This window comes from Aeromonas sp. s3 (genome assembly GCF_040907805.1).
Taxonomy (GTDB): Bacteria; Pseudomonadota; Gammaproteobacteria; order Enterobacterales; family Aeromonadaceae; genus Aeromonas; species Aeromonas dhakensis.
The window spans coordinates 456,135-512,897 of the sequence record NZ_JBFOCQ010000006.1 but is presented as its reverse complement, the minus strand read 5'-3'; the positions used below and the strand labels follow the sequence as shown (position 1 = coordinate 512,897).

At 61.0% G+C, this 56,763-nt stretch carries 48 protein-coding genes, 2 tRNA genes and 1 other annotated feature (2 of these 51 running past the window's edge); of the genes, 24 read left to right on the top strand and 26 right to left on the bottom strand.

What is annotated here, in order from left to right; translation table 11 throughout:
- The 3 genes from AB5Y98_RS03015 to AB5Y98_RS03005 all read left to right on the top strand — a co-directional run.
- Positions 1-922, top strand: partial view of a transporter substrate-binding domain-containing protein gene (locus tag AB5Y98_RS03015; protein WP_368231300.1) — the final stretch only. The gene continues 2,333 nt to the left of window position 1, outside the view; 922 of the gene's 3,255 nt are visible here — the last part of the coding sequence; the start codon falls outside the window, past its left edge; it ends in the stop codon at positions 920-922.
- A 190-nt stretch (positions 923-1,112) separates the two neighbouring features.
- Positions 1,113-1,790 (top strand): Crp/Fnr family transcriptional regulator, encoded by a 678-nt coding sequence (locus AB5Y98_RS03010; RefSeq protein WP_368231299.1) that lies wholly within the window; start codon positions 1,113-1,115, stop codon positions 1,788-1,790.
- A gap of 67 nt (positions 1,791-1,857) precedes the next feature.
- Complete coding sequence (locus tag AB5Y98_RS03005; protein WP_268000644.1) at positions 1,858-2,397, top strand: hypothetical protein; 540 nt, start codon at positions 1,858-1,860, stop codon at positions 2,395-2,397.
- A gap of 53 nt (positions 2,398-2,450) precedes the next feature.
- On the opposite strand, the gene tsgA is transcribed toward AB5Y98_RS03005, so the two are convergent.
- The 3 genes from tsgA to AB5Y98_RS02990 form a co-directional block, all read right to left on the bottom strand.
- Positions 2,451-3,614 carry an MFS transporter TsgA gene (tsgA, locus tag AB5Y98_RS03000; RefSeq protein ID WP_005303068.1) on the bottom strand — a complete coding sequence of 388 codons (1,164 nt, stop codon included), beginning with the start codon at positions 3,612-3,614 and terminating at the stop codon, positions 2,451-2,453.
- Positions 3,615-3,667: 53 nt separating this feature from the next.
- Positions 3,668-4,369 (bottom strand): purine-nucleoside phosphorylase, encoded by a 702-nt coding sequence (gene deoD, locus AB5Y98_RS02995; protein ID WP_017780915.1) that lies wholly within the window; start codon positions 4,367-4,369, stop codon positions 3,668-3,670.
- Positions 4,370-4,656: 287 nt separating this feature from the next.
- Positions 4,657-5,037, bottom strand: a complete 381-nt coding sequence (locus AB5Y98_RS02990; RefSeq protein WP_024945102.1) for a hypothetical protein — start codon at positions 5,035-5,037, stop codon at positions 4,657-4,659.
- 906 nt (positions 5,038-5,943) lie between these two features.
- Here AB5Y98_RS02990 and avs5 point away from each other — a divergent pair.
- On the top strand, positions 5,944-8,238 hold the full coding sequence (gene avs5, locus AB5Y98_RS02985; protein ID WP_323898830.1) for an AVAST type 5 anti-phage protein Avs5: 2,295 nt from the start codon (positions 5,944-5,946) through the stop codon (positions 8,236-8,238).
- Between the two features lie 62 nt (positions 8,239-8,300).
- Here avs5 and AB5Y98_RS02980 read toward each other — a convergent pair whose 3' ends face one another.
- On the bottom strand, positions 8,301-9,872 hold the full coding sequence (locus AB5Y98_RS02980) for an ATP-binding cassette domain-containing protein (protein ID WP_368231298.1): 1,572 nt from the start codon (positions 9,870-9,872) through the stop codon (positions 8,301-8,303).
- Between the two features lie 407 nt (positions 9,873-10,279).
- On the opposite strand from AB5Y98_RS02980, the gene AB5Y98_RS02975 reads away from it, so the two are divergent.
- Together AB5Y98_RS02975 and AB5Y98_RS02970 are read left to right on the top strand one after the other, a co-directional pair.
- Positions 10,280-11,182, top strand: a complete 903-nt coding sequence (locus tag AB5Y98_RS02975; RefSeq protein ID WP_368231297.1) for a hypothetical protein — start codon at positions 10,280-10,282, stop codon at positions 11,180-11,182.
- 276 nt (positions 11,183-11,458) lie between these two features.
- The gene (locus AB5Y98_RS02970) at positions 11,459-12,373 is read left to right on the top strand and encodes a hypothetical protein (RefSeq protein WP_368231296.1); all 915 of its coding nucleotides are present in this window, start codon (positions 11,459-11,461) and stop codon (positions 12,371-12,373) included.
- Between the two features lie 211 nt (positions 12,374-12,584).
- Here AB5Y98_RS02970 and AB5Y98_RS02965 read toward each other — a convergent pair whose 3' ends face one another.
- The 6 genes from AB5Y98_RS02965 to AB5Y98_RS02940 form a co-directional block, all read right to left on the bottom strand.
- Positions 12,585-12,833 (bottom strand): hypothetical protein, encoded by a 249-nt coding sequence (locus AB5Y98_RS02965; RefSeq protein WP_017780920.1) that lies wholly within the window; start codon positions 12,831-12,833, stop codon positions 12,585-12,587.
- A 322-nt stretch (positions 12,834-13,155) separates the two neighbouring features.
- Positions 13,156-13,572, bottom strand: coding sequence for an SgcJ/EcaC family oxidoreductase (locus AB5Y98_RS02960; protein ID WP_368231295.1), 417 nt, complete (start codon positions 13,570-13,572; stop codon positions 13,156-13,158).
- Between the two features lie 94 nt (positions 13,573-13,666).
- On the bottom strand, positions 13,667-14,941 hold the full coding sequence (gene thrC, locus AB5Y98_RS02955; RefSeq protein ID WP_368231294.1) for a threonine synthase: 1,275 nt from the start codon (positions 14,939-14,941) through the stop codon (positions 13,667-13,669).
- On the bottom strand, positions 14,938-15,918 hold the full coding sequence (gene thrB / locus AB5Y98_RS02950; protein WP_368231293.1) for a homoserine kinase: 981 nt from the start codon (positions 15,916-15,918) through the stop codon (positions 14,938-14,940). The genes thrC and thrB overlap by 4 nt, the downstream gene beginning before the upstream one ends.
- 2 nt (positions 15,919-15,920) lie before the next feature.
- On the bottom strand, positions 15,921-18,380 hold the full coding sequence (gene thrA, locus AB5Y98_RS02945) for a bifunctional aspartate kinase/homoserine dehydrogenase I (protein WP_368231292.1): 2,460 nt from the start codon (positions 18,378-18,380) through the stop codon (positions 15,921-15,923).
- A gap of 68 nt (positions 18,381-18,448) precedes the next feature.
- Positions 18,449-18,579: a sequence feature (Thr leader region), on the bottom strand.
- 72 nt (positions 18,580-18,651) lie between these two features.
- Positions 18,652-19,344, bottom strand: coding sequence for a tRNA/rRNA methyltransferase (locus tag AB5Y98_RS02940; RefSeq protein ID WP_368231291.1), 693 nt, complete (start codon positions 19,342-19,344; stop codon positions 18,652-18,654).
- A gap of 195 nt (positions 19,345-19,539) precedes the next feature.
- Between AB5Y98_RS02940 and aceK the strand changes: the two genes are divergently transcribed.
- Positions 19,540-21,267 carry a bifunctional isocitrate dehydrogenase kinase/phosphatase gene (gene aceK / locus AB5Y98_RS02935; RefSeq protein ID WP_042009064.1) on the top strand — a complete coding sequence of 576 codons (1,728 nt, stop codon included), beginning with the start codon at positions 19,540-19,542 and terminating at the stop codon, positions 21,265-21,267.
- 110 nt (positions 21,268-21,377) lie between these two features.
- Here the strand turns inward: aceK and AB5Y98_RS02930 are convergent, their stop codons facing one another.
- Complete coding sequence (locus AB5Y98_RS02930) at positions 21,378-21,776, bottom strand: META domain-containing protein (protein WP_010633332.1); 399 nt, start codon at positions 21,774-21,776, stop codon at positions 21,378-21,380.
- A 172-nt stretch (positions 21,777-21,948) separates the two neighbouring features.
- Here AB5Y98_RS02930 and AB5Y98_RS02925 point away from each other — a divergent pair, with 172 nt between their 5' ends.
- Positions 21,949-22,425, top strand: coding sequence for a hypothetical protein (locus AB5Y98_RS02925; RefSeq protein WP_368231290.1), 477 nt, complete (start codon positions 21,949-21,951; stop codon positions 22,423-22,425).
- Between the two features lie 5 nt (positions 22,426-22,430).
- Here AB5Y98_RS02925 and AB5Y98_RS02920 read toward each other — a convergent pair whose 3' ends face one another.
- Both AB5Y98_RS02920 and AB5Y98_RS02915 read right to left on the bottom strand, forming a co-directional pair.
- Entirely contained in the window at positions 22,431-22,910 is a 480-nt protein-coding gene (locus AB5Y98_RS02920; RefSeq protein WP_042052180.1) for a putative 4-hydroxy-4-methyl-2-oxoglutarate aldolase, read from the bottom strand.
- Between the two features lie 42 nt (positions 22,911-22,952).
- Positions 22,953-23,369 carry a DUF3293 domain-containing protein gene (locus tag AB5Y98_RS02915; protein ID WP_368231289.1) on the bottom strand — a complete coding sequence of 139 codons (417 nt, stop codon included), beginning with the start codon at positions 23,367-23,369 and terminating at the stop codon, positions 22,953-22,955.
- Between the two features lie 376 nt (positions 23,370-23,745).
- Between AB5Y98_RS02915 and arcA the strand changes: the two genes are divergently transcribed.
- On the top strand, positions 23,746-24,465 hold the full coding sequence (gene arcA / locus AB5Y98_RS02910; RefSeq protein ID WP_010633329.1) for a two-component system response regulator ArcA: 720 nt from the start codon (positions 23,746-23,748) through the stop codon (positions 24,463-24,465).
- Positions 24,466-24,612: 147 nt separating this feature from the next.
- Here the strand turns inward: arcA and AB5Y98_RS02905 are convergent.
- Together AB5Y98_RS02905 and AB5Y98_RS02900 are read right to left on the bottom strand one after the other, a co-directional pair.
- Positions 24,613-24,687, bottom strand: a tRNA-Gly gene (locus tag AB5Y98_RS02905).
- A 94-nt stretch (positions 24,688-24,781) separates the two neighbouring features.
- A tRNA-Gly gene (locus AB5Y98_RS02900) sits at positions 24,782-24,855 on the bottom strand.
- A gap of 201 nt (positions 24,856-25,056) precedes the next feature.
- Here AB5Y98_RS02900 and cydD point away from each other — a divergent pair.
- The 4 genes from cydD to AB5Y98_RS02880 all read left to right on the top strand — a co-directional run bounded on the left by cydD (position 25,057) and on the right by AB5Y98_RS02880 (position 29,603).
- On the top strand, positions 25,057-26,826 hold the full coding sequence (gene cydD / locus AB5Y98_RS02895) for a cysteine/glutathione ABC transporter permease/ATP-binding protein CydD (protein ID WP_368231288.1): 1,770 nt from the start codon (positions 25,057-25,059) through the stop codon (positions 26,824-26,826).
- Entirely contained in the window at positions 26,819-28,564 is a 1,746-nt protein-coding gene (gene cydC, locus AB5Y98_RS02890; protein WP_213343828.1) for a cysteine/glutathione ABC transporter ATP-binding protein/permease CydC, read from the top strand. The genes cydD and cydC overlap by 8 nt, the downstream gene beginning before the upstream one ends.
- 253 nt (positions 28,565-28,817) lie before the next feature.
- Positions 28,818-29,189: an Rcs stress response system protein RcsF gene (gene rcsF, locus AB5Y98_RS02885; RefSeq protein ID WP_010633326.1), complete on the top strand. Its 372-nt coding sequence runs from the start codon at positions 28,818-28,820 to the stop codon at positions 29,187-29,189.
- Between the two features lie 21 nt (positions 29,190-29,210).
- Complete coding sequence (locus tag AB5Y98_RS02880; protein WP_005303108.1) at positions 29,211-29,603, top strand: DUF488 domain-containing protein; 393 nt, start codon at positions 29,211-29,213, stop codon at positions 29,601-29,603.
- A gap of 70 nt (positions 29,604-29,673) precedes the next feature.
- Here the strand turns inward: AB5Y98_RS02880 and AB5Y98_RS02875 are convergent, their stop codons facing one another.
- Positions 29,674-30,654 carry an NAD-dependent epimerase/dehydratase family protein gene (locus AB5Y98_RS02875; RefSeq protein WP_368231287.1) on the bottom strand — a complete coding sequence of 327 codons (981 nt, stop codon included), beginning with the start codon at positions 30,652-30,654 and terminating at the stop codon, positions 29,674-29,676.
- Between the two features lie 229 nt (positions 30,655-30,883).
- On the opposite strand from AB5Y98_RS02875, the gene tsaA reads away from it, so the two are divergent.
- Positions 30,884-31,591, top strand: coding sequence for a tRNA (N6-threonylcarbamoyladenosine(37)-N6)-methyltransferase TrmO (tsaA, locus tag AB5Y98_RS02870; protein ID WP_010633323.1), 708 nt, complete (start codon positions 30,884-30,886; stop codon positions 31,589-31,591).
- A gap of 39 nt (positions 31,592-31,630) precedes the next feature.
- Here the strand turns inward: tsaA and AB5Y98_RS02865 are convergent, their stop codons facing one another.
- Genes AB5Y98_RS02865 through AB5Y98_RS02850 form a run of 4 tightly spaced genes read right to left on the bottom strand, consistent with a single transcriptional unit; the run spans position 31,631 to position 36,310 of the window.
- Entirely contained in the window at positions 31,631-33,076 is a 1,446-nt protein-coding gene (locus tag AB5Y98_RS02865; RefSeq protein WP_368231286.1) for an HD domain-containing phosphohydrolase, read from the bottom strand.
- A gap of 50 nt (positions 33,077-33,126) precedes the next feature.
- Positions 33,127-34,248 (bottom strand): beta-ketoacyl-ACP synthase III, encoded by a 1,122-nt coding sequence (locus AB5Y98_RS02860; RefSeq protein ID WP_019839765.1) that lies wholly within the window; start codon positions 34,246-34,248, stop codon positions 33,127-33,129.
- Between the two features lie 55 nt (positions 34,249-34,303).
- Positions 34,304-35,467: a VWA domain-containing protein gene (locus AB5Y98_RS02855; protein ID WP_336290699.1), complete on the bottom strand. Its 1,164-nt coding sequence runs from the start codon at positions 35,465-35,467 to the stop codon at positions 34,304-34,306.
- Entirely contained in the window at positions 35,468-36,310 is an 843-nt protein-coding gene (locus AB5Y98_RS02850) for a MoxR family ATPase (RefSeq protein WP_201891867.1), read from the bottom strand. It abuts the gene before it with no gap.
- Positions 36,311-36,477: 167 nt separating this feature from the next.
- Between AB5Y98_RS02850 and cysK the strand changes: the two genes are divergently transcribed.
- The 4 genes from cysK (at position 36,478) to crr (ending at position 40,471) form a co-directional block, all read left to right on the top strand.
- Positions 36,478-37,446, top strand: a complete 969-nt coding sequence (gene cysK / locus AB5Y98_RS02845; RefSeq protein ID WP_005303122.1) for a cysteine synthase A — start codon at positions 36,478-36,480, stop codon at positions 37,444-37,446.
- A gap of 442 nt (positions 37,447-37,888) precedes the next feature.
- Entirely contained in the window at positions 37,889-38,146 is a 258-nt protein-coding gene (locus tag AB5Y98_RS02840; protein WP_005303128.1) for an HPr family phosphocarrier protein, read from the top strand.
- Between the two features lie 44 nt (positions 38,147-38,190).
- Positions 38,191-39,918 (top strand): phosphoenolpyruvate-protein phosphotransferase PtsI, encoded by a 1,728-nt coding sequence (gene ptsI, locus AB5Y98_RS02835; RefSeq protein ID WP_005303130.1) that lies wholly within the window; start codon positions 38,191-38,193, stop codon positions 39,916-39,918.
- 43 nt (positions 39,919-39,961) lie between these two features.
- Positions 39,962-40,471 carry a PTS glucose transporter subunit IIA gene (gene crr / locus AB5Y98_RS02830; RefSeq protein WP_005303134.1) on the top strand — a complete coding sequence of 170 codons (510 nt, stop codon included), beginning with the start codon at positions 39,962-39,964 and terminating at the stop codon, positions 40,469-40,471.
- Between the two features lie 76 nt (positions 40,472-40,547).
- Here crr and AB5Y98_RS02825 read toward each other — a convergent pair whose 3' ends face one another.
- A complete protein-coding gene (locus AB5Y98_RS02825) occupies positions 40,548-41,510 on the bottom strand; it encodes a GGDEF domain-containing protein (protein ID WP_010633317.1) in 963 nt (320 codons plus the stop codon).
- 343 nt (positions 41,511-41,853) lie between these two features.
- Here AB5Y98_RS02825 and AB5Y98_RS02820 point away from each other — a divergent pair, with 343 nt between their 5' ends.
- Positions 41,854-42,402, top strand: coding sequence for a cytochrome b (locus AB5Y98_RS02820; RefSeq protein ID WP_017765108.1), 549 nt, complete (start codon positions 41,854-41,856; stop codon positions 42,400-42,402).
- 41 nt (positions 42,403-42,443) lie between these two features.
- On the opposite strand, the gene AB5Y98_RS02815 is transcribed toward AB5Y98_RS02820, so the two are convergent.
- The 4 genes from AB5Y98_RS02815 to AB5Y98_RS02800 form a co-directional block, all read right to left on the bottom strand.
- The gene (locus tag AB5Y98_RS02815) at positions 42,444-43,085 is read right to left on the bottom strand and encodes a polymer-forming cytoskeletal protein (protein WP_368231285.1); all 642 of its coding nucleotides are present in this window, start codon (positions 43,083-43,085) and stop codon (positions 42,444-42,446) included.
- 175 nt (positions 43,086-43,260) lie between these two features.
- Entirely contained in the window at positions 43,261-47,013 is a 3,753-nt protein-coding gene (locus AB5Y98_RS02810) for an AAA family ATPase (RefSeq protein ID WP_368231284.1), read from the bottom strand.
- On the bottom strand, positions 47,010-48,236 hold the full coding sequence (locus AB5Y98_RS02805) for an exonuclease SbcCD subunit D C-terminal domain-containing protein (protein WP_368231283.1): 1,227 nt from the start codon (positions 48,234-48,236) through the stop codon (positions 47,010-47,012). Before AB5Y98_RS02805 ends, AB5Y98_RS02810 begins: the two co-directional genes overlap by 4 nt.
- Before the next feature lie 102 nt (positions 48,237-48,338).
- Positions 48,339-48,767, bottom strand: a complete 429-nt coding sequence (locus AB5Y98_RS02800; RefSeq protein ID WP_005303147.1) for a GNAT family N-acetyltransferase — start codon at positions 48,765-48,767, stop codon at positions 48,339-48,341.
- Between the two features lie 180 nt (positions 48,768-48,947).
- On the opposite strand from AB5Y98_RS02800, the gene rdgC reads away from it, so the two are divergent.
- The 4 genes from rdgC (at position 48,948) to AB5Y98_RS02780 (ending at position 55,427) form a co-directional block, all read left to right on the top strand.
- Entirely contained in the window at positions 48,948-49,859 is a 912-nt protein-coding gene (gene rdgC / locus AB5Y98_RS02795) for a recombination-associated protein RdgC (RefSeq protein ID WP_005303149.1), read from the top strand.
- A 178-nt stretch (positions 49,860-50,037) separates the two neighbouring features.
- Positions 50,038-51,816, top strand: a complete 1,779-nt coding sequence (ggt, locus tag AB5Y98_RS02790) for a gamma-glutamyltransferase (protein WP_368231282.1) — start codon at positions 50,038-50,040, stop codon at positions 51,814-51,816.
- 386 nt (positions 51,817-52,202) lie between these two features.
- A complete protein-coding gene (gene ybaL / locus AB5Y98_RS02785; RefSeq protein ID WP_336290694.1) occupies positions 52,203-53,846 on the top strand; it encodes a YbaL family putative K(+) efflux transporter in 1,644 nt (547 codons plus the stop codon).
- 399 nt (positions 53,847-54,245) lie between these two features.
- Positions 54,246-55,427 (top strand): M28 family metallopeptidase, encoded by a 1,182-nt coding sequence (locus tag AB5Y98_RS02780; protein WP_336290693.1) that lies wholly within the window; start codon positions 54,246-54,248, stop codon positions 55,425-55,427.
- A gap of 72 nt (positions 55,428-55,499) precedes the next feature.
- Here AB5Y98_RS02780 and AB5Y98_RS02775 read toward each other — a convergent pair whose 3' ends face one another.
- The gene (locus tag AB5Y98_RS02775) at positions 55,500-55,712 is read right to left on the bottom strand and encodes a hypothetical protein (RefSeq protein ID WP_208201024.1); all 213 of its coding nucleotides are present in this window, start codon (positions 55,710-55,712) and stop codon (positions 55,500-55,502) included.
- 304 nt (positions 55,713-56,016) lie between these two features.
- Between AB5Y98_RS02775 and pykF the strand changes: the two genes are divergently transcribed.
- Positions 56,017-56,763: the 5' portion of a pyruvate kinase PykF gene (pykF, locus tag AB5Y98_RS02770; protein WP_368231281.1), read on the top strand. The gene runs 666 nt beyond the window's last position; 747 of the gene's 1,413 nt are visible here — the first part of the coding sequence; it begins with the start codon at positions 56,017-56,019; its stop codon lies beyond the right edge, outside the window.

Genomic DNA, 56,763 nt, shown 5'->3' with positions numbered 1-56,763 from the left:
GTGCGAGCTGGCGCCCCTGCTCCACTCGGTGGCCCGCGCCTGCAAGGGGATGGCCGAGCAGAAGGGGCTTGGCTACCGGGTCGAGTTGCCCCCCCTGCCGCGAGTGCTCATCGACCCGCTGCGCCTGCGCCAGATTGTCTTCAACCTGCTCGGCAACGCCATCAAGTTCACCGAGCGGGGGGAGGTGAGCCTGCAGGCCAGCCTCACGGGGAGCGCGGAGCAGCCGCTGCTGCACCTCATCATCCGCGACAGCGGGGTGGGCATCGCCCCCGACAAGCTGCCCGGGCTGTTCAGCCCCTTCTACCGCGCCCACGACCCCTACCAGTTCGCCGGCACCGGCCTTGGCCTCAATATCGCCCGCATGCTGTGCCAGCTGATGGGGGGCAAGATAGCGGTCAGCAGCGAGCTTGGCAGCGGCACCGAGCTCAGGATCCGGCTGCCCCTCACCCCGCTGGCCGCCCCCCACGAGCCCCTCGACGCCGCGTCGCCGCCGGCCGGGCCACTGCTTGTGCCCTCCCCCCGGCCGGTTGCGGCAACCCGGCTGCGGGTGCTGGTGGTGGACGACAACCACGCCAACCAGGTGCTGCTGCGCCAGCAGCTCAAACATCTGGGCCACGAGGTGAGCGTGCGCGGCAACGGCGCCGAGGCGCTGCGGGCCATCCAGAATCAGGACTTCGATCTCATCATCACCGACTGCCAGATGCCGCTGATGGATGGCTTCGAGCTGACCCGCCGCCTGCGCGCCCGCGGCCACACCCAGCCTATCTGGGGCTTCACCGCCCACGCCACAGCGCGCGAGCGGGAACTCTGCCTGGCCGCCGGCATGGACGACTGCCTCTACAAACCCATCGGGCTGGCCCGGCTGCGCACTGCCCTCGCCAGCCTCGAGCAGACCAATGCCGGCGCCCTGAGCCCGGTCTGATTATCTGGGCCGGATGGCGCGGGGCAGTGCTCCAACCGTATCCGCTCCAGCCGTGTCCACCCCAGTCCTGCCAGCCCGATCCCCGTCACACCCTCGCATGCTCACACCGGCCCTCTGCGCCTTCGGGCTGGAGTCTGCCAGCGGCAGGGTGTGTAATAGCCATTTGTGTTTGGCGACGACCCGGAACCCCATGCAACTCAAACCCCTTCTCAAGGGGCGCTTTCAGCCCCACTGGCAAGCCGGCCACGATCTCATCGAACAGGTGGTCAGCTCCTGCATCACGGAGCGGCGTCTCATCCCCGAGGGGGAGCCCCTGATGCGCCAGGGCGAACCGCTGCGGGATCTGGTGCTGGTCAAGAGCGGCCGCATCGCCATGGGCCACACCGCCATGAATGGCCGCCGCTTTCAGCTCGGCACTCTGGAGTGCGACCACCAGCTCTTTGGCGAGATGGAGTTCTTCACCGGCTACCGCTGCCAGCTCGACATCATCGCCGAGGAGCCGCTGGAAGTGGCCCGCATCGACGGCGAGCAGCTGGAGCAGGCGCTGGTCGCCCACCCCAGGGTGGCACTCTTCTTTGCCACCGCCATTGCCATCGACTATCAGGACACGGTAGATATCTTCACCTGCCGCATGCTCTACCCCATCAGCTACAACATCGCCCTCGACCTCTATCACAGCCACTGCCACCACAACCCGGTGAGCGGTTTTCGCAAGGGGTATCAGGAGGCGGAACGCTTCGGCACCACGGACAGAGTCTACCGGCGGGCGGTGAAAGAGCTGATGGACAAGGGATTGGTGGAGCGCGGTGAGGAGGGGTTGCAGATCCGCGATCTGGCGGGGCTCAAGGCCTTTCTGGAGCAGCTTTAACAGATTACCAGTTGATTGAAAAATCACCGACTCAGTTCACTTTACAAGCCGACTAATGAGAGGCTCTATGAACAATAAGACTGAAGACTACGCTGAACGTATTTCTAAAATGCCTAAAGATAAGGTTCAGATAATGCGTACGAATGCAGCACATAAAGGCCGTGAAGATATTGTGGCCCTATGCATTACCCGTCTTATGGAATTAGAAAAAATGGAACGTCTCACATTACGTGAGAAGGATTGGGAACCGGGCTGTATTGAGGATTTGATTCTTAAGGTACACGAGCGTTATGAGGCAGTAAAAAGCATGCAACTTGGTCGTAGGTTTGTGGCTACCCGAACCAGGCCAATGTTTGAACGTTGGGGAATTGTAGGCACAGCTGAAAGAACCGTCATTAAAGGTGCCTCTGGTGGTTTTGAGGCACTGGTTCGAGAAGGGGAAGCATCTTCAACATGGGAAGCCGTAATTGCTGCTTTTCCACATCATTTTAGTAAAGAAGCCTGTGTGGCTGCACATGAACGGCTTAATCACTTTCTTACACCAGATCAGATTGGCTCCATTATTAACGAACTCCGTGATGAATCAGAACGGCTCAAAAGAAAATGACTAACACAAAGAGGGGCGGTTTATACCGCCCCTCTTGCTGTTTACTCCCCCGCTCAGGCGAGACAGGGCTGAGGGCGGGCCATGCGCAGCGACGCCACCAGCATGGCGAGGATCACGCCGTAGATAAGCGGGATGGCGTACATTACCGCCTGCAGGCCGATCACCTGCTCGAACATGGCGCTGATGGCCGGGCTGAACATGGCTCCCGCGCTGCCGCTGATGAGGATATAAGAGACATTTTTGCTCGATGCCTGGCGCACAAACGACACCCCGTAGGCGATAAAGGCGTTGTAGAGCGCCGCACAGACAAAGCCGTAACCGTAGGTGAGGTATGGCAGCTGGCTCAGGTTGTCGGTGGTGACGATAAGCGCCGTCATCCCCATCGCCAGGGTGATGATCACCAACAGGAAGGTGCGGATCGCAATGCGGGTCACAATGGCGGTCGACACCAGCGCGCCGAGCAGAGCCGCCGTCCAGTACTGGGTGATGATGTTGCCCGCCTCCTCGAAGGGGATGCCGAACTTGTTCTTCACGAACATGGGCGCCCAGGTGAGGAAGGTGTAGAGCGCCAGCATGCCGAGAAAGAGCCCCAGCCCACCGCTGATGATGCCGAGGTTCCACTCCGAATGTTCGTTGCCGGCGCTCTCGCCGCCCGCCTCGCAGCTACGGAAGTTGGTCAGCACTGCCACCAGCATGGTCGCCAGCGCCACCACCCCCACCGCCAGATAGCTCCAGCTCCACGCCATGGCGTGAGTCAGGGTGTAGGTAGTGATAAGCGGGAAGACCACCCCGGCCACGTTGAAGGTGGCATCCTGCACCACCAGCATGGTGCTCTGCATCCGCGCCTGCCATACGCTCACCACCAGGGTCCCTGCAATGCAGAGCCCCACCCCGCCACACAGGCCAATCACCGTCATGGCCGCCATCACCACATAGAGCGAGCCGGTCAGATGGAGCGAGGCCGCCGCCAGCGCGATCAGGCCGTAGCAGAGCAGCGTCATCCGCTTGAGGCCCACCTTCTCGATGAGGAAGAAGGCGGCAATGGTGCCCGCCAGCGCCCCGCCGTTGAGCAGGGAGAAGATGGAGGCCACCTGATTGACGTCGGCGCCGAACTTGGCGGCGATGGGGTCGATCAGCATGCCGAACTGGGTCGCAAAACCGGCCATCACGAAGTTGGCCAGGAAGCTGATGGCAGTGAGGGAGAGCTTATTGTTCATATTGGATCTCTCTTGGGGTCAGGGTGCGTGCAGGGTTGGGCGGGCCGCGGCGCTTACAGCGCGGTGTGCAGCGCCAGCTCGATCATCTGGTTGAAGGAGAGCTGCCGCTCCTCGGCAGTGGTCTCTTCACCGGTCAAGCAGTGGTCGGAGACGGTCAGAATGGCGAGCGCCTCGATCCCCTGCTGATGGGCCAGCCCGTAGAGACCGGCCACCTCCATGTCGATACCGAGCACGCCGAACTTCTCCAGCGCCGGAATGAGGTTGTCGTCCGGATCGTAATAGAGGTCACCGGTGAAGATATTGCCCACCTTGACCGGAATCGCCTTCTCCTGCGCCTTGGTAAACGCCTTGTGCAGCAGGGCGAAATCGGCCGAGGTGGCCATCTGGTAACCGGCGCTGCGCTTGGCGTTGGTGGGGGAGTCGGTGCCCGCCGCCTGCGCCAGGATCACGTCACGCATCTGCACGTGGCGCTGGGTCGCCCCCAGACTGCCGATGCGGATGATCCGCTTGACCCCGAAGTCGTTCACCAGCTCGTGGGCGTAGAGCACCATGGAGGGGATCCCCATGCCGTGGCCCATCACCGAGATGCGCTGGCCATTGTAGTAGCCGGTGTAGCCCAGCATGTTGCGCACATTGGTCACCTCGCGCGCATCGGTCAGAAAGGTCTCGGCGATATAACGGGCCCGCAGCGGGTCCCCCGGCATGATGACGGTCTCGGCGAAATCGCCCGGGTTGGCATTGATATGAGCGGTCATTATTGTTGTGCTCCAGTTTGACTCGTGTGGATGAGGGCATCCTAGCCCCCGCCCCCTCGTCCCTTGCAGGACAAAAGTCCTGTTGTGCCGATCGAGATCCCAGTTCCGGCAACTTCTCCAGGGCCACCCTCGCTTGCCCCCCTTCGCCGCCGTTTATCTGCCCCCGCACACCCCAACCCTACCCCTGCGGCCAGCGCCCAGTCACTCGCTCAGCGATAACCCCCCACGCCCCAAAAAGCGCGGGGGGCCTGATGGCCCCCCGCAAACACACCGGATGAGAAAATGCCTTACTTGGCGGCGCTATCCTTCACGCACTTCTGGACAAAGCTGTTCTTGGCCGCGCCAGCCAGCTTCTTGTCGGCCGCCGCCTTCTCGCACTTGGCCGCCGGATCCACTGCCGCGCCCGTCTTCACGCACTTCTGGATAAAGCTGTTCTTGGCCGCACCGGCCAGCTTCTTGTCGGCGGCCGCCTTCTCGCACTCGCCGGTCGCTGCGCCAGCGGCATCTTTCACGCACTTGCCGACAAAGCTGGTCTTGGCGGCGCCGTTAAGCTTTTTGGCCGCGGCCTGCGCCTCGCACTGCAACTGGGCAGCATCGTTGGCAAAGACCGGATTAGCCAGCAGCACGCTGCCGCAGAGCAGGCCGAACAGGATAGCAATACGCTTCATATGACGTTCCTTATTGTGATGTGTTGGCATGGTGACCCGTTTGCATGGTGATCTGATTGCAAGTAACTGTTGTGACAACAGCTGATTGTTGCCGCTGATCCCCCGCCTCGCCAGCACAGAGCACCATAGCCGCACTATAGCGCCGATTGGCTAAGCGGGATTCTCCCCAGCCAGCTCCGCCTTAACAGCAAGCCAGCCCCCTCTTCTCCGTGACACTCGCCGACCCCAATAAAATCAAGGGTCATGGAAATCCTGTTCACTGCCACAGCGATTTCTTGAGCCAGCGCATAAAACACAGATATTCCTGATAGTTACGTCAATTTTTGACTGGTGAGACCAGATTCGATTGGCATATCATAGCCATCCGGTGCCTATTGAACTGTGATGGGTTACTGCCCTCCCTGGTTAATGGAGCATTTTGGAAGCTGTAATCCACGGGCGGTAGCGTGTGCTTTGTCTGCTATTTTCAAGGAGCACTAGAACAACATAGTGCTAGTAATGACAACCAATATAAAATTTACGCCAAGTATTTCCGCTCTGAATAAAAAACAATGAGCTATTGCCCTGTCAACATTAGCAAACATGTTAGTATTTCATTGTCAATTTAACTAATAACTCGGACAAGGTAGTTTTGCTATCTAACCTTCATACCTTCTGAAACTGCCGCCGGTTGGCTGCGATTCTCCTATACATAGCTCTCAGAACAAGGCTGGTTTTTTTCAAAAACATAATAAATACAGACGAATGATTTCAGAAAAAATATTAATCGTAGAGTTTTCTACCAATGCCACACTTTGGTGTCAAGAATCTTCAGGCCAACATCTATTACATTTATTTATATAGTTAAATGATTTCACATTATAGATCAAACCACTGCGCCATCTGGAAAATAAAATAGGATACAAAATGAAACAGTTATACTTTAATGACACGCAAGCTAAACAAGAGATTCTGACCTTATTCAAAGCTTCACGTTTGATCCCTTTCTTTGGTAGTGGATTCACGATGAACTCAAGAGCAAAACGCAGTAGAGTTCCAGATGCTGAGAATTTAACAAAAATCATAAAGTCTGCTATTTTAGAAAAAATAAAAGACCCAAATCTACAACAAGAAATAAATGAAATAAAGGATCTTAAAACGGCTTTCGGGCTACTTAAAATGCCAGATTTAATCTCAAACAGAGAATCCAGAACCCTCCTTGAAAATATATTCTCAGAAGTTGAGCTAGGTGACGAGTCTAAACAGAAAGTCTTAAAAATTGATTGGCCACACATATTTACATTCAATATTGATGATGCAATAGAAAAGGTGGTTAAAAATAAATACAAGGTACTCGTACCCAATAAAAAAACATCCCGAGAGTATATTTCATCACACAAATGCATATTTAAATTACACGGTGATATATCAGAATTATGTGCTTATGATGACATGAACTTAGTCTTTACATGGCGGGATTATGCTCATAGCATAGAAAATAACAAAGCTATACTTAGCTTTTTGAAAGATGAGGCTCAAGACTCATCTTTCTTATTTATAGGATGTAGTCTAGATGCAGAATTAGATCTAATCAACTTAACAAAAGACACCTCTTTCTCTAAATCTATTTACCTCAAGAAAGGAAAGGCTAGCTTAGCCGATATTATAAAGTTAAAGGAATATGGAATAGAAAAGGTGATCTACTTTGACACTTACACCCAAATATATGAATGGATATACAGTGAACTAAAAGGCTACTCCAGAGAAATTCCAACAAGAGACCTTTTGTTTAATGATACTTTGCTATCTCGTAATGAAGCGATTACCATAATAACAAATGGTGGCCCCGTATCAAAAATCATTGATGATAAAAGAGTTGCACTTTCGAGCGCAACCTTCCCAAATAGAACATTGATAAAAAAGGCAGCAGAGATAATTAGGGAAAAAAACTGTCTTCTCATAACAGGCAGAAGAATCAGTGGGAAAACATTATTTATTTTCCAATTGGCTATGCATCTTAAAGAATTTGGAGTGACCTTCTTCTCATCTACTGACAGTTATGACCCATCAATAAGAAAGAAGATGGAACGTTTGGAAAGCCATTTATTTATATTTGACTCTAATTTCCTTAGCTTTGAAGGAATAAAAGAAGTTTTGTATTCCAAAATTCAGCCTAGCAGTAAGATTATCATTTGTGCAAGCTCAGGCGATGCTGAGCAAGTTAGATTTCTTCTTACTGAAAGTAGGGTAATCTACGATGAAGTCACATTAAACAATGTGCTTGATGCTAATGAACTAGAAAAATTCAACGAAGCATTAGATTCTACAGGCCTCCCTATATGTAATAAAAAAGAGAACTTGCTAACATATGCTTACAGATGTTATGAGGAATACAAACACTCCCTTCCTACATCTACTATTTTCGATAAGCAGTTTTCTGTAGAGTCTTATTATCTTTTTATTCTGATTTCTGCATATGGAAAAGCTAACCTTCATCATATAAAGTCTATAGCTGAAGACTTTGACATAAATGGTTTCATTCAAAAAAATGACCGTCTTTTTGAAATTGAAGTAACCGTCACGGGGGAAAAAGTAGTTATTTGCAATACACCCACGTGGCTGTTGAAAAAAGTAAGACTGATGGTTGACAACAACCCTGATGCCGCATCAATCATCTCAAGAGTAATAATATCACTTGAACGAAGTGGTTTCTCATCATTAGCGACGGATCTTTTTAGATTCGATAAACTAAATGAGCTTTCTGGTGACAAAGACCCAAGAGCCTTTATAAAGGATGTATATATAAACATATCAAATGTATACTCTAAGGAGTCTCACTACTGGCTACAGAGAGCAAAGACGGAATTAATTTCAGGCCGAGTGGAAAATGATATTAATGAAGGTGTGAATTATGCAAGAAAAGTAAGACTGGATAATGCATCACAAAAAAACAAGACTTATTACAGTGCCACTCTAGTGTTAACTCAGTTGTTAGCTAGAGGATTTACAATCACAAGTAAAAATGAATTTTTGATGAGTTTTATAGACTCATGCATTGAGTCTATAAGCAATTACCATAATAACCGAAGACATATAGATGACATGGCAGCAGTAAATGATGTACGCAACACGTTAAGATATCTCAAAGCACATCCTCCTATTGAAGCCCTACCTCAAAAAGAAAAAATCATTCAGCTATGTAATTTCTTTTGTATAGAATAAAATATCTGGAACACTAACCTCTATGAGCCAGCTACAATTCGGCTGGCTCACGATTTAACCCCTTATCCCTCCAACCAATACTCCCTTTCAACCCCCACCCCGGCTACAAAGGCGGGATCGTGGGAGACCAGCAGCAGAGTGCCCGGATAGTCGGCCAGCACCTGAGTGAGCAGCTGGCGCGAGGGGTGATCCAGATGGTTGTCCGGCTCGTCCAGCAGCAACAGGTCGGGCAGTTGCGCCAGCACCATCAGCAAACCCAGCTTTAGCCGCTCGCCACCGCTCAACCCATGACAGGGCGCCAGGGCGCGATCGCCGCGCAGGGCGATGCCCGCCAACCGGGTTCTCGCCTCGCTCTCGGAAAGCGTCGGTGCAACCGCCAGCAGGTTGGCCAATGGACTAAGGTCTAGCGCAATCAGGCTGAGCCCCTGATCAAGACACGCCATCCGGCCATTGATGCGAAAGCTGCCCGCCTCAGGCGCCAGCTCACCGCGCAGCATCTGCAGCAGGCTCGACTTGCCGCTGCCGTTGCGACCGGCCAAGAGACAGCGAGCCCCCCGCTGCAGCACCAGATCTACCTGCTGACCATGCCAGCGTGTGTGGCGCACCGCCGTGATCACCAGCGGCTGGGCCGCCCCTTTGCGATCGCTTTCCGCTGGCCACTGCATGACAAGCGGCTGCACCGCCGCCAGCGCGGCCGCCGCCTCGGCGCGCGCCTCCACCTGCGCACTATGGCCCCGCTCGTGGCGATCCAGCACCTTGCCAAGGGATTTGCCCGCCTGTTCCGCTTTGAAATCGAGCAGGATCTTGGCCTGGGAGCCGCGCTCGCGCCTCCCCTGACTGGCCCGTCTGGCCGCCTGCTCACGCACCTTCTGCACGCTGCGCGCCGCCGCTTTTTCACGGCGATCCGCCTGCGCCAGCCGGGCGCTGCGGGCAGCCTGCAGCTCCGCCTGCTGCGCCAAAAATGCCTCAAACGAGAGGCTGGCACTCTGCAGCCCCTGCTCGCTCAGCTCCAGTATCTGGCTCCCTTGATTGAGCAGGCGCCGGTCGTGACTTACCAGCAGATAGCCACCACTGTGGCTGGCCAGTCGCTGGCTCAGCCACGCGATGCCACTGGCATCCAGGTGGTTGTCCGGCTCATCGAGCAGCAGAAAGTGAGCAGATCTCGCAAACAGCGCCAGCAGGCGCAAACGGGTGATCTGGCCACCGCTCAGGGTGCTGACCGGGGTATGGGCATCGAGTCTGAGGCCAGCCTCTGCCAGCAGGTCGGCAAGATCGCTGCGCAGGTTCCAGCGATCAGCCAGCCGCTCGAAATCGTCCAGGGCGCAGATCCCCTGCTCGATGCGCTCAAGGGCCCGCAGCGGCTCGCCCCAGCCGATAACGTCGGCCACGCTGGCTGCGTCGTCATGAGCCTGCGCGGGTACAAACTGGGACAACCAGCTGATGGGGGTCAACCACTCAATCTTGCCAGAAGCCGCGCGGCGCTGGCCCGCCAGCAGTTCCAGCAGCAGGCTCTTGCCGATGCCGTTGCGGCCGATCAGGGTGCAGCCCGCAGCGGGCAGAGTGAAGGTAAGGGGCACAGTGCAAGCGCCGAAGGGCAGCTGCAAGGCGTTGATATGACATGCGATATGGGTCATCTGAACTCCTGTGGGCCAATGCGAGAGCCGCAGGCCAAGAGCCAAGCCAAATGACAGGGACACGTGTCCACAAATGGGAAAACAGCAGAGGAATCAGCATCAACCTGTCACGGTAAGACACACCCGATCTCCCTGGCGGGAGAGGAATCAAAAGCGGGGTGCGGACAGGTTAAATGCGCATTGGAGGAAGTACTCATATATCAAAGGAGCCAAGAGGCTAACCCGACGTATGCGGGCAGGTCAACACACATCATCTGGATCAGATCCTGTTGTCGGCCAATACCGGTCGCTATAAAGGCTCGTACGAAAACCACCTCTAGAGAGATAGTTCAATACCCATATGGAGCATGATTGATCGATGACATGATCTAGAATGTGCGCTCTTTTTTCATTCGGGATTCGATTATATGAAACGCGTTTTCTTCGCCGCTCTGACCATGCTGACTGCACCCGCCATGGCCGAGCAGACTGTTGCCCACCACTTCGCCACACTGACATACCAGCAGATCATCGATGGCTGCCAGATGTATCGCCTCAATACCCCGCAAGGCGCCACCCTGCTGTTCGGGCACAACTTCAATGACACCGGCGTCAATGCGGAGGGAGGTGCCTCTGCCGGCACCATGGATCTCTACTCCTACATGTATTCGGACCCGAAATATCGCAGCTACTCCCTGCGGGGCACCAATAATCTCTATCAGCCCTCCACCAGCGACTCTTATACCTTTATGACCCTCTCCGTCGGGGCCAGCAGCTCACCCGACAACTTCATGTTGTCCCAGCGCAAGAACATCGAGCGGGCGACCTCTTACTCCAGCGGCGATACCCAGCTCTCGATGCATTTCTACGACGGGCAGGATCAGCCGAAATATGACAAGGCGATGCCGAAATATCTCTCGCTGTGCGGCAACAACATTGCCTCCTTCGACTCATTGACCAGCCTTAGACTGCGCATCGCCAACTCCACCATCAAGGTGCAGTACCCAAGATTCAATCAGCCTGCCGGGATCAAGGCCAGCAATGATCTGGTCAGCGAAGTCCAGCTCGCCTGGAACAATGCCGACAACAGCGCCATCACGACCCGTCAGCTTAAATACACCCGCATCTCCCGCGCCGAGAAACTCGACAAGCCGCAAGATCAGAAGTTTGTCGAACTGGCCAAACTTGGCATCAACGACGACCGCTATATCGACATCAATGGCGACCAGAATCCTCTGATCCCCGGCAAGGAGTATGTCTATCAGGTGCAGTACTGCGACGGTTACGACTTCTGCGAAGCGAGCCCTCAGGTGATTGGCAAAGCCAATTAAGCAGCCCGCTATCGATCCATAAAAAGAGCCCCGCCGGGCTCTTTTTATGTTGTCTCCCCCACAACGTGCTACTGCCAGCAGAAGAGACAACTAAGGCATCCAGCTGAACCACCTATCCCCCCTCATGCCACTGCCCGAATGGCGCTTAATGGTTGCCATATGGAAACCCACCTACGTATGATGCCAAACGGCACCGTTTTGGGGCTTGCGGTGCTCTCAAGACCCAGGCTGCCATTTCGCATCATCACCCACCTTATCAATGAACAGTGAGCCCTTATGAATGTTCGCTACTGCGCCCTGTTGGCGTGCTGTCTGCCGCTGGCAAGCCATGCTGAGATTGCTGCACCTTATCAGCTCGATGCAGGCAAGGTCATCTTCAAACCCTATGGCAATCAAGCGGGAACTCCGCTGGCCGGAGCTGTGCCGACGGACTTTGACGTCATATACCGCAACGATAATTTCGCCCTGGCCCTCTCGCAGGGGCGCTATTTCTGCAATGCCCAGCCGCTGCCCGACAGCTTTGATGTCAACAGCGCCAAGGCGCTTGGCAGTTTCCTGCTGAGCGGGCAGCAGGCCTATGCCTATTGCGAGCAGATCAAGGTGCCGGTGAATACCGCCGCCTTCGCCTTGCTTGACCACCCTTTTGCCAGCGACGATCGCCATGTCTTTCTCGTCACCGGCGAACTGCTCGAGGGAGCGGACCCCAAACACCTGAAGACGGCCCATGGTCAGGCTGCTGACCAGCGCCACTACTACTATGTGGCCGACCAGACCAAGGTCATCCCTCACAAAGGAAAAGTGGCGTTGTACGATACCTGCCAAGGGTGGGCCAAGATTGATGGCACCCTCTATTTCGAGGGTGAACCCCAACAAGAGGTGGATGCTACCAGCTTCCACTGCCTGAACTTCTCTTCGGCCGTGACCAAGGACGGCTTCTATAGCGGCAACCAGCGGATCGCCCCCCTGCCAAAAGGGGTCGACAGCGCCCTTATCAAACCGCTGCGGGAGAACTTCGTCACCGACGGCACACGCGTGTGGTATGTGAACGTCCAGCCGACTGAGCTGGAAGGGGTCAACCTGGCTGCAGCCAAGGTGGAATACGACCAGCTCAGCGATGGGGTGCACAACTGGGATTGCAGTGTTCACGACGATATGGGCAACCCCAGCTGTGAAAAAACGGCCGTCGAGTAGCCCTGTCGCCGCTCACCTCTGCCAGAGCGTCAGAAAATCCAGATACAGGTACAGCAAACCGGTGACCAGCATGTTTCCCGCCTCCCAGTTCTGACCCCGCGCGGCCTGTTCGCACAATAAAAATCCCCCGCGCTCGGGGGATTTTTGTTTTCTGTTTATCCTGGTTGGCGAGTCACTATCTGCGCCAGCGGGCAGGGGTGGGCGTTGACCATCAGCGGTTCTTAAGCGCCTCCACCCTGGCGATCAGGATGGCCATAAAGCCGGAGATGATGATCAGCCCGATACTGACAGGCAGCACAGAGACGGCGTAAGGAACAACAATTGCGCCACCGACCAGAGAATCCGAGAAGATGCTCAAGGGCAGCGGCAACAAGATTAACAGTGCGATATAAACCAGCACCCTGGCGATCACCAGAGGGGTTTTAAGAGATTGCGTTACGACTCTTCGGTACGGCCACATGATGGTTTGCTCCCTGATCCGTTATTATCCGGCCATCGGCCACCAACCCTGAGCAGGGTCCCGGCCTTGTTCGTCCATGATGGCTTCATGCAGCACCCTGATTAACAGCCACCGAACGACTGGTCAAGGGACTCCCCATCGGCGGCTTTTTCCCACGATTTTTATTCTTCTGCGCGCCGCCACTATGGCGGAGAAAACCTGCAACAAACCGGCGCCGCACCACAGCAACCTCTAACAACTGTTTCTATATCAGCAGCTTGTTGATTGCCTGCCATTCGGGGGCTTGTAGCAGCCCCCACTCTGGGATAGCCCCAGAGAGCGTTCAGGCAGAAGGCGCGGGATCCACCGCGGCCAGCAGCGCTGTGCCGTAGGAGTTGTCTATGGTGCAGCGCCACTGCCCATCGGTTTCTTTGCGAAACACATAGGTGGCGCGGCGGGTTTCCTCAGTCAGGCCCCCCTGGCCATCAGGGTAATTGAGCCGGGTCTCCATGATCACCAGCGCATTGTCGGCCCCCTCGATCACCTCCATGGCGCCCTGAGTCACCTCAAGGCGGCCGTCAAAGTAATCCGAGATGGCCGCGAAGGCGCGGCGGATAGCTGGAATGCCGCACACCACCATGCCGGGCTTGACCACCAGGGTGGCGTCCTCGGCGTAGAAGGCCATCAGGGCGTCGAAGTCGCGCCGGGAGATGGCCGCATCGCAGGTCTCGATAAGAGTTCGAAGGGGATGCTGATTCATCTTCACTCCTTATAGGGGGCGGCTTGCCCGCCCTGTCACGGATAGAAAACAACGGATAGAAAAATCCCCCGAGGTCGGGGGATTGGCAATCAACTTAACCGAGCAGGAAGGCCCTTAGCGGGGCAAACTCCGCCGGCAGATTGTGGGACAAGAGCGGCAGCACGGCGTGCTTGGCGAGCGGGCCGGGCAGCGGCACGTCCAGCCCCAGGATCTCGTCCACCGACTCCTTGAACTTGGCCGGATGGGCGGTGCACAGGAACACCCCCACTTCGTCCTCGGCCAGCTGTTCCCCCAGCAGATCCCAGGCAATGGCGCCATGGGGCTCGCACAGGTAATCCAGCTGGTGCAGGCGTTTGAGGGCCGCGCGGGTTTCGGCATCACTGCGCATGCCAGACCCCAGGGTCTCCAGCGCCCAGCCTTTGCGACGGCACAGCTCTTCCACCCTAGGCCAGTTGTTGGGGCGGCTCACGTCCATGGCGTTCGACAGGGTCGCGACCGTCTGGTGCGGATCCCACTGGCCGGTTTTCAGGTAGCGCGGCACGGTATCGTTGGCGTTGGTGGCGGCGATAAAGCGCTTCACCGGCAGCCCCAGCGCCTTGGCAATCAGGCCTGCGGTGAGGTTGCCAAAGTTACCGGACGGCACGCTGATGACCGCCTTGGCGCGTTGGGCTTTCGGCAGCTGGGCCAGCGCCTCGAAGTAGTAGCAAACCTGAGCCAGCAAGCGGCTGATGTTGATGGAGTTGGCGGAGTTCAGACCAATCGCCTTTTTCAGCTCTTCGTCATCGAAGGATTGCTTCACCAGCGCCTGACAGGCATCGAAGTCGCCGTCGATGGCGATGGTGCGGATGTTGCCCCCCAAGGTGCAGAACAGCGCCTCCTGCAGCGGGCTGATCTTGCCCTTGGGGTAGAGGATCACCACCTCGATCCCCTCCAGCCCGTAGAAGGCGTGGGCCACGGCGGCGCCGGTGTCACCGGAAGTGGCGGTGAGGATGGTGATCTTGTCGTTGGTTCTGAACGCAGCCAAACACTGGGCCATAAAGCGGCCGCCGAAGTCCTTGAACGCCAGGGTCGGGCCATGGAATAGCTCGAGGGCATAAGTGCCGTCTTTGAGTTTCACCAGCGGCGCCGGGAAGGTGAAGGCGGCCTTGACCAACTCGTGTACCTGAGGCGCGGCCACTTCGTCCCCCAGCAGGTGGCTGAGGATGCGGGCGGAGCGCTCCACCAGCGGCAGATCCAGCAGGGCATCGACGTCGGCCAGCGGTTCGAGGGTTTCTGGAAAGAAGAGCCCCTGTTCGCGGCCCAGACCCTGACGCACCGCTTGGGCGAAGCTCACCTGTTCACTCTTGTCCTTGATATTGTAAAGATTCATAGCTCGCTTCCTGTTACCCGTGCCCCGGCCATGTCGAGTTTGCAAACCCGGGCAAATCCATCTTCGTTCTGCACGAAATGTGCGTCCATCCAATCTTTCATCCGCTCGGCCTGGGCCAGATCCTTCATCACCACGAACACGCTGGGGCCGGAGCCCGAGATGCCGGTGGCCAGCGCCCCGTTCTGGGCGGCCTGGGCCCGCACCTCGGCAAAACCTTCAATGAGCGCCGCGCGGTAGGGCTCGGCAATCACGTCTTTGAGTACGCTCGCCGCCAACCCCTCCTGCCCGGTGTAGCTTGCGTGCACGAAGGCGGCCAGCCGACGGCCATAGGTGAGGCAATCCTGGCGGCGATACTGGGCCGGCAGAATGGCGCGGGCGGCGGCGGTGGAAACCACTGTGCCCGGGTAGCAGACCACCCAGTACCACTCGTCAAACACCGGAATGCCCTGGCTGATGACGCCGTGCTCTTCCAGCACCAGCTGCATGCCGCCCAGATAGCAGGGGGCGACGTTGTCGTAGTGGACGGAGCCGGAGATCTTCCCTTCCATCTCCCCCATCAGCAGCAGCAGGTCGTGTTCATTGAGGGGGGCGCCGTGAAAGCCGTTGAGGCCTTCCAGCGCCGCCACCACGCTGCAGGCGCTGGAACCCAGACCTGAGCCCACCGGCAGGTTCTTCTCCAGCACCATTTCGAGCGGCTTGAGACCAAGGCCTCGCTTCTCCAGCGCCTCGCCATAGGCGAGCCAGCAGTCATGGAGGATGTTCTTTTTCGGGTCAGCCGGCAACTTGTGGGCGTAGCGGCCCACGGAGGAGAGGGCAAACGGTACATCGGCTGCCTTGACCTGGACGCGATCCCCGAGCAGAGAGCCATCCACGGGGGCGAGCGCCGCCCCCAGTACATCGAATCCCACGCTCAGGTTGGCGCTGGAGGCGGGGGCATAGGCCACCACGCTGCCGTTCTGGTACATGTCTGAACTCATGCTTACAACTCCTGCTTCCAGTTCTGGGTGCGCAGCACGTCGGCAAAGACGCCCGCGGCGGTCACTTCGGTACCGGCGCCATAGCCGCGCAGCACCAGCGGGATCGGCTGGTAGTAGGTAGAGAAGAAGGCGAGCGCGTTCTCCCCGTCTTTGACCTTGAACAGCGGCTCGTCGGCGCCGACCGCCTTGATGGCGACCTTGCACTTGCCACCCTCGATGGAACCCACGTAGCGCAGCACCTTGCCGTCACGCTGGGCAGCCGCGAACTGGTCGCGGAACCAGCCGTCAGCCTCCGGCAGGCGGGCCATAAAGGCTTCCACGTCGCCGCTGACATCAAAACCCGGCGGCAGCGCCTGCTCCACCTCGACATCGGAGAGCTCCAGCGCCATGCCGGCCTCGCGAGCCAGGATCAGCAGCTTGCGGGCCACGTCCATGCCGTTGAGATCGTCACGGGGATCCGGCTCGGTAAAGCCGTTGCCACGGGCAATCTTGGTGGCATCGGAGAAGGCCATCCCCTCGTCCAGCTTGCCGAAGATAAAGGAGAGCGAACCGGAGAGCACACCGTCGAAGGCGCGCAGCTTGTCGCCGGCCTTGATCAGGTTCTGCAGGTTCTCGATGACCGGCAGGCCGGCGCCCACGTTGGTCTCGTACAGGAACTTGCGACGGGTCTGACGAGCAGTGCGACGCAGCGCCTTGTAGTAATCGAACGACCCTGTGTTGGCCTTCTTGTTCGGGGTCACCACGTGGAAACCGGCGGCGAGGAAGTCGGCGTACTGGACGGCGATGGCCTCGCTGGAGGTGCAATCGACGATCACCGGGTTGATGAGGTGACTCTCTTCCACCAGCTTCTTCACCGCTTCCAGGCTGAAGCTGTCACGGGCCTCCACCAGCTGTTCACGCCAGTTGGCGAGGTTCAGCCCATCCTTGTTGACCGCCATCTGGCGGCTGTTGGCGATGCCCACTACCCGCAGGCCAGTGCCCTGCTCGGCCAATACCGGCTGCTGGCGGGCAATCTGATCCACCAGGGCCGCGCCGACACCGCCAACGCCGACCACGAAGAGATCGATGAACTGTTGGCTGCCGAAGAAGTTCTGGTGGCAGGCCTTGATGGCTTCGGCCACCTTGCGATCCCGCACCACCGCCGAGATGGAGCGCTCGCTGGAACCCTGCGCAATGGCGACGATGTTGATGGAGGCTTGTGCCAGCGAGGTGAAGAAGCGGGCCGCCATCCCCTTGGAGGTGCGCATGCCGTCACCGATGAGGGAGATGATCGCCAGATCCTGCATGATCTCCAGCGGATCCAGCAGCTGGTTCTTGAATTCGAGCTCGAACTCGCGCTCCAGCACCTTGCGGGTCTTGTCGCAGTCGTAGCTGTGGATACAGAAGCTGACGCTGTACTCGGAGGATGACTGGGTGATGAGGACGATGCTGACCCCGGCGCGGGAGACGGCGGAGAAGATGCGGCCGGCCATGCCCACCATGCCCTTCATGCCGGGACCGGAGACGTTGAACATGCACATGCCGGAGAGGTCCGAGATGGCCTTCACCTTGAGATCGTCATCCCCCTGCTCGACGCCGATAAGGGTGCCCGGCCCCTGCGGGTTGAAGCTGTTCTTGATGAGGCAGGGAATGTGGAACTGGGCCACCGGCGCGATGGTTTTCGGGTGCAGTACCTTGGCACCGAAGTAGGAGAGCTCCATCGCCTCCTTGTAGGAGAGGGTTTTCAGTAAGTAAGCGTCCGGCACCAGGCGCGGGTCGCAGTTGTAGCAGCCCTCGACGTCGGTCCAGATCTCGCAGCACTCGGCATCGACGCAGGCGGCCAAGACGGCGGCGCTGTAATCCGACCCGTTACGACCCAGCAGCACGGTTTCGCCCTTGTCGCTGCCACCGGTGAAGCCCGGCATCAGGTAGAGGCAATCGGAGCGCAGGCCCTTGGCGGCGAAGCGCAGGCGGGAGGCTTCGATGTCGACGTGAGCCTCCAGATAGCCGCCGTCGGTCACCAGCAGCTGCTCCGGCACTATGATGTCCAGCTCGAGGCCGCGCACCCGCAGCAGCTCGTGCATGAAGGCGATGGAGAGGTTCTCGCCCCGGCTCAGGATGCGGGCCTGCACGTTGTCCGGGCAGAGCCCCAGCAGGCGGATGCCCTGCATCAGCCGCTCCACCTGATCCAGTTCGCTGGTGAGACGGGCCTGCAGCACCTTGTCATCCAGCGCCGGATAGGCTGCCTTCAAGCCGGCCAGCAGGCGGGAGAAGATGCCGTTGATCTCGAACAGGGTGCTGCTGGCATCCATGCCGCGGCTGGTCTGTTCCACCAGAGCCACCAGGTGGTTGGTCACCTTGGCCGGTGCCGACAGCACCAGGGCAACCTGGGATTGGCCGTGGGTATTCACCGCGATATCGGCGACCCGTAAAAAACGCTCTGCATCGGCCAGTGACGACCCGCCAAACTTCAACACTCTCATCGCTATCTCCCTGTATTCCCTGCAAATTAATCCGCTAATCGGTCTGAAAACTGTCTGAAAACAACCCAACAAAAAAGGCCCGTACTGGGTGGGTACGGGCCTTTTTCTGATTTCTGTGCTTGTTCGTCAGCGCATCAACCGGCCCCAGTGCCACCTGTGGTGGTACCGGTAATAATGGTGGTGGTGATGACGCTGGTGAATAACTGCATGACGAACACTCTTGAACGAAGCTGGCTTTTAGCAATACCGCGCCGGGCGCAGGGCTGTCAACCTAAACCTCTTTGCCAAGTTTGCGGGCAAGGTCTTTGCAGAGCAGATGGAGCATGTTCAAATCCCGCTGCGGGAGCATGGGCACCCGGTCCATCACCCATTGATGCAGTTTTTCATCCTGCGAAACACCGAGATCACCAAGAATTTCTGCTGTTTTGCTTTTCAGCACCCGAACCTGTCCGGCGTTATCAATATTTTCTGCTAGCACCTCGGGCTCATCGAGCAACTGGCTCAGCTCGTAGGCGTACAGCATGATCGCCTGGCCCAGGTTCAGGGACGGGTAGCTCACCTTGAGCGGCAGATAGCTGATGAGATCGACCTGGGCCAGTTGCTCGTTGGAGAGGCCCGACTCCTCGCAGCCAAACACGATGGCGACCTTGTCCAAGGAAGGCTTGGCCTTGATCTGGTCACGGATCTCGGCCGGAGTGAGGTAGTGCTGATAACGGCCGCGCTGGCGGGCAGTGGTGGCCACCACCAGATCCATGTCGGCCAGCGCCTCCTCCAGGGTGTCGAACGCCTCGGTCTGGGTCAAAATCTCCTGCGCACCGTGGGCCACCCAGCTCGCCTCTTCCTCTTCGTGCACCCGGCTAGCCACCAGTCGCATGGCATCAAAGCCCATGGTTTTCATAGCGCGGGCGGCAGCGCCCACGTTGGCAGGGCGGGCGGGGGCCACCAGCACAAAATAGAGTTTCATCGGGTCTTCTCCTGGGCAGGGCCGAACGTGCAAACCACAGCGGAACGTCGGCAAAACAGGGGCGCAATCTACCGTTTTCACCCGAAAATTGCCACTTGAACAGACGTTTGAATGTTGCCATAGTGGCCAGGAATGTGGACAAATTGCAGCCAATCCCAGGCGCCATCGGCCCGACAGATCACAAGGAAGAGAGAGATGCAGCAGCCATTGGAACAGGCCGTCGCCGAGACGATTCTGCAACGCTTCGAGTCGTTTTACAGTCGGTTTCTCGAAATCACCCAGGGCAGCAAGAGCCGTTTTGAAAACAGTGACTGGCTGGGGGTGCAGCTGGCGGGGCGCGAGCGCATCCGCCTCTATGATCACCACGTGGGGGCGACGGCTGGCTCCATTCGCCAGATGATGGGAGAGCACCACGCCACCCAGGAGCTGCTCAAGCGGGTCAAGGGGGCCTTCAGCGACCTGTTGCCCAAGTGCGAGAACTTCGAGGTGGCGGAGTCTTTCTTCAACTCCGTCTACCGCCGCATCTTTCGCCATCGCAACATCCGCGACGAGAACCTCTACATCCACCCCTTCGTCAGCCGCGGTGACAAGCCCGACCTGAGCGCATTGCTGCGCATCTATCGCACCGATCTCGCCCACCTGCCGCAGACCCTGAGCCAGCTCTTGGGGGATTACAGCTTCACCCTGCCCTATGAGGACAAACAGCGGGATATTGTCGATATCCATCGCCATCTTGCCGAGAACGGCCCGCATATTCTGCACGATGAGCCCTTCGCCATCGAACTATTGAGAGAGGTCTTCTACCGCAACAAGGGGGCCTATCTGGTGGGGCTGATCCGGGCAAGGGAGCAGGTCTTTCCCTTCATCCTGCCCCTGCTCAGCACCGGCCAGAGCATCTATGTGGATACCGTCATCTTCGAGCCGGATCTCGCCTCCATCGTGTTTGGCTTCGCCCGCGCCTACTTCATGGTCTATGCCCCGGTGCCGGCGCTGTTCGTCGCCTTCTTGCGCCAGATCATGCCCCACAAGCCGGACTACGAGATCTACAACGCCATCGGCTGCCAGAAGCACGGCAAGACAGAGCTCTACCGCCACTATCAGCACCATCTGGCCCAGAGCCGCGAGCAGTTCGTCATCGCGCCGGGCATCAAGGGAATGGTGATGAGCGTGTTCACCCTCCCCTCCTACGACGTGGTGTTCAAGGTGATAAAGGACGAGTTCACGCCCCCCAAGGACGTGAGCCACGAGCAGGTGAAGGCGAAGTACCGGCTGGTAAAGCAGCACGACCGGGTGGGGCGGATGGCCGATACCCAGGAGTTCACCAACTTCGAGTTTCCCCTCGATCGCATCTCGCCGGAGCTGCTGGCCGAGCTCAAGGCGGTGGCCCCCTCGGCGCTCACCATCACCGCCGACAAGCTGGTGATCAAGCACCTCTACACAGAGCGCAAGATGATCCCGCTCAACCTCTATCTGGACAAGGCGGACGAGCAGCAGACCCGGCTCGCGCTGGAGGAGTACGGCAACGCCATCAAGCAGCTGGCGGCGGCCAACATCTTCCCGGGGGACATGCTGTTCAAGAACTTCGGGGTCACCCGCCACGGCCGGGTGGTGTTCTACGACTATGACGAGATCTGCTACATGACGGAGTGCAACTTCCGCCAGATCCCGCCACCGCGCTACCCCGAGGACGAGTGGAGCGCCGAGCCCTGGTATTCGGTGGCCCCCAACGACATCTTCCCCGAGGAGTTCGCCACCTTCCTGCTGCAAAAGCCGCAGGTGCGCGAGATCATGCTGGCATTGCACAAGGAGATGTTCGACGCCAACTACTGGAAGATGCTGCAGAGCAACATCAAGGAGGGGGTGTTCGAGGATGTCTATCCCTACCGGCGCAAGAAGCGTTTCAAGTTCCAGCGCGGCGGCTAATCGATCCACGCCTCGTTGCAAAAGGGAGTGCAAATAGCAAAAGGGACGCCGTGGCGTCCCTTTCTGCATCCGGCTGCGTGCGCTACGACAGCCTCTGACAAAAACGTCAGTTACTTGGCGGCAGGCATGGCGTCGAAGGTGAGCAGTGCCGCCTTGTTGGCGTCGCTCAGCACCAGCTGCTGGCCGCTGATCTGGAAGCTCGCCACTTTCTCCAGCGTCTGCAGGTAGAGCATCTCCTTGCCGGCCAGCTCGCCCATGCACATCATGCGGGTCGAACCCATGGGGCCCAGCGCCAGTACGCCGTCACCCTGCTGGGTGATGCTGCCGAAATAGCGGTTGCAGCCGCCTTTGCCCGCCACCTTGTCACCGGCGACTTGCAGGGTAAAGGTGTCACCGCTCGCCCCTTGCAGTTGCCAGGTGGAGGCTTGCAGTTGCGTCAGTTTGGAACCAGTGGCCATGGCGCAGCCCCCCAGGGCCAGCGCGGCCAGCAGAGTCAGTTTCTTGTTCATGGATTCACCTCTCGATATCAGCGAAATAGGGGAAGAAACAGGATGATGGGGGCCTGTTTATCATGAGAGCGGAGCAAATCAAAACTGTTTTATTGTGATCGGGGTTCCCTTTACTAACAGCTGGCATGTGCCATGCTTGTATTCCTGTTCCGGACCCAGGGAGGGGAAAAGAATGGTCAAATCATCCGTCATCGCACTCGTCTCATGCCTCAGCCTTACCGCCCAGGCCGCCGACTGGGATTTCCTCAAGAACGATACCGACAGCCAGCTCTACGTCAAAAGCTACTCAGGCGTGCTGCTCGGCAGTCAGACTCATCACAACGACAGTTTCGATCTCTGGCTCATCAATACCGGCTATCAATATCCGCTGCACGATGGCGTCAGCCTCTACATGGAAGCGGGCCCTGCCATCGGCCCCAGCAGCGATCAATCCGGCTACAACCTGAGCTCGGGGGTGCGCTATCAGCTCTCCCCCATGCTCAACATCGGCAGCCAGCTCAAACAGCTGGAGGTGAACAAGCCCAGCACCCTGCTGGAGCTCAACACCAGCCTGCTGCTGACCCCGCAACTGGCCATCACCGCCAACTACGGCGTCAGCGCCTTTCGCACCGAACAATCCCTCAGCGTCGGGGTCGGCTTCAACTTCTAGCGAGATCAGATAAGCCGGGTGGCGCTCACCAGCACGCCGTTGAGATCGGCGTAGACGTAGTCACCCGGATGTATGGTCACCCCAGCAAACGACACCACCGCATCCAGCTCACCCAGCCCCCGCTTCTCGGTTTTGACCGGGCAGGGCGCCAGCGCCTTGACCCCCAGCGCCAGCGTCGCCAGCGTGCCCACGTCGCGCACGGCGCCGTAGATCACGATTCCTTCCCAGCCCTGCTCCGCCGCCTTGATCGCCAGCTGATCGCCGAGCAAGGCGCGGCGCAGGGAACCACCGCCATCGATCACCATCACCCGCCCCTGCCCGGGCCGGTTGACCAGCTCCCGCACCAGGCTATTGTCCTCGTAACAGGAGAGAGTGACCGCCTGGCCGTGAAACAGCACCTTGCCACCAAAATTTTGAAACAGCGGCTCCGCCACCTGCAGAGCATCGCCATACTCGTCACAGAGATCGGGCAGTAGATCCAGCATCATAAGTCTCCTTCCATGGACATGAATTCGCTCATTCTTTCATCAAGCAGAGCCCCTGACAATCCAGTGGGATTCAATTCTGCCCAGATGGTGTGGCTCCCCTGCCAGCAACACCGGCAGCAGCCAGAGCTCCCCCAGTTCCACCCAATAGATGGCATTCTGGCCAAAACGGGCTGCCAGCCGGATGGCCTCGCTGCGCGGGCAGGCCAGCAGCAGCGACGACTCCTGCCATGTTTCATCCAGCGAACTGCCCCTACAAGGCCCCATCACCTGCCAACGAGGAACCGCCGCAATGGCCCGCCACAGGGCCCGCTGACGGCGGGTATTGCGACGCATTCCCAGCTGGCGACTGGCCGGATTCCAGGCCGTCACTATGGCGTAGGCAAGCCATTTCGGCGCCGAAAAGGGTGCAATAAAGCAGATTTTTCTGTAGTTTTCCCACAAATTCATGTCAACCACATGTTACATTCCATTACATTTTATAGGGGCGAAAATGGGGGCAACCCCAAGTATCATGCTGTGAACTCAGGGTTTGACCTATATCAAACCAGAGTTAAAAAGTTGCTATCTGACGGCAAAGAGTGTTGTTATGCGCCTGTTAACTGATAAAATGCAGCCACTTTTGTAATGGACTACCTTTCCAGGCTTCTCTCGATCAGACTTATTGAGAGCCTATGTGTGGCACAGGGATGTTTGCCAACGCTGATGCCAAATTCGCGATAATCCGACCTGATATTCATACCCAGGATGACGTAATTAATTTTCAGGACCGGTCGGGTAACGCCAAAGAGTGTTAAAATTTAGATAATTAACTGATAAGAATCTGGGAATACTCATGCAAACACCACACATTCTGATCGTCGAAGACGAACTGGTCACTCGCAATACCCTGAAAAGCATCTTCGAGGCAGAGGGCTATATCGTACTCGAAGCCAACAATGGCGACGAGATGCATCAGGCCCTGACTGCCCACACCATCAACCTGGTGATCATGGACATCAACCTGCCGGGCAAGAATGGCCTGCTGCTGGCTCGTGAGCTGCGTGAGGACGACAACATCGCCCTGATGTTCCTGACCGGTCGCGACAACGAAGTGGACAAGATCCTGGGTCTGGAAATCGGCGCCGACGATTACATCACCAAGCCGTTCAACCCCCGCGAGCTGACCATCCGTGCCCGCAACCTGCTGAGCCGCACCATGAACGTGGCCGCCGGTGGCGAAGAGAAGAAACTGGTGGAGCGTTACCTGTTCAACGGCTGGGCACTGGACATCAACAGCCGCGCCCTGGTCAGCCCGGCTGGAGACATGTTCAAGCTGCCGCGCTCCGAGTTCCGCGCCATGCTGCACTTCTGCGAAAACCCGGGCCAGATCCAGACCCGTGCCGAGCTGCTCAAGAAGATGACCGGCCGTGAGCTCAAGCCCCACGACCGAACCGTGGATGTCACCATCCGCCGCATCCGCAAGCACTTCGAGAGCGTCAACGACACCCCCGAGATCATCGCCACCATCCACGGCGAAGGCTATCGCTTCTGCGGCGAGCTGGAGCAGGAGTAATACTCCCTCCTCCCGAGTTGAAAAGGCGCCGATGGCGCCTTTTCCATTTCTGTGCCTTTCAGCTTGGCCGCTCTGGCGCTCTCGCCTGCATCAAAAAAACAGACAACAAAAAGCCCACTCGCAGGAGTGGGCTTTTTGCATCAAGGCTGGAGCGGGCAGCGGGAATCGAACCCGCATCATCAGCTTGGAAGGCTGAGGTAATAGCCATTATACGATGCCCGCCTGGCATCAAAACTTGCTTGGTGTGATGGGGAAACCCCACGACAGACAGCCGTTTCGGCTGAGGTGACAACGGCCTTGGCCATTATCAGGAATTTGGAGCGGGTGATGGGAATCGAACCCACGTATGCAGCTTGGGAAGCTACCGTTCTACCATTGAACTACACCCGCGTCAGGGCCTCTACTATATGCATTTTGCCGCCGAGCGCAATCACCCCGATACGGTTTTTTACCATAAATCAATCTGTTCGACCAACTAATGAGCAGCAAGCCGCTTTTTCCATCAATCGTTTTCACCGGCCGGAATTTACAAGGTTGCCAAGCCTGGGGGGCGAGGATAGTCTTGCGCCACTCGACGCGAGGATGGTGGTAATGGATAAAAAAACGCAAAAACGACTCTATGGCTGGTTGCGCAATCAATCGAGCCACGGCCGGCGCTGGATCGGCCTCTCCATCGGTTTTGGCCTGGGGCAGGGCATCCTGATGGTGGCGCAGGCCTGGCTGCTGGCCACCCTGCTGCACGGCTTCATCATCGAAGACGCCACCCCGGCGGGTTCCATTCCCCTCTTCATTACCCTGCTGCTGGTCACCCTCGGCAAGGCGGTGCTGGCCTATGGCCGCGAGGTGGCCAGCTTCAAGGCAGGCAGCGCGGTGCGCCAGGCCATCCGCGAGCTGGTGCTCACCCGCCTAGGCCGGTTGGGACCGGCCTACATCCAGCGTCGACCGGCCGGCAGCTGGGCCAGCCTGCTGCTGGAACAGATTGAAAACATGCAGGATTTCTTCTCCCGCTACCTGCCGCAGATGGCGATTGCCGTGTTCATTCCGGTGGTGATCCTGGTGGCCGTATTCCCGGTCAACTGGGCCGCTGGCCTCATTCTGCTGGGCACGGCGCCCCTCATTCCGCTGTTCATGATCCTGGTGGGGGTCGGTGCCGCCGATGCCAACCGCCGCAACTTCCAGGCGCTGGCCCGTCTCTCCGGCCACTTCCTCGATCGCCTCAAGGGGCTGCGCACCCTGCAGCTCTTCATGCGCACCCAGGTGGAAGGGGATGCCATTCGCGATGCCTCGGAAGATTTTCGCGAACGCACCATGGAGGTGCTGCGCCTGGCCTTCCTCAGCACCGCCGTACTGGAGTTCTTCGCCGCCCTCTCGGTGGCGCTGGTGGCCGTCTACTTCGGGTTCTCCTATATCGATCACCTGAACTTCGGCCACTATGGCACCAAAGTTACCCTCTTTACCGGCCTGTTCGTGCTGTTTCTCGCTCCCGAGTTCTACGCCCCGCTGCGCGAGCTCGGCGCCCACTACCACGCCAAGGCGCAGGCCATCGGCGCCGCCGAACAGCTGCTGGAGTTCCTCGAGGCCGAGGTGAGTGAACCCGCCTCAGGCAATGCGCCGTTCCATGCCGACTCCCCCATCAGGGTGGAAGCCCGCGCCCTGGAGGTGCTGAGCGCCGAGGGCAAGGTGCTGGTCGGCCCCATCGACTTCACCCTGGAAGCGGGTTCACGCACCGCCCTCATCGGCATCAGCGGCGCCGGCAAGAGCTCGCTGGTCAACGCCCTGCTCGGCTTTGCCCCCTATCGCGGCGAGCTCAAGGTCAACGGTCAGGAGCTGGCCAGCCTCGACATGAGCCAGTGGCGCAGGCAGCTGGGCTGGCTCTCCCAGAACCCGCAGCTGTTCCACGCCTCGCTACGCGACAACCTGCTGCTGGCCAAGCCTGCCGCCAGTGACGACGAACTGGAAGAGGCCCTGAAACGGGCCCAGGCATGGGAGTTCGCCATGGAGAAGGGACTCGACTATGCGGTGGGGGATCAGGCCGGCGGCCTCTCGGTCGGCCAGGCCCAGCGCCTGGCACTGGCCCGTACCTTGCTCAAGTCCACCCAGCTGATGGTGCTGGACGAGCCGACCGCCAGCCTGGATCGCCACTCCGAGCGAGCCATCATGACCACGCTGGAGCAGGTCATCGCCAACCAGACCCTGCTGATGATTACCCACCGCCTCGATCAGCTCACCAAGATGGACCAGATCCTGGTGCTGGAGCGCGGCAAGCTGGTGGAGCAAGGCAACTTCCAGCAACTCAGCACCGCGCAGGGGCCGTTCGCCCGCCTGCTCTCCCAACGTAACGAGGGTTCTCTCGATGACTGATCTCTTGCCGTTTCTGCGCCTCTATCGCCAGCACTGGCTCAGCCTCTCCATCGGTCTGCTGCTGGCACTGGTCACCCTGGCGGCCGGGATGGGACTGCTGTCGCTCTCCGGCTGGTTTCTCTCCGCCGCCGCCGTGGCGGGGCTGACGGCGGCCACCCGCGATCACTTCAACTACATGACGCCGGCCGGCGGGGTGCGCTTCTTCTCCATCATCCGCACTGCCGGCCGCTGGGGTGAGCGAGTGGTGAGCCACGACGCCACCTTCCGGGTGCTGACCCGGCTGCGGGTCTGGTTCTGGCAAAAGCTCTCGCCGCTCTCCACCGGCGCCCTGGCAGGCTTTCGCCAGGCGGACCTGCTCAACCGGCTGGTGGCAGACATCGACGCCATGGACCACGTCTACCTGCGGCTGGTCACCCCCATAGGGGCGGCCCTGCTCAGCACTGCCGGTCTGGTGCTCTTTCTCTCCTTCTTTGACAGTGAGCTGGCCCTCACCCTGGGCGCCATCCTGCTGTTTGGCATGATTGCCCTGCCGCTGGTGTTCTATTTCCTCGGTCGCAAGCCCGGACAGGCGCTGATAGCGGAAAAATCGCGCCTGCGTACCCGTCTGGTGGACTATCTGGACGGCCAGGCCGAGCTGCAGATGTTTGCCGCCGCCCCCCGGGCGCGCGACGAGCTGCAGCAGGCCGAGCAGGCGCTGATCCAGGCCCAGGCCCGCATGGCCCGGGTGAGCGGGCTGGCCAACGGCTCGGTGCAACTACTGAGCGGCTGGACCCTGACCCTGATGCTGTGGCTGGCCGGTCACGGGGTGGCGGGCGCCGCACCTGATCCCATCACGGCGCTGATGGTGTTCGCCACCCTGGCCAGCTTCGAGGCGCTGATGCCGCTGGCCGGTGCCTTCCAGCACCTCTCCACCAGCCTCACCTCGGCCCGCCGCCTCAACGAGATCCTGCAAGAGGCCAAGGCCCCCGAGTGGGGCCACGAAGAGCGCCACGCACAACAGGGGGCGCTGCAGATAAGCGACCTCTATTTCAGCTACCCGGGCAACCCGCAGCCGGTGCTGCGCGGCTGCACCTTGCAGCTGCAGGCCGGCGAGAAGCTGGCGCTGCTGGGCCAGACCGGCTGTGGCAAGTCCACTCTGATGGGACTGCTGACCCGCGAATGGCACCCGCAGGCTGGCAAGATCCTGCTCGATGGCAAGCCGCTCACCGACTACAGCGAAGGGGCGCTGCGCGCCTCCCTCTCGGTGGTGAGCCAGCGGGTGCACCTGTTTGCCGATACCCTGCGCGGCAACCTCAAGCTGGCCGCCCCCCATGCCAGTGACGAGCAGCTGGTGCAGGTGCTGACCCAGGTCGGCCTCGCCAACCTGCTGGAAGATGACAACGGCCACAGCGACAGCGGGCTCGATGCTTGGCTGGGGGATGGCGGCCGGCCGCTCTCCGGTGGCGAGCGTCGCCGCATCGGCATCGCTCGCGCCCTGCTGCACGACGCGCCGCTCTGGCTGCTGGATGAGCCGACCGAAGGGCTCGACAGCCAGACCGAGCGGGAGATCATGGAACTGTTGTTCCGGCTGGGGGCGGATCGCACCCTGCTGCTCATCTCCCACCGTTTGCTGGGACTGGAGCAGATGGACCGGATCGCCCTGATGGAAGAGGGGCAGATCCGCCTCTGCGCCCCCCATCAGGCGCTGCTGGCGGACGACTACTACCGCAGCCTGCATCAGCGGCTGGCGCCGGCCTGATGAGCAACGAGAGAGGGGCGCCCGGTGCGCCCCTCTCTCATGACAGCAGGCCAGTCATCTCTGTCGGCGGCGTGAAGCTGCACGGGCAACACGTGGCCGGATCCTTGTCACACCCCGCCCATACGGCTAAAAATGGGGCTGGTCGCCACCGTCGACTGGCCCCTATAATGGCTCCTTCGCTATTCCACAAGATGCCGACATGGAGCGCCTGCGCCTTGCTACTGTCCTCATCACCGACACAAGATACGAGACGATGAAACGCCTGATCCTGATGATGCCCCTGATTGCCTCCGGCTGCGCCGACTTTGCCTTCAACAGCAATCTGGACAAAGAGAACTTCGACGAGTACTTCAAACCGGGCAGCGTTCAGATCTATGAACAGGGCCAGCTGGCCGATCTCAACTACCTCTACCTCGGCACCGTCGAAGGGGAGTCCTGCCAGAGCGATGCCAAGCAGCCGATCCCCAACGCCGGCGAGGCCCGCACCCTGGCCCGCCGCCGCGTGGCCGACATGGGCGGTAACGGCGTCACCTTCGACAAGTGCGCCGAATTCAGCGACACCCCGGGCTGCCTGAAGCAGGTGATCTGCTACGGTCAGGCGCTGAAAGTCGCCACCGAGAAATAAGCGCAACTGCAAGGAGCCTGCATGGCACTGGCCATCGTTCGCCTCGGCACACCCCGCCTGCCCGACGAGGGACTGCGGATCGGCACAGTGCGCCGCCCGCCCCGCGGCGTGCCCAAAACCGAATTTGCCAGCCAGGATTGGTACGACGTCTGGTTCCCCAATCTCGCCCCCAGCAACGACACCATGAAGCTGGGCCAGGCTGCCGAGACGCCCGCCCAGTGGAGCGCCTTCTGCAAACAGTACAAGGCAGAGCTGGCCACTCCCGCCGCCAGGCACGATCTGGCGCTGCTGGCCGCCCTCTCCCACACCACCAACCTGTCGGTGGGCTGTTACTGCGAGCAGGAGTCCCGCTGTCATCGCGCCATCTTGCGCGAGCAACTGACCGCCGCCGGCGCCGCCATGCGCGCCGAATAACGCCGCTCACATCAGACAGAAAAGGGCATCGAGAGATGCCCTTTTGCTTTGCTGCCGCACTTGTTGGCCCCTAGCGGACCAGCTGACGCAGCCGCGCCTCCTGCTCGGCGGTGATGCCGGTGGCCACCACAGCGTCCGGCGCGCCGGCCAGCCACTCGGCCACATCCGCCACCGTCTCCTCCAGCGGCCGAAAGTTGAGGCCCTGCACGATGGCCGCCTCGGCGCTGATGAGGCCATAGCCGGCATACTCGGGCTGTGCATTGGGCAACAGGGTCGGGTAGCTCTGCCAGGGCTCCACCCCGGCGGCCAGCAGCGCGGGCCAGGGCGCCCATTCGGGCAGGATCGGGGTCGCGGGGGCCAGCCTGGCGGCCAGGCGATCCACCCAGTCGCTCAGCGCGATACCGGGCTTGACCAGATTGAAGATGCCGCTCAATTGCTGCTCGGCGGCCCGCAGCACGAACTCGGCGCAGTCGCGCACGTCCAGATATTGCAACCGATCTTCCCCCTGCCCCGGCAGCAGCCAGGGGCCGCCCCGCTGCACCCGCGTGACCCACCAGGCCAGCCGGCCGGTGGGATCATGGGGGCCGCACAAGACGCCCGGGCGCAAGATGCAGAGCCGCTCGCCCCAGCGGGCACGATAGGTCGCCTCGCACAACACCTTGAGGGGGCCGTAATCCTCCGCCATCTCCCCCTCGGCCATCTCGTGCAGCGGCGCCGACTCGTCCTGCCCCGGGTGGGCGAAGTCGCGATAGACACTGATGGTGGAGATGAAGATAAGCCGCTCGCAGCACCCGAGCAGGGCGGCCGACAGGCTCGCCGCCTGTTCGGGGCGATAGCAGCAGGTGTCGATGGCCAGATCCCAGCCATCCTGATGGCGATGCAGCGGGGTCAGGTCCCGATCCCGGTCCCCCTGCAGCTGGGTGAGCTCGCGCCAGTCCGGATGCTGGCGCCGGCCGCGATTGAACAAGGTCACCTCGTGGCCCCAGTCCAGCGCCAGTGAGGCGAGATGGCGACCCAGAAATCCGGTGCCGCCGATGATCAGCAGTTTCATCCCTGTCTCTCCTGTGCGGCGCGGCCCATCCTCGATGGCCACGCTGGTTGTGCCGGCCCGCCCTGCCAGCGGACGGACCTTTCACTCTTCCTGCGCTCACCCTACGCAAGTTGGCGGCGCGATACAGCCTTCGGGCGGCCGGGATGGGAGCAAGATCACGGCAAGCGGGTACGCCTGCGTTTTAAGGGCTGCTGTGCTACATTGCCGAGGTTTTCAGTCAGGATCCGCCATGAAGTTCGAAATCGACACCCTGGGTATCATCCGCTCTCCCTACAAGGAGAAGTTCGCCATCCCGCGCCAGCCCGGTCTGGTCAAATCGGCCCGCGCCCGCCTCGAGCTGCTGCCCCCCTACGATCAGCCGGACGTGCTGCGTGGCATCGAGCAGTTCTCCCACCTCTGGCTCAGCTTCGTGTTTCACCAGACCATGGAGCAGGGCTGGCACCCGACGGTGCGCCCGCCACGCCTGGGCGGCAACGAGCGGGTCGGGGTATTTGCCACCCGCTCCACCTTTCGTCCCAACCCCCTCGGCCTCTCGGTAGTCGAGCTGCACGGGGTCGGCCGTGAGCGCGGCAAGCTCTGGCTCGAGCTAGGGGCGGTGGACCTGCTCGATGGCACTCCCATCGTCGACATCAAGCCCTATGTTCCCTATGCCGACAGCCTGCCGGATGCCCGCGGCGGTTTCGCCCCCGATGCCCCCACCCCGCCGCTGGCGGTGAGTTTCAGCCCCGAGGCGGAGCAGCAGCTGCAACCCTGGCTCAAGGCCCACCCCGAGCTGCGCCTGCTGGTGAGCGAGGTGTTGGCCCAGGATCCCCGCCCCGCCTACAAGAAGGGCAAGCCGGATGACAAGGAGTACGGCGTCAGACTGTTTGACTGCAACGTGCGCTTTCGCATCAGCGAGCCCAACTGCCTGGTGCTCGCCATCGAGCCGGCCCAGTGAGCCAGCCATAAAAAAACCACCCGTTCGGGTGGTTTTTTGTCAGTCGTGATCCTTGTGCCTGAGGGCAATCTGGCGAAATTCCTCCTCGCAGGCGAGGAAGGCGTCGACGATGGCCGGATCGAAGTGGCGACCACACCCCTCCACTATGATGGTTCTGGCCTGCTCATGGCTGAAGGCGGGCTTGTAGACCCGTTTCGAGATGAGGGCGTCGTAGACATCCGCCAGCGCCATCAGCCGCCCCGACAAGGGGATCGCCTCCCCCGCCAGCCCGGCCGGATAGCCGCTGCCATCCCACTTCTCGTGGTGAGTGAGGGAGATCTCCCGCGCCAGCCGCAGGAAGGAGTTGGAACCGAGCTGGGCTTCGGCGCTCGCCAGCGCGTCGGCGCCAATCTGGGGGTGGCGCTTCATGATGGCGAACTCCTCGTCCGTCAGCTTGCCCGGCTTGAGCAGGATGGCATCGGGAATGCCCACCTTGCCCACGTCGTGCAGCGGCGCCGACTTGAACAGCAGATCGATGGTGGCATCGTCCAGCGGATAACGTTCCCAGTCGCTGCGGCTCAGCTGCTCCGCCAGCACCTTGACGTAGAACTGGGTGCGGATGATGTGGGCGCCGGTCTCGTTGTCGCGGGTCTCCGCCAGCGAGGCGAGCCCCAGGATGGCCACGTCCCGGGTCAGGTTGAGCTCGTCCTGGCGCGCCTTCAGCTCGCCGATCATCTGGTTGGTGCCGGCGGCAATCAGGCCGAACTCATCGTCACGGATCACCGGCACCCGCGCCTCCAGATCGCCGCACTGCACCTGCGCCATGGCGCGAGTCTGATGCATCAGTGACAAAGTTAGGTTGCGGCCATAGCCGCGAATGATGAGCCAGAGATAACCGAAGGTCACCACCATCACGAAGGCGATCTCCAGCAAGATGTAGTGCTGGGCATCGAGCCGCGGCAGGCTCTTGTCCACTGTAACCAGCCACTCCAGATCCTTGTTGAACAGCAGGAAGAACACAGCGCCAAGCAGGGTCAGGGTGGTGAAGGCGAACAGGGAGAACTTGCGGGAAACCGGCATGGCCAGCGGCTGGTTCAGCACCAGGCAGGCCTGATGCTCCCGCAGCTTGGCACGCTGCCAGTCCCGCTGCAGCGAGAGATCCGCTGCCACCAGAAAGCCCAGGGTGCTCATCCCCAGCAGGATCTTGAGGTGGCTCTCCAGCGGAAAATCATACCGGATGCCGTTGTAGCCAGAGAGCAGCAAGGCCCCCAGCAGGTAGAAGCCCACCTCCAGCCCGAAGCCTCCCAGCCCCTGACCGGACAGCATCACCTTGCGCAGCAGCTGATCGCGCAGGACAAACATGATGGCGAAAGTCACCAGCGCGGGCCCCAGCAGCTGGGGCAGCGTCAGGCTCTCCAGGAATGGGCAGACCTGCAGCCCGTAAAGACAAAACAGTGACAGCGTCACCCCGTAGTGAAGGGCGCAGCGCCCCGTGATCCTCTGCATGATTCCACCCAAACCTTATCGTCATGACGGCGAGGAGATGACCCCGCCCCTCACAGGCGCCGCAACAGCAGGCTCCCGATCGAATAGCCGGCGCCAAACGAGCAGAGCACGCCGCGGGCCCCCGCGGGAAGGTCGCGATTGTACAGATGGAACGCGATAATGGAACCCGCCGAGCTGGTGTTGCCGTAGCTGTCGAGGATCACCGGCGCCTCCTGCTGGCTGGCATCGTGGCCGAGCAGCTTGCGGGCGATGAACTGGTTCATGGTCAGATTGGCCTGATGGAGCCAGAGGCGGCTCAGGGAATCCGCCGCCCAGCCCTGCTCATCAAGCTGGCCGGCGATCTGATCGCACACCAGCGGCAGCACCTCCTTGAACACCTTGCGCCCCTGCTGGCGGAACAGCTTGTCATCGCCGTAGCGGGTGCGCGGGCTCAGGCGGTTTAAAAAGCCGAAGTTGTTGCGGATGTTGTTGGAGTACTGGGTCACCAGCTTGCTGGCCACCAGTTGCCAGGGGTTGGCCACCTGACAATCGGCCTCCCGCTCCAGCAGCACGGCGGTACAGGCGTCACCGAAGATGAAGTGGCTGTCCCGATCGCGGAAGTTGAGGTGGCCAGAGCAGATCTCCGGATTGACCACCAGCGCCAGTCGGGCGCTGCCAGCCGCCAGCATGTCTGCCGCCGTCTTGATGCCGAAGGTGGCGGAGGAGCAGGCCACGTTCATGTCAAAGGCCATGCCGCTCGCCCCCAGATAGTGCTGCAACTCGATGGAGAGGGCCGGATAGGGGCGCGGCATGTTGGAGGCGGCCACTATCACCAGATCTATTTCCCCCGGCTCGCGACCGGCGGCGATCAGCGCCTGCTCGGCGGCGGCCACCGCCATCTCCACCATGATGGAGGGCTTGTCATCGGGTCGCTCCGCCATCAATGGCTGCATGATGTCGGGATCCAGCACCCCCTCCTTGCTCACCAGATAACGGCTCTTGATGCCGGAGGCCTTCTCGATGAATTCGCTGCTCGAATGCTGTTTGGCGGGCAGCTGGCCGGCGTCGATGGCGGAGGCGTTCTCCTCGTTGTAGAGATCCACGTACTGGTTGAAGGCGGCCACCAGCGCTTCGTTGCTGACGGCAAAGGGAGGGGTATAGAGGCCTGAGCCACTGATCACGATAGAGGTCATCTTTGCTCCTCGCCGGGTTCACTCCCGGCTTGTTGGTCTGTTCGGGTAGAGAGGGTCACAGCTGGTCGATGGCCGCAGCCAGACCCGCCAGGGTCAGCGGGTGCATGCGCCCGCCGATCAATTCGTTCATCAACTTGATGGAGGGGTGCCAGAGCCACTCCCGCCGCAGGGTGGGATTGATCCACACCAGCTTGGGAAAATGCTGCTGCAGGCGGGCCAGCCACACCTGACCGGCCTCCTCGTTCCAATATTCGACGCTGCCGCCAGGCCAGGTGATCTCGTAGGGGCCCATGGTGGCATCCCCCACCAGGATCACCTTGTAGTCGCTGCCGTAGGTGCGCAGCAGGCGCAGGGTGTCGAAGCGCTCCTCGTGCCGGCGGGCGTTGTCTCGCCAGACGAAGTCGTAGAGACAGTTGTGAAAATAGAAGTACTCCAGGTGCTTGAACTCGTGGCGCAGGGCCGAGAAGAGCCGCTGCACCTCGGCCACGTGGGCATCCATGGAGCCTCCCACGTCGAAGAAGACCAGCAGCTTGACCCCGTTGTGGCGCTCGGGTCTGAGCTTCACATCGAGCCAGCCCTGCCTGGCCGTGCTCCGGATGGTGTCGTCGAGATCCAGCTCGTCCGGGCTGCCCTGGCGCACCCAGCGCCTGAGCTTGCGCAGCGCCAGCTGGATGGCCCGTTGCCCCAGCGGCGAGTCGTCGCTGAAGTTGCGATAATGGCGCGCCTCCCACACCTTGACCGCTTTGCCATGCTGGCCCTCTCCCCCCATGCGGATCCCTTCCGGGTGAAAACCGCCGTGGCCGAACGGGCTGCTGCCACCGGTGCCGACCCACTTGTTGCCGCCGGCGTGGCGCTCCTTCTGCTCGTTCAAGCGCTGGTTGAGGGTCGCCAGCAGCTGATCCAGCCCGCCAAGGGATTGGAGCAACGCCTTCTCCTCGGCGCTCAGCAGCCGTTCGAACTCCTTGCGCAGCCACTCATCGGGCAGGCTCTCCGGCAGCAGGGGGATGGCGGCCAGCCCTTCGTAATACTCGGCGAAGGCGCGATCGAAGCGATCGTAGTGAGCCTCGTCTTTTACCAGCAGACAGCGGGAGAGCTGGTAGAACTCGTCCATGTCGAGGCTGGCCAGCCGGGCTGCCAGCGCACCGTGCAAGTCCAGCAGTTCGCGCAGGCTGCAGGGGAGCTGGTGGCGACGCAGGTGGGTAAAAAAATCGATCAGCATCTAGCTACCACGGCGGGCCAGAAAGGCGAGCTTCTCAAAGAGATGCAGGTCCTGCTCTGTCTTGAGCAGGGCGCCGTAGAGGGCGGGCACCAGCTTGCCTGGCTCGCGGGCGCGCATCGCCTCGGGGGCGATGTCGTCAGCCAACAGCAGCCGGATCCAGTCCAACAGCTCCGAGGTGGAGGGTTTCTTGCGCAGTCCCTCTACTTCCCGCAGCTCGAAGAAGAGATCCATCGCCTCGCCGAGCAGGCTCTCCTTGAGATCGGGGTAGTGAAGTTTGACGATGGCCTGCATCTCGGCCTTGTCGGGGAAGCGGATGTAGTGAAAGAAACAGCGGCGCAGGAAGGCATCCGGCAGCTCTTTTTCATTGTTGGAGGTGATGATGACCACTGGGCGCTGGCGGGCCTTGATGCGCTCGCCGGTTTCATAGACGTCGAACTCCATCCGATCCAGCTCCTGCAGCAGATCGTTGGGAAACTCGATATCCGCCTTGTCGATTTCATCGATAAGCAGCACAGGACGCTGGTCGGCAGTGAAGGCCTGCCACAGCTTGCCACGGCGGATGTAGTGGCCTATCTCCCCCACCCTGGGGTCGCCGAGCTGGGAGTCCCGCAGCCTGGCCACCGCATCATACTCATAGAGCCCCTGCTGGGCCTTGGTGGTGGATTTGATGTGCCAGGCGATAAGTTCGGTGCCCAGATGGCTGGCCACGGCCTCTGCCAGCTCGGTCTTGCCCGTGCCGGGTTCACCCTTGATGAGCAGCGGCTTCTCCAGCACGATGGCGGCATTGACCGCCATCTTGAGCGCCTCTGAGGCGAGATAGCGATCGCTTCCTGCAAATCCCATAACGTCCATTCCTTTGACGACGAGAGACCTTTTCGCGAGGGAGGTCTCAATAAGAAAGAATAAGCTCTATATCTTGTAATAACATATTGTTATAACAAATCGTCACTTCTCATTCAGAAACCACAGGGTAATCTTGTTTCATCGCCGTAACAAACAGGGATAGCACCATGAGCAAAATTTTTGAGGACAACAGCCAGACCATAGGTCACACCCCTCTGGTTCGTCTCAACCGTGTTACCAAGGGCCGCGTGCTGGCCAAGATTGAGAGCCGAAACCCGAGCTTCAGCGTCAAGTGCCGTATCGGCGCCAACCTGATCTGGGATGCCGAGAAGCGCGGCGTGCTGACCAAGGGCAAGGAGATCATCGAACCCACCAGCGGCAACACGGGTATTGCTCTGGCCTTCGTGGCCGCCGCCCGTGGCTATCCCATCACATTGACCATGCCGGCCACCATGAGCCTGGAACGCCGCAAGCTGCTCAAGGCACTCGGCGCCAACCTGGTGCTGACCGAAGGGCCGCTCGGCATGAAGGGGGCCATTGCCAAGGCCAACGAGATCCTCGAGTCCGAGCCCGGCAAATACGTGCTGCTGCAACAGTTTGAAAACCCGGCCAACCCGGAAATCCACGAGAAGACCACTGGTCCCGAGATCTGGGATGCCACCGATGGCGACGTGGATGTGTTCGTGGCCGGCGTCGGTACCGGCGGCACCATTACCGGTGTCTCCCGCTACCTGAAACAGACCAAGGGCAAGGCGGTGGTCTCCGTTGCCGTCGAACCGAGCGAATCGCCGGTGATCAGCCAGCGTCTGGCCGGCCTTGAAATCAAACCGGGTCCCCACAAGATCCAGGGCATAGGTGCCGGCTTCATCCCGGGCAACCTGGACCTCACCCTGCTGGACCGCGTCGAACAGGTAAGCAGCGATGACGCCATCGAAATGGCTCGCCGCCTGATGGAAGAGGAAGGCATTCTGGCGGGCATCAGCTCAGGTGCCGCCGTGGTGGCCGCAGCTCGCCTCGCCGAGCTGCCGGAGTTTGAAGGCAAGACCATAGTGGTCATCCTGCCGAGCGCTGCCGAGCGCTACCTCTCCAGCGCCCTGTTTGCCGGGGTGTTCAGCGAACAAGAGCTGCAGCAATAAGTGATCGGATTATTTCAAAACAACGGCGCTCCCAGGAGCGCCGTTTCTTTATGGGCTAGACTGAGCACTTGGCAGCGCCAGTCGACCCCTTATTTTTCGGGGTAAAATAACAAGCAAAGCAGTGACGAAAAAAGCAGACATTCTGTGATAAATCTCATATCCTGTGCCGCGTCACGAGGTGTTTGCCGACTAGGTATCACAAAGTAACAAAGTGTTATTTTTCGTTATAAAATAATTTCAGGCCAGCATTGACGCGGCTTGTAGCGCGATAACGGAAAAGAGTTGAGGCAGACACCGAATACTGCACAGAAAATTGACCTGGATTAAACCATTGCAGGTCTGATTTCGTTACTTTACAACATATCCATACTGACACGGTGCGAGAAGGAAGCGTCAAAAGCATCCCTCACACCAAAAAATATCAATAATATGGGGTGAAACCATGTACGAGAAGTCTGTTGTTATTACTGCTGAAAACGGCCTGCACACCCGTCCGGCAGCTCAGTTCGTGAAAGAAGCCAAAGAATTCCAAAGCGAGATCACTGTGGTCTCCGGTGGCAAATCCGCCAGCGCCAAGAGCCTGTTCAAGCTGCAGACCCTGGGCCTGACCAAAGGCACCAACGTGACCATCCAGGCCGACGGCCCGGACGCTCAGAAAGCCGTTGAGAAGCTGGTTGCCCTGATGGACGAGCTGGAGTAATCCAGCTTTATTCCTCCCCCACAGTCGTTTTAATAGGAAGGATTATGATATCTGGCATTCTTGCGTCCCCCGGTATCGCATTCGGCAAGGCGCTTCTTCTGAAAGAAGATGAAATCGTTATCAATCAGGGCAAAATCGCTGCCGAACAGATTGATGCCGAAATCAACCGCTTCCTCGAAGCCCGCACCAAGTCAGCCGCACAGCTGGAAGCCATCAAAGAGATGGCCGGTCGCACCTTCGGTGAAGAAAAAGAGGCCATCTTCGAAGGCCACATCATGCTGCTCGAAGATGAAGAGCTGGAAGGGGATATCAGATCCTTCATCAAAGACAACAAGGCCACCGCTGACAAGGCCATCTACGAGGTCATCGAGCAGTACGCGAAGATGATGGCCGAGCTGGATGACCCCTATCTGCGCGAGCGCGCCACCGACTTCCGTGACATCGGCACCCGTCTGGTCAAGAACGTACTGGGCATCGCCGTTGTCAACCTGAGCACCATCGACGAAGAGGTGATCCTGGTCGCCAAAGACCTGACCCCGTCCGAAACCGCTCAGATCAACCTGAAATACGTGCTGGGTTTCGTCACCGACATCGGTGGCCGTACTTCCCACACCTCCATCATGGCCCGCTCCCTGGAGCTGCCGGCCATCGTGGGTACCAACGACATCACCGAGCGCGTCAAGAATGGTGACGTGCTGGTGCTGGACGCGATCAACAACCAGATCGTCCTCAACCCGACTGCCGAACAGCTGGCCAAGTTCAAAGAGATCCAGGCCCAGTTCCAGGCCGAGAAAGACGAGCTGGCCAAGCTGAAAGATCTGCCCGCCATCACCCTGGATGGCCATCAGGTCGAAGTGTGCGCCAACATTGGTACCGTCAAGGATACCGAGGGTGCCATCCGCAACGGCGCCGAAGGCGTGGGTCTGTACCGCACCGAGTTCCTGTTCATGGACCGTGATGCGCTGCCGACCGAAGACGAGCAGTTCAAAGCCTACAAAGAAGTGGCCGAAGCGATGCCGGATCAGCCGATCATCGTGCGCACCATGGACATCGGCGGCGACAAAGAACTGCCCTACATGAATTTCCCGAAAGAGATGAACCCCTTCCTGGGCTGGCGTGCCGTGCGGATCTTCTTCGATCGCGCCGACATCATGCACGCCCAGCTGCGGGCCATCCTGCGTGCGTCTGCCTTCGGCAAACTGCGCATCATGTTCCCGATGATCATCTCCGTCGAAGAGTTCCGCAGCCTGAAGGCCACCGTAGAGACGCTGAAAGCCGAACTGCGTGCCGAAGGCAAAGCCTTTGATGAATCCATCGAAGTGGGTATCATGATCGAGACCCCGGCTGCTGCCGTGATGGCTCATCATCTGGCCAAGGAAGTGGATTTCTTCAGTATCGGTACCAACGATTTGACCCAGTACACCCTGGCCGTCGACCGTGGTAACGAGATGATTTCCGCCATGTACAACCCGCTGTCACCCTCCGTCCTGACCCTGATCAAGATGGTTATCGATGCATCCCACGCCGAAGGCAAGTGGACCGGTATGTGTGGTGAACTGGCTGGTGACGAGCGTGCCACCCTGCTGCTGCTGGGTATGGGTCTGGATGAGTTCTCCATGAGCGCCATCTCTGTACCGCGTATCAAGAAGCTTATCCGCAACACCAACTTCGAAGATGTGAAGGCCATGGCTGATCAAGCGCTGAGCTTTGCCACCGCCGCCGAAATCGAAGCCTGTGTAGATAACTTTATTAAGCAGAAGGCAGTCTGCTAAGATCGGCTGCAAACAGCGACAATCATCTCTAGGAGCTTTTACTATGGGTCTGTTTGATAAACTGAAGAAACTGGTTTCCGATGACAGCTCTGATACCGGCGGCATCGAAATTTTTGCCCCGCTGTCAGGCGAAATCGTACCGATCGAAGATGTGCCCGACGTGGTCTTCGCCGAGAAGATCGTCGGTGACGGCATCGCCATCAAGCCGGCCGGCAACAAGATGGTTGCTCCGTGCGACGGCACCATCGGCAAGATCTTCGAGACCAACCACGCGTTCTCGCTGGAATCCGACTCTGGTATCGAGCTGTTCGTTCACTTCGGTATCGACACCGTTGAGCTGAAAGGCGAAGGCTTCAAGCGCATCGCTCAGGAAGGTCAACAGGTCAAGCGCGGTGACACCATCATCGAGTTCGATCTGGCCGTTCTGGAAGCCAAAGCCAAATCTACCCTGACTCCGGTGGTCATCTCCAACATGGACGAGATCAAAGAGCTGGTGAAGATGACGGGTGCCGTGACCGTGGGCGAGACCCCGGTGATCCGCATCAAGAAATAAGGCCGCCCGGGCAAGCGCCCGCCGCCGTACAAAAAACCGAAGCCCTGGCTTCGGTTTTTTTATGGGCGCCTTCCAGCTACTCCTTGCCGAAGACCACCTGGTTGCGCCCGTTGCTCTTGGCCTGATAGAGCGCCTTGTCAGCCACCTGCAGCAGGTTGTCGCTGCTCTGGCCCTTGCCCAGGGTGGCACAGCCCAGGCTCATCGTCAGGGAGAAGTTCTGCCCCTCCCACGCGACCACATGGCCGACAAACTGCCGGCGCAACTGCTCGGCCCGCTCGACCACAAGCTCAGCATCCACCCCGGGCAGGATCAGCAAAAACTCCTCTCCGCCCCAGCGGGCCAGGTGCTCCCCGGCTCGCAGCTGGCCAGTCATGATGCGGGCCACCTCGCACAGCGCCGCATCCCCGGCGGGATGCCCGTAGCGATCATTGATCTGCTTGAAGTGATCGATGTCGCCCAGGATCACCGAGAAGGGTTCTCCCTGCAGCCAGAGCGCCTGCAACTGCTGCCCGGCGGCACGCCGGTTGCCGAGCTCGGTCAGTGGATCGGTGCAGGAGATCCGGCTCACCTCCTCTATCATGCAGTGCAGATCGTGAATGTCGCGCAGAGTCACTATGTGCCAGCCCGGCATGGCATCGGCTTTCAACTGGGCCGTGATGGTAAACCAGCGCTGCTGGCCGCTCTTGCAGTAAAGCAGGGCATTCATCTCGGCCACCGCAGCCCCGCTTGCCAGGCTGCTCATCACCGCCTGGTTCCAACGCGAGATGGCCAGTGCCCTGCTCTCCTCGTCGCGATAGACGGTGGCAAACCAACTGGCCATGTCAGGCAGATCCGTCAGGTCGTAACCCAGTTGCGTCACGAAAGCCCGGTTCAGGAACCTGTGATGGCGGGCGGGGATCTCCGACAGCCGGGTGGGGATGCTGTCCAGCGTCTCGCTGCAGGCCGACTCCGAGATCAGGATCGGAAACGGGATCACGTCGAAGGAGCGAAACAGGATCTGCTGCAGCTCGGTCAGGATCACGGGATCTGTGATGGTCAAGGTAATTCCCTTCACCTGTTGAGGATTTTATTAAAGGTAAATGAGGGAAGAAGAGGGGTAAAGCCCTCATTGAACTGGGCTGGGTGCCCGGTTCCCGGCCGCTGCACACCCTGCTCTGCGGCTTTGCATCAACCGTTCGCCCCCTGGCAGCCTCTCCCGGATGAGCGAAACCAGCTCTTCGACCGGTGCGCTGCCGGCCTGTTACAAATAGCATGTTAAAAACACACAGAGATCAAGGTTTTGACACATCTTCGCAGTAACATGGAAAAAGTGGCCCGGAGGCAGGACGCCCACCCGATGAGACCACCCGTGATGCAATGCAAGCCCCGAGAAGGATACGAACATGTTGAAAAATACCGAACAACGTTATGGCAGCCTGAGCATAGGGCTGCACTGGTTGACCCTGCTGCTGATGATCGCCGTCTATGCGCTGATGGAGTTCAGGGACATCTTCCCCAAAGGGTCGGCCGGCCGCGACCTGATGAAGGAGTTTCACTTCATGGTGGGTCTGCTGATCCTGGCGCTGGTGGTAGTACGTCTGCTGGTACGCGCGAGCAGCCCCTCACCGCGCATCGTGCCCGAGCTCTCCCCCCTGATGCTCAAGCTGGCCAAGCTCGCCCACCTGGCGCTCTATGGCTTCCTGATCCTCACCCCGCTGCTGGGCTGGCTGCTGCTGAGCGCGGGCGGCAAGCCCATCCCCTTCTTCGGCCTTGAGCTTCCCGCCCTCATCGCCCCCAACGACGGCCTGAAGGGCACCATCAAGGAGCTGCACGAGACGCTGGCCAACATTGGCTATGCCCTGATTGCCCTGCACGCGGCGGCATCCATCTACCACCACCACGTGCTCAAGGACAACACCCTGACCAATATGCTGCCAGAGCGACGCAGTTAATCCCTTGTCTGCAGAGAGGGGCGTACTCGCCCCTCTTTTGATCAGGCCTGTTTGGCCACCACCTCGACGGTATCGGCAGCCTTGTTTTTACCTTCAGGCTGCAGTTGCTTGACGTTGCCCTTGCTCTCGCCCTTCTGCTCCTCCTGAGACTGGGACTGGCCGACAAACTGGCCTCCCTTGCGGATGGAGAGGCTCCCGCCCTTGAACAACCCCTTCATCTTGCCGCTTTCGAGTATCTCCACCTCGCTCGAGGCGCAGGTGCCGTCCAGGGTGCCATTGATGATCACATGGGCTGCGCTGACATCCCCTTCAATCCGGCCGCCTTCCATGATGCGTACCGTCCCGCCGTTCAGTTGCAGCGTCCCGACGAACTGGCCATACACATCCAGATTACCCTCCACCTGCAACTCGCCCTTGAAACGGGCCCCCTTGGCGATCACCGTCGTCGTGCTCCCCGCCCCGACCATCTCAGACTCATTGCGCTTTCGTCCAAACATCTTGGTTTTCTCCACCATCAACAGCAGCACCATCAGTAGCAACGGCACTATGGGTAATTTGTAATATGCAGATCCCGCCACATAGAGCAGCAACGCCAGGCCCCAGCAGAACCAGATGAAATACAGCGCGTCACTGCGTGGCCGCATCGCGATGCGAGCCAGGATCCTTTCAGGCATCAATGTCATTGACCATTCCCTCTTGCGGGCAGATGGATGCAAGACCGGGGTCAACCCCTCACTCTCGTTTCCCGCGATACGCGGGCATGGACCTAGCTCAAGCGACCAGATTGACGAAACACTGAAACAAAAAAGCCCCGCCAGATGACGGGGCTGCGATTTCTCAGCAAAGCGAAGTAGGGGCTTAGGGCAGCACCACCCGGCTTTCGCCGCCGCCGAGAGCCTCCACCCTCACCTGCACGCCGATCCGCTCCACCAGGGTCTGCACGTGGGAGATGACCCCGATCTGGCGGCCGGCCGCCTGCAGGGAGTCCAGGCTTGAGAGCGCCAGATCCAGGCTGTCGGGATCCAGGGTGCCGAAGCCCTCGTCGATAAAGAGCGATTCGACCTGGGTCTGGCGCGACGACAGGCTGGAGAGGGCCAGCGCCAGCGCCAGCGACACCAGGAAGCTCTCGCCGCCGGAGAGGGAGTCCACCGAGCGCACCTCGTCCCCCATGTCGAGATCCACCACCTGCAGCGCCAGATCGGTGCCGGGCACCCGCTCCAGTCGATAGCGAGGGGAGAGCTCGGCAAGCTGGGCGTTGGCCTCCAGCAGCAACCGCTCCAGGGTGAGGCTCTGGGCGAAGGTACGCAGCTTGGCGCCGCTGGCCGAACCGATGAGATCGGAGAGTTGCTGCCAGTGATCCGCCACCGCCTGCTGGGCGGCCAGCTCCTCCTGCAGGGTGCCCGCCTTGAGGGTCGCTGCCTCGGCCTGGGCCAGCGTGCTCTTGCACTGGAACAGCTGCTCGTCGAGGGCACGGCAGTGCGCCTCCAGCGCCGTCAGCCGGCTGTCGAGCTCCTCTGGCGCCAGCGCTGCCAGCTCGGGGTGATGCTCGCGGTAACGATCCCGCTTGCTCTCCTCCAGCGCCAGCGCCCGCTGCCGCTCGGTCAAGCGGGTACGCGCCTCGGCGCGGGCATCCTCCAGCGCCTGCAGGGCAGCGCGCCGCGCCTTGAGCTCATCCGGGCTCATGGCCAGCAGGCGGCGCAGGTCATATTCGGCGATGCCGAGGCTGCTGGCGTGAGCAGCCCAGCGCCCCAGCACCTCCCGTCGGCGCCGGCTGCTCACCTGCTTCTCCTGCTCCAGATGGCTGAGACGGGTCTTGAGCTCGGTCTGGCGCTCGCGCAGGGCGCGGGCCGCCCCCTGCATCATCTCCAACTCGCTGGCCAGTTGCTGCAGCCGCTGCTGCCAGCGATGCTCGACCTGGGCAATCTCCTCGCCCCCCAGACAGGTGGCGCGGCTGGTGACCAGCCCCTGCCGCTGCTGTTCATGCTCCTTGTAGTCGCGCTCGAGCTTGTGCAGCAGCTCGCGCTGGGTCTGCAGGCGCGCCTCCTGGGCGCTCAGGGCAGGGGTGAGGCTGGCAATCTCGCCAGCCAGCCGCTCCCACTCGCTCTGGCCGTGCAGCCAGGCCTCGCACGCCCGCTGCCACTCGAGCCACTGCTGGCTGCCCAGCCACTGGCGCCAGGGCTGGCCCCCCATCTGCTCGTCGAGCCGGTTGCCCCCCTGCTCGAGGCGCTGGCGCAGGATCGCCTCCTGCTCGCCCATGGCCTTCACCTCCCCCTCCAGGGCGATGCGCTGGCGGTCTGCCTCCTGCCACTGCTGCTCGAACTGCTGGTGCTGGCTGGCCAGCTGGCTCAACTGCTGGCGCACGGCCTGCAACTGCTGCTGCCCCTGCTGGGCCTCACGCAGTTGCTGCTGGCTACGGGCCAGCCCCTGCTCCAGGCTCTGGCCACGGCCGAGCAGGATGCTCATCAATTCATTCCACTCGATTGGGCTCTGACCTAGCGGCAGCGGATGGCCAAGCAGGGTATCGCCCCCGAGCTGTTGCCAGCGCAAGGTCAGCTGCTCGGCACGGGTCTCCAGCTCCGGCAGATGTTGCTGGCGCACCGCCAGCTGACGGGCCAGCTCCTGGCGCTCGCTCTCACACTGAATGTATTGGTGATTGAGCCGCTCCCACTCGAGCTCGAGGCCGCGGGCGCGCTCCGCCAGCTGGCCCAGAATACCCGCCACCTGTGGTTGGCTCTGGTGATAGGGGTGCTCCGCGGCGCCGCAGAGGGGACAGGGTTCACCGTCGCGTAAGATGTGGCGATGCTGCTCGAAACTGGCGATGGCACGGGACTGCTCCAGCGCGTGGCGCGCCTCGTCCCGCTGCAGGGCGAGCCGCTCACGGGCCGGCGCCAGCTCGTCGCCGAGAATGGCCAGCTTGCCGAGCGCCTGTTCCAGCTGGGCTATCTCCTGCTGCAGGCGACCATGCTGCTCGCCGTGATTGCGGCCATAGTCGGCCAGCTCCAGCAGCTGGCGCAGTTGACCCAGCTGTTCGGTCTGCTGCTGCCACTGCTCCTGCGCCTTGGCCAGGCGCCCCTCCCACTGCAGCTCCTGCAGCTCGTGCTGTTGCTGCTGCAGCCGCTCCTGTTCGCGCTGCCAGTAGTCGCGCTCCTGCTGCCCCTGCTCCAGCTGGTGCTGCAACTGCCTGAGGGCGCGCAGCTTGTGCTCACGCAGGGTGAGCAGCTGCTGCAGCCTGTCGGCATCTTCGGCCCAATCCTGCATGGCGGTGAGCAGGGGCTGCCATTGGCGGGCCACCGGCGCCAGCTCCTTGTGCTCCTCAAGCCAGGCGCCCCACTGCTGGTGCTGGGCCTTGAGCAGCTCCACCTGCTGGCGCTGCTGGTGCCAGCCCTGCTCCAGGGTGAGCTGCACCTCCCGCTCCTGCGTTCCCTCCTGCTGGATCTTCTGCAGTTGCTGCTGCTTTTCCCTGATGCGGGTATCGAGCTCCTGCGCCCGCTTGAGCTCGGGCTGCAGGGCGCCCCACTCGCGCTCGGCGGCGATCTTCTCTGCCAGCAGCTGCTGCTCGGTGAGGGCGCTCTGCTGGGTCTGCTCCTCCAGCTTGCCAAGCTCGGGGCCGAGCTCGGCCAGCAGTTTCTCCTGCTGCTGCACCTCCAGGGTCAGGCGAGCCAGCTCGTCGTGATCGGCGCGGGCCACCTGGGCCTGCTCGGCGCGGGCAAACTCCTCGCGCTCGGGGGCGGCCGCACCGTGGGCCACCTCTGCGGCGGCAAGGGCCGCCTCCCCCTCCTGACAAGCCTGCAACTGGGCGGCGATGCGGCCGCTGAGGTCGCGCAAGTCCTGCATCAGTTGCTGTTGTTGCTGCTCGTGTTTGAGGCTGGTGGCGAGGCTGACCTGCTGGCTCACCCACTGCTCGCGGGTCGCCTCGTTCATCAGCGCCACGTCGCCGAGCCGCTGGCTGATGGCGGCCAGTTGCTGCTGCTCCTCCCGCGCCCGCTCATGGGTCTGGACTGAAATGGCGGAGTAGAGCTCGGTGCCGGTCATCCGTTCGAGCAGGGCCGAACGCTCGTCGGCGCTCGATTTGAGGAAGGCGGCAAACTCCCCCTGCGGCAGGATGACGGCGCGGCGAAACTGCTCCCAGGAGAGCCCCACCAGCTCGTCGATGCGATCCTGCAGCTCCCGCTTGCTGCCACTGAACACCTGGCCCGACGCCACGTCGGTCAGGCTGCGCTCCTGAGCCTGAAAGCGCCCCTCGGCGCGGTTGCGGGCCCGGCGCACCGCCCAGCGGGCCAGCCAGACCCGGCCGTCGCAGCCGCGAAACTGTACCTCGGCAAAACCGCTGGCGTGGCCGCGGCTGAGGATGCCGCGCACGTCGTTGGCCTTGAGCTTCTCCTCGTCATCCATGCGGCCCACTTCGGCCACGTTCTTGCGATTGGCGATAAAGCGCGGCATCTCATCAAAGAGCGCCAGACAGATGGCATCGAGCAGGGTGCTTTTGCCGGCGCCGGTATTGCCGGTGATGGCAAACAGGCCGGCGGATCCCAGGGCGCCACCGGCAAAATCGATGGTAAAGGGGCCGGTCAGGCTGGCCAGATTCTCCCCTGACAGCGACAAGATTTTCATGCATTGGCCTCCTTCACCTGCTCCAGGATCTCTTCAAACGACGCCACCAGCTCAGCCTCCGGCTCTCCGTCAAACTGACGCTGATAACAGAGGCGGAACACTTCTGTGGGGGAGAGCTCATCGAGCCGGCGCTGGCCGGCGCCGTCCGCCAGCCCCTGCCCCGAGCCCTGATAGCTGGTTGTGATGCGGGCCAGGCGCACCGGCTTGTCGCCGATGGCGGCCAGCACGCGCTCGCGGATGCGGGCCTCGGGTTTGGGCAGCAGCAGCCGCACCTCGAGGAAGGGCTGTGCCTGCTGCGGGCAAGCGGGCAGGTCCAGCGCCTCGATGGCCTGGAGCGCCTCGTCGAGGCCGCTCTGGGGCAGCCGGATCATCTCCACCGCGCGGGGCACCGGGATCCGCTCAAGGCGGGCCAGCTTGCCCCCCTCAAACGTCACCTCCAGCACCTGATGGTTGTAGTTCGCCTCGGCCAGCGAGAGCGGCAGCGGCGAGCCGCTGTAGTGCACCCCATCGGCCGGACTCTGGGCCAGGTGCAGGTGGCCCAGCGCCGTGTAATCGGCGGCGGCAAACAGCTCGGCAGGCAGGGCGTGCTGGTTGCCACCAAGCACTCGCCGCTCGGAGAGCTCGGAGAGCTGGCCCGCCGCCAGATAGGCGTGGCCCATGGCGATGAGGGCCTGATCCGGATTGCAGCGCGCCCGCCCTTCGCTCAGCACCGCTTCATAGACCTGGCGCACCCCTTCGATGAGTCTGTCCTGCCCCTCGCTGAGCCCTTCCGGGCGCAGATCGCTGCTGCGCAGAAACGGCACGGCGGCACACCAGGCGGCCACCTCGCCGTTTTTGCCTCGCAGCGGCACCAGCAGACGCTCGGTCTCGAGGCGCCCCTCGTCGTCCCGGCTGATGCTGCCCACCAGATGCAGGTCGAAGGCGCGCAGCAGCTCGTGGGGAGCATCCAGCTTGGAGGGGGAGTCGTGGTTGCCGCCGATGAGCACCATCTCCAGTGCGGGATGGTCGGCGCGCAGCCTGGCCAGGAAACGGTAGAGCTGCTGCCAGGCGCTGGCGGGGGGGTTGGCGGTGTCAAACAGATCGCCCGCCACCAGCAGGGCGTCGATGTCGCGGCTCTTGATGGTGTCGGCCAGCCAGTCGAGAAAGGCGTCGTGTTCAAAACGGCGATCATGGCCATGGAGTTGATGGCCAAGGTGCCAGTCGGCGGTATGCAGGATCTTCATGAAAAAACGGCTCGTATGGAGGTGGTGCCAGCAGCACCCGATGCAGACAAGATGAGGATATGCCTCCCTTTTTTCAAGCCGGACCGGGTGCTGGCGTCAGATTCAGGCGGGCTCGCAGCACATCTGGTACTGGGGATGACCGGTAAGCGGGTCGGCCAGCTCCCCCTCGATCACGAAACCGTGGCGACGATAGAAGCGCACCGCCTGATCGTTTTCCACGAAGACCCGCGCATGCAGCCTGGCCCCCTTGGACTTGGCCTCCTGCAGCAGGGCATGGCCCACCCCCCGCCCCTGACGGTCGGGGCGCACGAACAGGGCGGCCAGGTAGTCATCCACCAGCGCCATGAAGCCGAGCAGCTCGCCGCGCTCCTCGAACACCCAGATGCGGGCGCGCTCGAGATAGCGGGTGCGCAGGTCTTCCTGCGCCTGCCACCAGCAGGAGGCATCGACAAAATCATGGGCCTGCAGGGAGGCCAGCAACCAGATCTCGACGATCTCGTCCATGTCGTCGGACCGACTCGCCCTCAGCATATTGGTATCCTTGTTAACAACCTTAACATCCGCAGTCTAGGGGAGTTTGATGACGGCTTTGGGGACGGATATGACTCCCTGTGAAGTCGATCGCCCTTTATTTAGCAAGAATGATTGGCTGATCACAAAGCGCCTCTCTAGTACAATGCCCGCCGGACAATCTATGAGACCGAGGACGCCATGTGGTTTAAAAACCTGCAGATTTATCGCTTTACCCGCCCCTTCGAGCTGACCGTCGAGCAGCTGGAAACCCAGCTGGAAGCCTGTGCCTTCACCCCGTGCGGCAGCCAGGACATCTCCCGGTTCGGGTGGGTCAAGCCCCTTGGCAAATTCGGCTCCACCCTGACCCACTCCGCCGCCGGCCACATCCTGCTGTGCGCTCGCAAGGAAGAGAAGATGCTGCCCGGCACCGTGGTCAAGGAGATGCTGGCGGAGAAGGTAGAGGCGATCGAGTTCGAACAGGGCCGCGCCCTCAAGAAGAAAGAGAAGGAAGCGCTCAAGGAAGAGATCATGCACACCCTGCTGCCGCGCGCCTTCAGCCGCACCAGCCAGACCTTCGCCTGGATCAACCCGGCCGACAACCTGATGGTGGTCGACGCGGGCTCCGCCAAGAAGGCGGACGATCTGCTGGCTCTGCTGCGCAAGTCCATCGGCACCCTGCCGGTGGTGCCGGTGGCCCTCAAGAACCCGCCCGAGATCACCATGACCGAGTGGCTGAACGAGGGCAACCTGCCCGCCTCCTTCACTCTGGAGGACGAGGCCGAGCTGCGCAGCGCCATGGAGCACGGTGGCATCATCCGCTGCAAGCAGCAGGATCTGATGAGCGACGAGATCAAGAACCACCTGGCCAACGACAAGCTGGTGACCAAACTGGCCCTCAACTGGGGCGAGACCCTGAGCTTCGTGCTAGGGGATGACCTCTCCATCAAGCGCCTCAAATTCAGCGAAGAGCTGCGCGAGCAGAACGACGACGTCACCAGCGAAGATCCGGCCGCCCGTCTGGATGCCGACTTCGCCCTGGTCACCGCCGAGCTGGCCCAGTTCATCCCGGCCCTGTTCGCCGCCCTGGGCGGTGAAGAGCAGTCCATCTAAGCGAAATGGCTCAGCCTGATTGCAAAAAACCGCCTCCGGGCGGTTTTTTTATGGGCGGGCGCCGGTACGACTTGTTGATAGATGAGTAACTTGTTGATCTGATTCGACAACTTGAGTCATTAGCGCCAATCGTGACATAGTCGCCCTTCATGCTCATAAAACAGACAAGGAGAGTGTCATGTTGCGCAAACCGCTGGGGCTGGCCATCGCCCTCGCTCTGCTGGCCGGCTGCGCCGCTCAGCAGAGCCCGCAAACGCCCCCCGCCCACACCCTGATCGCGCCGGAGGCCGCCAGCGGCTGGCAAGAGAAGCAGGGCTGGCAGGGTCACGACTTCATGGTGGCTGCCGCCAACCCGCTGGCGGTGGAGGCGGGCTACCAGATGATCCAGGCCGGCGGCAGTGCGGTGGATGCCGCCATCGCGGTGCAGCTGGTGCTGACCCTGGTGGAGCCGCAATCCTCCGGCATCGGCGGTGGCTCCCTCATGCTGGTGTGGGACGGCAAACAGGTAGCCGCCGTGGATGGTCGCGAGACGGCCCCCACCGCCGCCACCGATCAGCTGTTCATGAAGGATGGCAAGCCGATGGCCTTCTACGACGGCGTGGTGGGCGGGCGCTCGGTGGGCGCCCCCGGCACGGTGCGGGCACTGGCGCTGGCCCACCAGCGTTACGGCAAGCTGCCCTGGGCCAGCTTGTTCGAGCCCGCCATCACCCTCGCGGAGCAGGGATTCGTGATAAGCCCGCGGCTGGCCGCGCTGCTGACCAAGGATCCCTATCTTGCAAAAGACCCGGATGCGCGGGCCTACTTCTATCAGGCCGACGGCAGCCCCAGAGCGGCGGGCAGCCGGCTGACCAACCCGGCCCTGGCCAAGGTGCTGCGTACCCTGGCAAGCAAGGGGCCGGACGCCTTCTATCGCGGCCCGCTGGCCGAGGCCATGGTGGCCAAGGTGCACGCCCACCCGACCAACCCCGGGGTGCTGAGCGCCGTCGATCTGGCCAGCTACCGCGCCAAGCTGCGCGACGGCCTCTGCTTTGACTATCGCCAGAGCCGGGTGTGCGGCTTTCCGTCCCCCTCGTCCGGCACCATAGCGCTCGGCCAGATCTTCGGCATGCTGGAGAGCCGCGACATGGCGGCCCTCAAGCCGGTACAAGGGGAGCAGGGCCAGCCGGCCGCCTCCGCCGAGGCGATCCACCTTTACAGCGAGGCGGCGCGGCTCGCCTTTGCCGATCGCAACCAGTACGTGGCGGACAGCGACTATGTGGCGGTCCCCGTCAGCGGCCTGCTCGACAAGCACTATCTGGCCCGGCGCGGCGCCCTCATCGGCGAGCGCTCCATGGGGCTGGCCAACGCGGGCACCCCGCCGCTGGCGCCGGCTCGCGGCCAGGATGCGACCCCTGAGCTCCCCTCCACCAGCCACATCTCCATCGTCGACAAGGCGGGGATGGCGGTCTCCATGACCAGCTCCATCGAAGACGGCTTCGGCTCGCGGCTGATGGTCAACGGCTACCTGCTCAACAACCAGCTCACCGACTTCTCCTTCACCTCGCTGGATGCCGCCGGGCTGCCGGTGGCCAACCGGGTGGAGCCGGGCAAGCGACCGCGCTCCTCCATGTCCCCCCTGCTGGTGTTTGACAAGAGCAGCGGCGAGCTGGAGATGAGCCTGGGCTCCCCGGGGGGCTCAGCCATCATCAACTACGTGGGCAAGACGCTGCTGGGCACCCAGGATTGGGGGCTCAACCTGCAACAGGCGATCAATCTGCCCAACTTCGGCAGTCGCAACGGCCCCACCGAGCTGGAGGCGGGCCGCACCCCGACCGCCGTGGTCGAGGCGCTCAAGGCGAAGGGGCACGAGGTGGTGCTGAGCGAGCAGACCTCGGGCCTGCAGGGGGTGCAACGCAACGCCGGCGGCTGGCTGGGCGCCGCCGATCCGCGCCGGGAGGGGATCGCCAAGGGTCAGTGAACCCGGGGGTCTGCCCCCAGCTCTGAATGCAACGAAGCGGCCGGTCGGCCGCTTTTTTTGTGAGGCCAGGCTGCGCTCGCCCTGGCCACAAAAATCATCACCGATTGATTAATGCTGCCAAGCCAGGTCAATAAAAATAGAGCCCCTCACCTTAAAAGTAACACTTATCCACTTTTAATCTCAAAAATCCCTTTAAATGTGGATAAAGATTGCTTTTACGCCAAAAACGTATTATTTTTCAACAGAAACGGCAACTGTTGTCCCTCAGACACGCCCCGTGCACGGGACCAGCATCTGTCTCTTTCGCCCCCTGCTCATTGACAGCTGCCCTCTTCACCCGCGCGGTGATCTGGTAGCCCCCTGACTGCCATTAGCGAGGTGACGACATGGACCACTCCCTTCCCCTGATTACCACCCTGGTCGGCGGCTTCGTGCTGGCCTACATCCTCGGCATGCTGGCCCAGCGCCTCAAGATCTCCCCCATGGTGGGCTATCTGGCGGCCGGCGTCATCTCGGGCCCCTTCACCCCGGGGTACGTGGCCGACATGAAGCTGGTGCCCGAGCTGGCGGAGCTGGGGGTCATCCTGTTGATGTTCGGAGTGGGGCTGCACTTCTCCTTTCGCGATCTGATGTCGGTAAAGCGGATCGCCATCCCGGGCGCCATCGCCCAGATCGCGGTCGCCACCCTGCTCGGCATGGGGCTCGCCTCGCTGCTGGGGTGGGATCCGGTCGCCGGTCTGATGTTCGGCCTCGCCCTCTCCACCGCCAGTACCGTGGTGCTGCTGCGGGCGCTGGAGAGCCGTCAGAATCTGGAGACCCTGCAGGGGCGCATCGCCATCGGCTGGCTCATCGTCGAGGATCTGGTGATGGTGCTGGCGCTGGTGATGCTGCCCATCATCGCCGACATCCGGTTCGGCGAGCAGGCCATGAGCTGGCAGAGCATAGCGCTGGATCTGGGCTGGACCCTCGGCAAGGTGAGCCTGTTCGTGGCGCTGATGATGGTAGTGGGCAGCCGCTTCATCCCCTGGCTGCTGACCCACACCGCCAGCACCGGCTCGCGCGAGCTGTTCACCCTGGCGGTTCTGACCTGCTCCCTTGGCATCGCCTTCGGCGCGGTCAAGCTGTTCGGCGTCTCCTTCGCCCTTGGCGCCTTCTTCACCGGCATCGTCATGAACCGCTCCGAGCTGAGCCACCGCGCCGCCAACAACACCCTGCCGCTGCAGGACGCCTTCGCCGTGCTGTTCTTCGTCTCGGTGGGCATGCTGTTCAACCCGGCGGTGCTGCTGACCGAGCCGCTGGCGGTGCTGGCCACCCTGTTCATCATCATGTTCGGCAAGTCGGCGGCGGCCTACGCCATCGTGCGGCTGTTTCGCTATAGCAAGCGCACCGCCCTCACCATCTCCGCCAGCCTGGCCCAGATCGGCGAGTTCTCCTTCATCCTCATCGGCCTAGCCATAGTGCTAAAACTAGTGCCGGAAGGAGCCCGTGACCTGATCCTGGTGGGCGCCAGTCTCTCCATCATGCTCAACCCGCTGGTGTTCAACGCCGTCGAGCGCTACCTGGAGAAACAGCCGGACGCCGACAACACCCAGGTGTTGGCCGAGTGCACATGCCCGCCGGTGGAGATGAAAGGCCACACCATACTGGTGGGCTATGGCCGGGTCGGCCGTCTGCTGGTGAGCGGCCTGCAGCAGGCCGGGCGCGAGCTGGTGGTGATCGAGCAGGATCCGCACCGGCTGGAGAGCCTGCGCCAGGCCGACATTCCCCACGTCAACGGCAACGTGGCCGATGACGAGGTGTTGTGCCGCGCCGCCATCGCCGACGCCAGCTGGCTGCTGGTGGCCATCCCCAACAGCTTCGAGGCCGGCGAGGCCATCGCCCAGGCCAGGCTCATCAACCCGACCATCCGGGTGATCGCCCGTGCCCACAGCGACGACGAGGTGAGCTTCCTCACCAGGCAGGGGGCGGACAAGGTGATCATGGGGGAGCGGGAGATAGCCCTCGGCATGCTGGCTCAGGCCACCGCATAAACCGCCATTCAGTGAACCAGAGGGGTCAAGGCCCCTCTTTTTTATGCCTCTTTTTACACCCGCGCTTTTGGGCACCCAGGCCCCTCCCCACCCATTCCCGCCGACGTTTCGCGCCGATATGGCACAATTTGACTCCCTTTGTCAGCCCCCCAGGTCAGGGCCGAGTGCCGCCACGACCACGAGCCCCCTGCGCACCGCCCCCTCACCAGCACAAAGCTCCGCCAGCCACCCTCGCCGGCCCGCAGTAGACAGCAGATCCTGCAGCGACCCCTACCGGATTGGGGGTGCGCCGCGCCAAATGGGCAAATTCGCCCTTCAGCCTCCTTGGCTAGACTGGGCCAGTCGTCTTATGACACCCATTTGGCACATGTGCCCACAACCAATCTGGAAGGATCCGCCATGAAACCCTTGTTGACTGCCCTCTTGCTCCCCCTGCTGCCTCTCGCCGTACAGGCCGCCGAGCCCGTCTGGATCACGGTCGGTGCCGACAGCGGCGTCGAACTCAAGCAGGTGAAGGCCAAGCTGGCCCCCCTGTTCAGCGCCAGCGGCGCCCCCATCCAGCTGGCCCAGGTCGAGGCAAGCGAGCTTGGCACCCTCTCCCACCTGATGCACGAAGGGCACCAGCGCTGCGGCGGCTACGTGGTGCACAGTACCCTGGCCGACGCCCTGCAGAGCATGGCCCAGCCCATCAGCCAGAACCTGTTCAGCGCCCCGCCGCTGACCCAGGGAGCCAGCGTCAACCGGCTGCTGCCCTATCTGGATCAGGGCAACATAGTCGGTACCATCAGCCAGCTCGCCAGCTGGCGCAACCGCTACTACACCACCACCACGGGGGTGCAGTCGGCGGACTGGCTGGCCGGCCAGTGGCAGACCCTGAGCGCGACCCTGCCCTGGGCCAGCGTCAGCCGGGTCAAGCACAGCGGCTATCCGCAGCAGTCCGTGGTGCTGACCCTCAAGGGCAGCCGCTACCCGGACGAAGTGGTGGTGCTCGGCGGTCATCTCGACTCCACCGCGGGCTCGGCCCCCAACAGCCGCACTCTGGCCCCGGGCGCCGATGACGATGCCTCCGGCATCGCCACCCTGACCGAGGTGCTGCGGGTCATCGCCGAGCAGGGTCGCCAGCCTGAGCGCACCCTGCAGTTCATCGGCTATGCGGCGGAAGAGGTGGGACTGCGCGGCTCCAAGGACATCGCCACCCGCTACAAGGCGGCCAACACCAAGGTGCTGGCGGCGCTGCAGCTGGACATGACCAACTATCAGGGCTCGGCGGAAGACATCGTCTTCATGACCGACTACACCGACCAGGGGCTGACCGGCTATCTGGCCCAGCTGCTCGACGCCTATCTGCCCCAGATCCGCTACGGCTATGACAGCTGTGGTTACGGCTGCTCGGATCACGCCTCCTGGCATAATCAGGGCTACCCGGCCGCCATGCCGTTCGAGTCGCGCTTCAACGACTACAACCCCAACATCCACACCGCCCGGGACACCTTGCAGAACTCGGATCCCTCGGCTGCCCACGCCCTCAAGTTTGCCCAGCTGGCCACCAGCTTCGCCATCGAGATGGGCAAGATAAACTGAGCCGCCAAGGCGCGGTGACGCACCCAACACAAGAGGGAGGCCAGGCCTCCCTCTTGTTTTCAAACCTGCCGCTCAGGGCTGCCGATGCGCCCCGGCAAGCGGGGGATTGGAGCGCGGCAAGCCTTGCTGCGCGTGTGCCGTGGCGGCCTGCGCATGCAGCCTTTCAAGGCGCTCGAACGCGCGCAGCGTGCCATCGCGAGGAGCGGGATCGGCCGGCCAGCAGCTGGCGGGCAGCGCCTGCACACCCAGCAGGACGACGGACAACAGCAACAGATAAGGGACCATCTTGCAGCACTCCGGTGGCAGCAGAGTGTCTATTCTTGTCGGGGACCGATGACGGTTTGATGAAGGGACGGGATCGTCATTTTACAACATTTGACGAGGCGGGCCGGCGCCGAGATACATATGGCGACATTTATGCCAAATCTGCGCTGACCAGTTAATTTATGCCCTAAAAAGTAGCCGGGAGGAAAACGTTATCCCTGAAAAGAAAACGTTATCTGGTCAAAACGTTGTTTCTGGATCATAAAAAGTATCCAAAAACTGGTGTATATTGCACGGCGGAAACTCCTTAACCATGAAGACTGACATGAAAAAGACCAAAATCGTCTGCACCATCGGTCCCAAGACCGAATCCAAAGAAATGCTGGCCAAGATGCTGGACGCCGGCATGAACGTCATGCGCCTGAACTTCTCCCACGGCGACTACGCCGAGCACGGTGGTCGCATCAGCAACCTGCGCACTGTCATGGCCGAAACCGGCAAGCACGCAGCCATCCTGCTGGACACCAAGGGTCCGGAAATCCGTACCATCAAGCTGGAAGGCGGCAACGACGTGGCTCTGGTCGCTGGCCAGACCTTCACCTTCACCACCGACCAGACCGTGGTTGGCAACAAAGACAAAGTCGCCGTGACCTATGCCGGTTTCGCCAACGACCTGCGCGTCGGCAACCGCATCCTGGTTGACGATGGCCTGATCGGTCTGGACGTCATCGAGATCACCGAGCGCGAAGTAGTCTGTAAAGTACTGAACAACGGCGATCTGGGCGAGAATAAAGGCATCAATCTGCCGGGCGTCTCCATCAAGCTGCCGGCCCTGGCCGAGAAAGACAAGCGCGACCTGATCTTCGGTTGCGAGCAGGGCGTTGATTTCGTTGCCGCCTCCTTCATTCGCAAGAAAGAAGACGTGCTGGAAATCCGTGAGCACCTGAAAGCCCACGGTGGCGAGAACATCCAGATCATCTCCAAGATCGAAAACCAGGAAGGCCTGGACAACTTCGACGAGATCCTGGCTGTCTCCGACGGCATCATGGTTGCTCGTGGCGACATGGGTGTC

What these genes read in the sequence shown, in the direction of transcription:
- AB5Y98_RS03010 (WP_368231299.1), top strand. Translation starts at nt 1,113, where the DNA reads ATGCAACTCAAACCCCTTCTCAAGGGGCGCTTTCAGCCCCACTGGCAA.
- AB5Y98_RS03005 (WP_268000644.1), top strand. Translation starts at nt 1,858, where the DNA reads ATGAACAATAAGACTGAAGACTACGCTGAACGTATTTCTAAAATGCCT.
- tsgA (WP_005303068.1), bottom strand. Translation starts at nt 3,614, where the DNA reads ATGAACAATAAGCTCTCCCTCACTGCCATCAGCTTCCTGGCCAACTTC.
- deoD (WP_017780915.1), bottom strand. Translation starts at nt 4,369, where the DNA reads ATGACCGCTCATATCAATGCCAACCCGGGCGATTTCGCCGAGACCGTC.
- AB5Y98_RS02990 (WP_024945102.1), bottom strand. Translation starts at nt 5,037, where the DNA reads ATGAAGCGTATTGCTATCCTGTTCGGCCTGCTCTGCGGCAGCGTGCTG.
- avs5 (WP_323898830.1), top strand. Translation starts at nt 5,944, where the DNA reads ATGAAACAGTTATACTTTAATGACACGCAAGCTAAACAAGAGATTCTG.
- AB5Y98_RS02980 (WP_368231298.1), bottom strand. Translation starts at nt 9,872, where the DNA reads ATGACCCATATCGCATGTCATATCAACGCCTTGCAGCTGCCCTTCGGC.
- AB5Y98_RS02975 (WP_368231297.1), top strand. Translation starts at nt 10,280, where the DNA reads ATGAAACGCGTTTTCTTCGCCGCTCTGACCATGCTGACTGCACCCGCC.
- AB5Y98_RS02970 (WP_368231296.1), top strand. Translation starts at nt 11,459, where the DNA reads ATGAATGTTCGCTACTGCGCCCTGTTGGCGTGCTGTCTGCCGCTGGCA.
- AB5Y98_RS02965 (WP_017780920.1), bottom strand. Translation starts at nt 12,833, where the DNA reads ATGTGGCCGTACCGAAGAGTCGTAACGCAATCTCTTAAAACCCCTCTG.
- AB5Y98_RS02960 (WP_368231295.1), bottom strand. Translation starts at nt 13,572, where the DNA reads ATGAATCAGCATCCCCTTCGAACTCTTATCGAGACCTGCGATGCGGCC.
- thrC (WP_368231294.1), bottom strand. Translation starts at nt 14,941, where the DNA reads ATGAATCTTTACAATATCAAGGACAAGAGTGAACAGGTGAGCTTCGCC.
- thrB (WP_368231293.1), bottom strand. Translation starts at nt 15,918, where the DNA reads ATGAGTTCAGACATGTACCAGAACGGCAGCGTGGTGGCCTATGCCCCC.
- thrA (WP_368231292.1), bottom strand. Translation starts at nt 18,380, where the DNA reads ATGAGAGTGTTGAAGTTTGGCGGGTCGTCACTGGCCGATGCAGAGCGT.
- AB5Y98_RS02940 (WP_368231291.1), bottom strand. Translation starts at nt 19,344, where the DNA reads ATGAAACTCTATTTTGTGCTGGTGGCCCCCGCCCGCCCTGCCAACGTG.
- aceK (WP_042009064.1), top strand. Translation starts at nt 19,540, where the DNA reads ATGCAGCAGCCATTGGAACAGGCCGTCGCCGAGACGATTCTGCAACGC.
- AB5Y98_RS02930 (WP_010633332.1), bottom strand. Translation starts at nt 21,776, where the DNA reads ATGAACAAGAAACTGACTCTGCTGGCCGCGCTGGCCCTGGGGGGCTGC.
- AB5Y98_RS02925 (WP_368231290.1), top strand. Translation starts at nt 21,949, where the DNA reads ATGGTCAAATCATCCGTCATCGCACTCGTCTCATGCCTCAGCCTTACC.
- AB5Y98_RS02920 (WP_042052180.1), bottom strand. Translation starts at nt 22,910, where the DNA reads ATGCTGGATCTACTGCCCGATCTCTGTGACGAGTATGGCGATGCTCTG.
- arcA (WP_010633329.1), top strand. Translation starts at nt 23,746, where the DNA reads ATGCAAACACCACACATTCTGATCGTCGAAGACGAACTGGTCACTCGC.
- cydD (WP_368231288.1), top strand. Translation starts at nt 25,057, where the DNA reads ATGGATAAAAAAACGCAAAAACGACTCTATGGCTGGTTGCGCAATCAA.
- cydC (WP_213343828.1), top strand. Translation starts at nt 26,819, where the DNA reads ATGACTGATCTCTTGCCGTTTCTGCGCCTCTATCGCCAGCACTGGCTC.
- rcsF (WP_010633326.1), top strand. Translation starts at nt 28,818, where the DNA reads ATGAAACGCCTGATCCTGATGATGCCCCTGATTGCCTCCGGCTGCGCC.
- AB5Y98_RS02880 (WP_005303108.1), top strand. Translation starts at nt 29,211, where the DNA reads ATGGCACTGGCCATCGTTCGCCTCGGCACACCCCGCCTGCCCGACGAG.
- AB5Y98_RS02875 (WP_368231287.1), bottom strand. Translation starts at nt 30,654, where the DNA reads ATGAAACTGCTGATCATCGGCGGCACCGGATTTCTGGGTCGCCATCTC.
- tsaA (WP_010633323.1), top strand. Translation starts at nt 30,884, where the DNA reads ATGAAGTTCGAAATCGACACCCTGGGTATCATCCGCTCTCCCTACAAG.
- AB5Y98_RS02865 (WP_368231286.1), bottom strand. Translation starts at nt 33,076, where the DNA reads ATGCAGAGGATCACGGGGCGCTGCGCCCTTCACTACGGGGTGACGCTG.
- AB5Y98_RS02860 (WP_019839765.1), bottom strand. Translation starts at nt 34,248, where the DNA reads ATGACCTCTATCGTGATCAGTGGCTCAGGCCTCTATACCCCTCCCTTT.
- AB5Y98_RS02855 (WP_336290699.1), bottom strand. Translation starts at nt 35,467, where the DNA reads ATGCTGATCGATTTTTTTACCCACCTGCGTCGCCACCAGCTCCCCTGC.
- AB5Y98_RS02850 (WP_201891867.1), bottom strand. Translation starts at nt 36,310, where the DNA reads ATGGGATTTGCAGGAAGCGATCGCTATCTCGCCTCAGAGGCGCTCAAG.
- cysK (WP_005303122.1), top strand. Translation starts at nt 36,478, where the DNA reads ATGAGCAAAATTTTTGAGGACAACAGCCAGACCATAGGTCACACCCCT.
- AB5Y98_RS02840 (WP_005303128.1), top strand. Translation starts at nt 37,889, where the DNA reads ATGTACGAGAAGTCTGTTGTTATTACTGCTGAAAACGGCCTGCACACC.
- ptsI (WP_005303130.1), top strand. Translation starts at nt 38,191, where the DNA reads ATGATATCTGGCATTCTTGCGTCCCCCGGTATCGCATTCGGCAAGGCG.
- crr (WP_005303134.1), top strand. Translation starts at nt 39,962, where the DNA reads ATGGGTCTGTTTGATAAACTGAAGAAACTGGTTTCCGATGACAGCTCT.
- AB5Y98_RS02820 (WP_017765108.1), top strand. Translation starts at nt 41,854, where the DNA reads ATGTTGAAAAATACCGAACAACGTTATGGCAGCCTGAGCATAGGGCTG.
- AB5Y98_RS02815 (WP_368231285.1), bottom strand. Translation starts at nt 43,085, where the DNA reads ATGACATTGATGCCTGAAAGGATCCTGGCTCGCATCGCGATGCGGCCA.
- AB5Y98_RS02810 (WP_368231284.1), bottom strand. Translation starts at nt 47,013, where the DNA reads ATGAAAATCTTGTCGCTGTCAGGGGAGAATCTGGCCAGCCTGACCGGC.
- AB5Y98_RS02805 (WP_368231283.1), bottom strand. Translation starts at nt 48,236, where the DNA reads ATGAAGATCCTGCATACCGCCGACTGGCACCTTGGCCATCAACTCCAT.
- AB5Y98_RS02800 (WP_005303147.1), bottom strand. Translation starts at nt 48,767, where the DNA reads ATGCTGAGGGCGAGTCGGTCCGACGACATGGACGAGATCGTCGAGATC.
- rdgC (WP_005303149.1), top strand. Translation starts at nt 48,948, where the DNA reads ATGTGGTTTAAAAACCTGCAGATTTATCGCTTTACCCGCCCCTTCGAG.
- ggt (WP_368231282.1), top strand. Translation starts at nt 50,038, where the DNA reads ATGTTGCGCAAACCGCTGGGGCTGGCCATCGCCCTCGCTCTGCTGGCC.
- ybaL (WP_336290694.1), top strand. Translation starts at nt 52,203, where the DNA reads ATGGACCACTCCCTTCCCCTGATTACCACCCTGGTCGGCGGCTTCGTG.
- AB5Y98_RS02780 (WP_336290693.1), top strand. Translation starts at nt 54,246, where the DNA reads ATGAAACCCTTGTTGACTGCCCTCTTGCTCCCCCTGCTGCCTCTCGCC.
- AB5Y98_RS02775 (WP_208201024.1), bottom strand. Translation starts at nt 55,712, where the DNA reads ATGGTCCCTTATCTGTTGCTGTTGTCCGTCGTCCTGCTGGGTGTGCAG.